Origin of the sequence: Bradyrhizobium sp. SZCCHNS1050 (assembly GCF_032484785.1) — a bacterium.
Classification (GTDB): Bacteria; Pseudomonadota; Alphaproteobacteria; order Rhizobiales; family Xanthobacteraceae; genus Bradyrhizobium.
The window spans coordinates 342053-399378 of the sequence record NZ_JAUETR010000001.1; the positions used below are offsets into that span (position 1 = coordinate 342053).

At 66.8% G+C, this 57326-nt stretch carries 52 protein-coding genes and 1 pseudogene (2 of these 53 running past the window's edge); 16 read left to right on the forward strand and 37 right to left on the reverse strand.

Translation table 11 applies throughout. The annotated features are described in order from the left end of the window. The 3 genes in view from QX094_RS01545 to QX094_RS01555 are tightly spaced (each overlapping or abutting the next) and all read right to left on the reverse strand, a layout consistent with a single transcriptional unit that may run on beyond the window. Positions 1-1363, reverse strand: partial view of a sensor histidine kinase gene (locus QX094_RS01545; protein WP_315712714.1) — the 5' portion only. It extends 56 nt beyond the left edge of the window; 1363 of the gene's 1419 nt are visible here — the first part of the coding sequence; the start codon lies at positions 1361-1363; its stop codon lies beyond the left edge, outside the window. Continuing rightward, complete coding sequence (locus QX094_RS01550; RefSeq protein ID WP_315753182.1) at positions 1360-2025, reverse strand: response regulator transcription factor; 666 nt, start codon at positions 2023-2025, stop codon at positions 1360-1362. Before QX094_RS01550 ends, QX094_RS01545 begins: the two co-directional genes overlap by 4 nt. Next, positions 2026-2331, reverse strand: coding sequence for a PepSY domain-containing protein (locus QX094_RS01555; protein ID WP_315712717.1), 306 nt, complete (start codon positions 2329-2331; stop codon positions 2026-2028). 360 nt (positions 2332-2691) lie between these two features. Here QX094_RS01555 and QX094_RS01560 point away from each other — a divergent pair, with 360 nt between their 5' ends. Next, positions 2692-2961: a hypothetical protein gene (locus QX094_RS01560; RefSeq protein ID WP_316187543.1), complete on the forward strand. Its 270-nt coding sequence runs from the start codon at positions 2692-2694 to the stop codon at positions 2959-2961. A gap of 33 nt (positions 2962-2994) precedes the next feature. On the opposite strand, the gene arsB is transcribed toward QX094_RS01560, so the two are convergent. The 4 genes from arsB to QX094_RS01580 all read right to left on the reverse strand — a co-directional run bounded on the left by arsB (position 2995) and on the right by QX094_RS01580 (position 5653). Beyond that, complete coding sequence (gene arsB, locus QX094_RS01565) at positions 2995-4023, reverse strand: ACR3 family arsenite efflux transporter (protein ID WP_316187544.1); 1029 nt, start codon at positions 4021-4023, stop codon at positions 2995-2997. A gap of 4 nt (positions 4024-4027) precedes the next feature. Then, entirely contained in the window at positions 4028-4555 is a 528-nt protein-coding gene (locus QX094_RS01570; protein WP_316187545.1) for an arsenate reductase ArsC, read from the reverse strand. After that, positions 4548-4910, reverse strand: a complete 363-nt coding sequence (locus tag QX094_RS01575; protein WP_316187546.1) for a metalloregulator ArsR/SmtB family transcription factor — start codon at positions 4908-4910, stop codon at positions 4548-4550. Before QX094_RS01575 ends, QX094_RS01570 begins: the two co-directional genes overlap by 8 nt. A gap of 92 nt (positions 4911-5002) precedes the next feature. Then, positions 5003-5653: a Crp/Fnr family transcriptional regulator gene (locus tag QX094_RS01580; protein WP_316187547.1), complete on the reverse strand. Its 651-nt coding sequence runs from the start codon at positions 5651-5653 to the stop codon at positions 5003-5005. Positions 5654-5730: 77 nt separating this feature from the next. On the opposite strand from QX094_RS01580, the gene QX094_RS01585 reads away from it, so the two are divergent. From QX094_RS01585 to QX094_RS01605, 5 genes are all read left to right on the forward strand, one after another. Continuing rightward, positions 5731-6210: a hypothetical protein gene (locus QX094_RS01585; protein ID WP_316187548.1), complete on the forward strand. Its 480-nt coding sequence runs from the start codon at positions 5731-5733 to the stop codon at positions 6208-6210. Between the two features lie 103 nt (positions 6211-6313). Continuing rightward, positions 6314-6631: a metalloregulator ArsR/SmtB family transcription factor gene (locus QX094_RS01590; RefSeq protein WP_315712726.1), complete on the forward strand. Its 318-nt coding sequence runs from the start codon at positions 6314-6316 to the stop codon at positions 6629-6631. 48 nt (positions 6632-6679) lie between these two features. Continuing rightward, positions 6680-8044, forward strand: coding sequence for an NAD(P)-binding domain-containing protein (locus QX094_RS01595; protein WP_316187549.1), 1365 nt, complete (start codon positions 6680-6682; stop codon positions 8042-8044). Positions 8045-8071: 27 nt separating this feature from the next. Then, positions 8072-9259 (forward strand): MFS transporter, encoded by a 1188-nt coding sequence (locus QX094_RS01600; RefSeq protein WP_316167148.1) that lies wholly within the window; start codon positions 8072-8074, stop codon positions 9257-9259. A 162-nt stretch (positions 9260-9421) separates the two neighbouring features. After that, on the forward strand, positions 9422-10996 hold the full coding sequence (locus QX094_RS01605) for an EAL domain-containing protein (protein ID WP_316187550.1): 1575 nt from the start codon (positions 9422-9424) through the stop codon (positions 10994-10996). A 30-nt stretch (positions 10997-11026) separates the two neighbouring features. On the opposite strand, the gene QX094_RS01610 is transcribed toward QX094_RS01605, so the two are convergent. Beyond that, complete coding sequence (locus QX094_RS01610; protein ID WP_315712732.1) at positions 11027-11455, reverse strand: CHRD domain-containing protein; 429 nt, start codon at positions 11453-11455, stop codon at positions 11027-11029. A gap of 189 nt (positions 11456-11644) precedes the next feature. Between QX094_RS01610 and QX094_RS01615 the strand changes: the two genes are divergently transcribed. Then, entirely contained in the window at positions 11645-12301 is a 657-nt protein-coding gene (locus tag QX094_RS01615) for a TetR/AcrR family transcriptional regulator (protein WP_315753189.1), read from the forward strand. 2 nt (positions 12302-12303) lie between these two features. Here QX094_RS01615 and QX094_RS01620 read toward each other — a convergent pair whose 3' ends face one another. After that, positions 12304-13020 carry a GntR family transcriptional regulator gene (locus QX094_RS01620; RefSeq protein ID WP_316187551.1) on the reverse strand — a complete coding sequence of 239 codons (717 nt, stop codon included), beginning with the start codon at positions 13018-13020 and terminating at the stop codon, positions 12304-12306. Between the two features lie 174 nt (positions 13021-13194). On the opposite strand from QX094_RS01620, the gene QX094_RS01625 reads away from it, so the two are divergent. From QX094_RS01625 to QX094_RS01640, 4 genes are read left to right on the forward strand one after another with little or no spacing between them, the layout of a single operon-like run. Then, complete coding sequence (locus QX094_RS01625; protein WP_316187552.1) at positions 13195-14088, forward strand: VOC family protein; 894 nt, start codon at positions 13195-13197, stop codon at positions 14086-14088. Positions 14089-14119: 31 nt separating this feature from the next. Next, the gene (locus QX094_RS01630; RefSeq protein WP_316187553.1) at positions 14120-15676 is read left to right on the forward strand and encodes a bifunctional 3-(3-hydroxy-phenyl)propionate/3-hydroxycinnamic acid hydroxylase; all 1557 of its coding nucleotides are present in this window, start codon (positions 14120-14122) and stop codon (positions 15674-15676) included. Positions 15677-15703: 27 nt separating this feature from the next. After that, positions 15704-17026 carry an MFS transporter gene (locus QX094_RS01635; RefSeq protein WP_315753193.1) on the forward strand — a complete coding sequence of 441 codons (1323 nt, stop codon included), beginning with the start codon at positions 15704-15706 and terminating at the stop codon, positions 17024-17026. A gap of 9 nt (positions 17027-17035) precedes the next feature. Then, entirely contained in the window at positions 17036-17887 is an 852-nt protein-coding gene (locus tag QX094_RS01640) for a fumarylacetoacetate hydrolase family protein (RefSeq protein ID WP_315753194.1), read from the forward strand. Between the two features lie 122 nt (positions 17888-18009). Here the strand turns inward: QX094_RS01640 and QX094_RS01645 are convergent, their stop codons facing one another. The 11 genes from QX094_RS01645 to QX094_RS01695 form a co-directional block, all read right to left on the reverse strand. Then, a complete protein-coding gene (locus QX094_RS01645; protein ID WP_315753195.1) occupies positions 18010-19593 on the reverse strand; it encodes a DHA2 family efflux MFS transporter permease subunit in 1584 nt (527 codons plus the stop codon). 12 nt (positions 19594-19605) lie between these two features. Then, entirely contained in the window at positions 19606-20733 is a 1128-nt protein-coding gene (locus QX094_RS01650; protein WP_410051893.1) for an HlyD family secretion protein, read from the reverse strand. Positions 20734-21181: 448 nt separating this feature from the next. Next, positions 21182-21874 (reverse strand): YoaK family protein, encoded by a 693-nt coding sequence (locus QX094_RS01655; protein WP_315712745.1) that lies wholly within the window; start codon positions 21872-21874, stop codon positions 21182-21184. A gap of 19 nt (positions 21875-21893) precedes the next feature. Then, on the reverse strand, positions 21894-23297 hold the full coding sequence (locus QX094_RS01660) for an alginate export family protein (protein ID WP_315712747.1): 1404 nt from the start codon (positions 23295-23297) through the stop codon (positions 21894-21896). A 30-nt stretch (positions 23298-23327) separates the two neighbouring features. Beyond that, positions 23328-24218, reverse strand: coding sequence for a glyoxalase (locus QX094_RS01665; RefSeq protein WP_315712749.1), 891 nt, complete (start codon positions 24216-24218; stop codon positions 23328-23330). 26 nt (positions 24219-24244) lie between these two features. After that, on the reverse strand, positions 24245-24670 hold the full coding sequence (locus QX094_RS01670) for a DoxX family protein (RefSeq protein WP_315712751.1): 426 nt from the start codon (positions 24668-24670) through the stop codon (positions 24245-24247). Between the two features lies 1 nt (position 24671). After that, positions 24672-26549, reverse strand: a complete 1878-nt coding sequence (locus QX094_RS01675) for an amidohydrolase (RefSeq protein WP_316187554.1) — start codon at positions 26547-26549, stop codon at positions 24672-24674. Next, the gene (locus tag QX094_RS01680; RefSeq protein ID WP_315712754.1) at positions 26546-26833 is read right to left on the reverse strand and encodes a XapX domain-containing protein; all 288 of its coding nucleotides are present in this window, start codon (positions 26831-26833) and stop codon (positions 26546-26548) included. The genes QX094_RS01675 and QX094_RS01680 overlap by 4 nt, the downstream gene beginning before the upstream one ends. A gap of 14 nt (positions 26834-26847) precedes the next feature. Then, positions 26848-27492, reverse strand: coding sequence for a hydrolase (locus tag QX094_RS01685; RefSeq protein ID WP_315712755.1), 645 nt, complete (start codon positions 27490-27492; stop codon positions 26848-26850). A gap of 27 nt (positions 27493-27519) precedes the next feature. After that, positions 27520-28032 carry a hypothetical protein gene (locus tag QX094_RS01690; RefSeq protein ID WP_315712756.1) on the reverse strand — a complete coding sequence of 171 codons (513 nt, stop codon included), beginning with the start codon at positions 28030-28032 and terminating at the stop codon, positions 27520-27522. A gap of 15 nt (positions 28033-28047) precedes the next feature. Beyond that, positions 28048-28872: an alpha/beta hydrolase gene (locus QX094_RS01695; protein WP_316167168.1), complete on the reverse strand. Its 825-nt coding sequence runs from the start codon at positions 28870-28872 to the stop codon at positions 28048-28050. 140 nt (positions 28873-29012) lie between these two features. On the opposite strand from QX094_RS01695, the gene QX094_RS01700 reads away from it, so the two are divergent. Further along, positions 29013-30062, forward strand: a complete 1050-nt coding sequence (locus QX094_RS01700) for an AraC family transcriptional regulator (protein WP_315753204.1) — start codon at positions 29013-29015, stop codon at positions 30060-30062. A gap of 33 nt (positions 30063-30095) precedes the next feature. On the opposite strand, the gene QX094_RS01705 is transcribed toward QX094_RS01700, so the two are convergent. Next, a complete protein-coding gene (locus tag QX094_RS01705; protein WP_409977945.1) occupies positions 30096-30551 on the reverse strand; it encodes an ester cyclase in 456 nt (151 codons plus the stop codon). Between the two features lie 114 nt (positions 30552-30665). Further along, on the reverse strand, positions 30666-31466 hold the full coding sequence (gene thiD / locus QX094_RS01710) for a bifunctional hydroxymethylpyrimidine kinase/phosphomethylpyrimidine kinase (RefSeq protein ID WP_316187555.1): 801 nt from the start codon (positions 31464-31466) through the stop codon (positions 30666-30668). 122 nt (positions 31467-31588) lie between these two features. Here thiD and QX094_RS01715 point away from each other — a divergent pair, with 122 nt between their 5' ends. Continuing rightward, on the forward strand, positions 31589-31834 hold the full coding sequence (locus QX094_RS01715; RefSeq protein ID WP_172112765.1) for an Lrp/AsnC ligand binding domain-containing protein: 246 nt from the start codon (positions 31589-31591) through the stop codon (positions 31832-31834). Between the two features lie 381 nt (positions 31835-32215). After that, a complete protein-coding gene (locus QX094_RS01720) occupies positions 32216-33280 on the forward strand; it encodes a helix-turn-helix domain-containing protein (protein ID WP_316188190.1) in 1065 nt (354 codons plus the stop codon). On the opposite strand, the gene QX094_RS01725 is transcribed toward QX094_RS01720, so the two are convergent. Further along, complete coding sequence (locus QX094_RS01725) at positions 33234-35741, reverse strand: EAL domain-containing protein (protein WP_316187556.1); 2508 nt, start codon at positions 35739-35741, stop codon at positions 33234-33236. The two genes, QX094_RS01720 and QX094_RS01725, sit on opposite strands and share 47 nt — an antisense overlap. Before the next feature lie 236 nt (positions 35742-35977). Here QX094_RS01725 and QX094_RS01730 point away from each other — a divergent pair, with 236 nt between their 5' ends. Further along, entirely contained in the window at positions 35978-37138 is a 1161-nt protein-coding gene (locus QX094_RS01730; RefSeq protein WP_316187557.1) for an ABC transporter substrate-binding protein, read from the forward strand. A gap of 27 nt (positions 37139-37165) precedes the next feature. Here the strand turns inward: QX094_RS01730 and QX094_RS01735 are convergent, their stop codons facing one another. From QX094_RS01735 to QX094_RS01770, 8 genes are all read right to left on the reverse strand, one after another. Next, on the reverse strand, positions 37166-38086 hold the full coding sequence (locus QX094_RS01735) for a cytochrome c (RefSeq protein WP_316187558.1): 921 nt from the start codon (positions 38084-38086) through the stop codon (positions 37166-37168). Positions 38087-38234: 148 nt separating this feature from the next. Then, a complete protein-coding gene (locus QX094_RS01740; protein WP_315753208.1) occupies positions 38235-38684 on the reverse strand; it encodes a cytochrome c in 450 nt (149 codons plus the stop codon). Between the two features lie 129 nt (positions 38685-38813). Then, positions 38814-41123, reverse strand: coding sequence for a xanthine dehydrogenase family protein molybdopterin-binding subunit (locus QX094_RS01745; RefSeq protein WP_316187559.1), 2310 nt, complete (start codon positions 41121-41123; stop codon positions 38814-38816). 152 nt (positions 41124-41275) lie between these two features. Beyond that, the gene (gene murJ / locus QX094_RS01750; protein ID WP_316187560.1) at positions 41276-42805 is read right to left on the reverse strand and encodes a murein biosynthesis integral membrane protein MurJ; all 1530 of its coding nucleotides are present in this window, start codon (positions 42803-42805) and stop codon (positions 41276-41278) included. A 357-nt stretch (positions 42806-43162) separates the two neighbouring features. After that, positions 43163-43432 carry a hypothetical protein gene (locus QX094_RS01755; protein WP_316187561.1) on the reverse strand — a complete coding sequence of 90 codons (270 nt, stop codon included), beginning with the start codon at positions 43430-43432 and terminating at the stop codon, positions 43163-43165. Between the two features lie 81 nt (positions 43433-43513). After that, entirely contained in the window at positions 43514-43858 is a 345-nt protein-coding gene (locus QX094_RS01760) for a hypothetical protein (RefSeq protein ID WP_316187562.1), read from the reverse strand. Between the two features lie 1207 nt (positions 43859-45065). After that, positions 45066-46217, reverse strand: a complete 1152-nt coding sequence (locus QX094_RS01765; RefSeq protein ID WP_316187563.1) for a DegT/DnrJ/EryC1/StrS family aminotransferase — start codon at positions 46215-46217, stop codon at positions 45066-45068. 55 nt (positions 46218-46272) lie between these two features. Beyond that, the gene (locus QX094_RS01770; protein WP_315712777.1) at positions 46273-47280 is read right to left on the reverse strand and encodes a Gfo/Idh/MocA family oxidoreductase; all 1008 of its coding nucleotides are present in this window, start codon (positions 47278-47280) and stop codon (positions 46273-46275) included. A 360-nt stretch (positions 47281-47640) separates the two neighbouring features. Here QX094_RS01770 and QX094_RS01775 point away from each other — a divergent pair, with 360 nt between their 5' ends. Beyond that, the gene (locus tag QX094_RS01775; RefSeq protein WP_316187564.1) at positions 47641-48351 is read left to right on the forward strand and encodes a DUF1223 domain-containing protein; all 711 of its coding nucleotides are present in this window, start codon (positions 47641-47643) and stop codon (positions 48349-48351) included. Between the two features lie 9 nt (positions 48352-48360). On the opposite strand, the gene QX094_RS01780 is transcribed toward QX094_RS01775, so the two are convergent. The 6 genes and pseudogenes from QX094_RS01780 to QX094_RS01805 form a co-directional block, all read right to left on the reverse strand. Continuing rightward, positions 48361-50580 (reverse strand): tetratricopeptide repeat protein, encoded by a 2220-nt coding sequence (locus tag QX094_RS01780; RefSeq protein ID WP_316187565.1) that lies wholly within the window; start codon positions 50578-50580, stop codon positions 48361-48363. A 77-nt stretch (positions 50581-50657) separates the two neighbouring features. Further along, entirely contained in the window at positions 50658-52877 is a 2220-nt protein-coding gene (locus tag QX094_RS01785; protein ID WP_316187566.1) for a tetratricopeptide repeat protein, read from the reverse strand. 63 nt (positions 52878-52940) lie between these two features. Further along, positions 52941-53175: pseudogene (locus QX094_RS01790) on the reverse strand (acetylglucosamine transferase); the annotation flags it as partial. Between the two features lie 328 nt (positions 53176-53503). Beyond that, entirely contained in the window at positions 53504-55726 is a 2223-nt protein-coding gene (locus QX094_RS01795) for a tetratricopeptide repeat protein (protein ID WP_316187567.1), read from the reverse strand. A 70-nt stretch (positions 55727-55796) separates the two neighbouring features. Next, entirely contained in the window at positions 55797-57209 is a 1413-nt protein-coding gene (locus tag QX094_RS01800) for a mannose-1-phosphate guanylyltransferase/mannose-6-phosphate isomerase (protein WP_316187568.1), read from the reverse strand. An 11-nt stretch (positions 57210-57220) separates the two neighbouring features. Further along, a protein-coding gene (locus QX094_RS01805; RefSeq protein WP_315768256.1) for an NAD-dependent epimerase crosses the window boundary here: on the reverse strand, positions 57221-57326 show its final stretch. It continues 911 nt past the right edge of the window; 106 of the gene's 1017 nt are visible here — the last part of the coding sequence; the start codon falls outside the window, past its right edge; the stop codon is at positions 57221-57223.

A 57326-nucleotide genomic window follows, 5' to 3' on the forward strand; every position in this document is an offset into this window, starting at 1 on the left:
GCCAGCGGAGTGCCGAGACGATGGCCGGCGCGATCGTGATCCTGGCGCCGCCGAGCTGGGAACGGCCGATCTGCAGCCGCCAGCCATAGGCTTCGAGCACGTCCTGCACGATCGCGAGCCCCAGCCCGCTGCCCGGCCCCTGCTCGTCGAGGCGGCCGCCGCGCTCGAGCACGCGGCCGATCTTCGCGTCCGGAATGCCCGGACCGTCATCCTCGACAGTGACGATCAGAGGGGTCGCACTGGCGACGATGCGAACCGTGCTCGCCGCATGACGCGCGGCGTTCTCCAAGAGATTGCCGAGCACCTCGGCGAGATCCGTCCGATCCATGCCGACGCGCAGGCTTGGGGGCACCTGGCCATCGAAGCTGACATGGGCGGCCGCCGGCGTGCGGCCGAGCGTCCCGAGCAGCGCATTCACCAGGGGCGCCAGCTCGGTCGCGGCCTCCGGCCCGCCGCGGGCCTTGCCGCGCAGCCGCGCCAGCGCCAGTTCGCGATCGACCTGCCGGCTCATCGCCTCGGCGACATCCTCGACGTTGCGCGCCAGCTCGAGCTGGCCGAGCTCCCTCAACCGCGCGGCGTCGGCCGCGAGTGCGGCGAGCGGCGTCTTGAAGCCGTGGGCGAGATCGGCGGCACGGCTGCGCGAGCGCATGATCTCGCGGCTCTGCGCATCAAGCAGCGCGTTGACCTCGTCGACCAGCGGCGCCACCTCGGTCGGCACGTCCACGGGAAGATGCTGGCGCCGACCGCTGCGGATCTCGGCGACGCCACGGCGCAGCACGCCGAGCGGACGCAGGCCGAGCGTGACCTGAACCGAGGTGCCGACGGCGAGGATGACGGCCAGCACGGCGAGCGCGATCGACAGATCCTTGGCGAAGGTCCGCACCGCGCTGGTGGCGCCGTCGAGGTCGTAGGCCACGGCCGCGCGCACGCGGATCTGGCTTTCCGGATTCATCAGGATGCCGCGCTCGGCGACCAGCACGTGTTCGCCATCCGGCCCGGCAAGCTCATGCTGATGCACGTCGCTCGGTCCGGGCTCGTCGATCGGCAGCGGCAGGATGGTGTCCCACAGCGAGCGCGAGCGCAGCAACTGGCCATGATCGTCCGAGATCTGCCAGTACAGCCCCGACAGCGGGACCACGAAGCGCGGATCGGCTGGCGGCCGCGCGACCACGATGCGCCCTTCCGCATCGACCTCGAGGCCGTTCAGCAATTGGCGCAGGTGAATGTCGAGATCGGAGGCGAGCGTCCGCGCGACGTGGCGCTTGAACAGCACGACCATGCCGAAGCCGGCGACGCCGAGCGCGACCAGCAGCGCGATGGTGCCCGCCGCCACCAGCCGCAGCCGCAGCGAGCCGAGCCTCATTCCGCCGTCTCCGGGATCATGTAGCCGAAGCCGCGGCGGGTCTCGATGATCTCGGCACCGAGCTTCTTGCGGACGCGCCGGATCAGCACCTCGAGCGCGTTGGAGTCGTGCTCGTGGCCGAGGCCGTAGACGTTCTCCTCCAGCTCGTGCTGCGGCACGACGCGGCCGCTCTGCCGCAGCAGATAGGCGATCAGCCGGTATTCGAGCTGCGACAGCATCACCGGCACGCCGGACAGGCTGACCTTCATCTGGCGCTCGTCGAGCGTCAGGTCGCCGGACGAGAGCACGGGCGCCGCATGGCCGGCGGAGCGCCTCACGATCGCGCGCAGCCGCGCCAACAGCTCTTCATTGCGAAACGGCTTCGGCAGGTAGTCATCGGCGCCGGCATCGATGCCATCGACCCGCTCCGCCCAGCTCGCACGCGCGGTCAGGATCAGCACCGGCACGTGCCGCCCGGCGCCGCGCCAGCGCTTCAGCACCGACAACCCGTCCATGCCGGGAAGGCCGAGATCGAGGATCACGGCGCCATAGTCCTCGGTGTCGCCGAGAAACCAGGCCTGCTCGCCGTTGTCGGACGTTTCGACCAGATAGCCCGCCGCCTGAAGCGTCCGGGCCAGGTCGGACGCCAGCCGCGGATCATCCTCGACCAGCAGCACTCGCATCTATTTTTCCTCGATCCGTTCGATCTCGCCGCTGCGCGCATCGACATAGACCTCGCGCACGCGGCCATCGCGGCCGATCACCCGAAACTCATAGCGCCAGCGGCCCCGCTGGCGGTCGACATCGATTCCCATCACGTCGCCGGCGACCCGGCCGCGCAATCGCGGCAGGATCTCCGATAGCGGCAGGACGTCGCCCGCCTCGACGGCGCGGCGCACGGCGTCACGGCGCTCGCGATCGTCCTCGCGCGCCACCGTCGCCGCGGATGCCGCCGTCGAGATCAGCATCGCAAATACCGTGATGCGCATGAACCGTCCGATTTGAGGCAAATGCATGAATTTCCCGGGGCCTGACGCTCTGATCTTCAAAGCTCGTCGTGATTTGTTGCGCTCTCGCCACTGGGTTCGAATTGCGGGGTTCGACTTGCGGGGGTCGACTTGCGGAGCGTTCGCAAATGCTAAGGAGATGGTGCGGATTTTAGTTTGAACTTCCGATGTCGGAATTGCGCTCAGGCCGATGCGGGGGTGGGAAACTCCAAGGGATCGGCATCCTGCCCGAGACAAGCTGACGTCTCGCTGACTCAACCTGACAGGATGCTGTCACGCTCGTTGCGACATCATCGCGTCCGGACGGAGCGAGCCGGGGGCGCGGTGAGTTCGGAGACGAGAATGCGTAAGACGATGACATTGGCAGCCGTGCTGGCGGGGCTGGGCGGCCTCTTGGCCATGTCACAAGCCAGCCGGAACGCAGCGCCCACGCTGGTGCCGGTGGCCCGTGCCGTTGACGGCGGTCTTGAAGCTGGTCTTGGAGCTGGTCTTGGGGCCTACCCGCATCTTGCGGCGCTGCATGCGCGGGCCGACGGCGAGCCGCTGAGCTACGAGCCGGCCCGCCGGGAGCGCGAAGGCGACGACGACGATCAGGACGAGTCGCGGCGGTGAGGCAAACCGGCCCTGACGAAGCACTGACCGGAGCTAAGCCGGCAGTCCCGCTTCGTACCAGCGACGCGTCGCCCTGACGATGCGCACGACCGAGAGCATCACGGGGACTTCGACGAGAACCCCGACGACGGTCGCAAGCGCAGCCCCCGACTCGAGCCCGAACAGGCTGATCGCAGCGGCAACCGCCAGTTCGAAGAAATTGCTGGCGCCGATCAAGGCGGCCGGAGCCGCGACGCACCAGGCGACGCCGAGCCGGCGGCTCAGCCAATAGGCGATCCCCGCGTTCAGATAGACCTGGATCAGGATCGGCACGGCCAGGATCGCGATGACGACCGGCTGCTTCAGGATCTGCTCGCCCTGGAAGCCGAACAGCAGCACGAGCGTACCGAGCAGCGCCACGAGCGAGACCGGTTGCAGTACCCGCAAGGTGCGCTCCAATGCCCCGTCCGCGCTACGCAGCAACGCCCGGCGCCAGAGTTGCGAGACGATGACCGGCACGACGATATAGAGCAGCACCGACAGCAGCAGGGTGGTCCAGGGCACCGAGATCGAGGCGACGCCGAGCAGCAGGCCCACCAGCGGCGCAAACAGGAACACCATGATGACGTCGTTGAGCGCGACCTGGCTCAGCGTGTAGTGCGGCTCGCCGTCGCACAGATTCGACCAGACGAACACCATCGCCGTGCACGGCGCCGCCGCCAGCAGGATCAGACCGGCCACGTAGGACGACAACTGGCCTGCGGGAAGCATCGGCGCGAACACGTGGCCGATGAAAACGCTGCCGAGCAGAGCCATCGAAAACGGCTTGATCGCCCAGTTCACGACCAGGGTGACGCCGATGCCCCGCCAATGCTGCTTCACGTTGCCGAGCGCGGCGAAATCGATCTTCAGCAGCATCGGAATGATCATCAGCCAGATCAGGGCCGCGACCGGCAGATTGACCCGCGCGACCTCCGCCGACGCGACAGCCGCGAACAGCCCCGGCATCAGATGGCCGAGACCGATGCCGACGATGATGCAGAGCAGGACCCAGACCGTCATATAGCGCTCGAAGATCGTCATCGGATCAGGCCACGTCGGAGCGGAACGACGTTGCGCCCTCGCCCGTCCCGATTTCGCGCAGCCGCGTGCCCAGCGACATCGAATCGATGCGACCGAGCGGCAGATTGATGAAGGCGTCGACCCGGTTCTTCAGATAGCGGAAGGCGGTCGTGAACGCCGCGAGCTTCTCCAGCTCCGTGCCTGCGGCCGCCGCCGGATCCTCGATGCCCCAATGCGCAGTCATCGGCTGCCCCGGCCAGATCGGACACGCCTCGCCGGCGGCGTTGTCGCAGACCGTGAAGACGAAATCCATCGCCGGCGCGCCGGCGGCGGCGAACTCGCGCCAGCTCTTCGAGCGCAGATCGTCGGTCGGATAGTCCATGCGCGCGAGCGTCTCGAGCGCCAACGGATGCACCGCGCCCTTCGGCGTACTGCCGGCGGAAAAAGCGTGGAAGCGGCCCGCGCCGTCCTTGCGCAGGATCGACTCGGCCAGCACCGAGCGTGCCGAATTTCCGGTGCAGAGGAACAGTACATTGTAGATGCGGTCAGACACGGCTCTTCTCCTTGCGCTTCGGCGGACAGCACGGCGTGAGACTTGCGATGACGGGCGCGCAGACCTCCGGCCGGCCGCCGCAGCAGTCCTGCAGCAGGAACAGCGCGACCTTCTGAAACTGCGTGAGATCGGCCCGGTAGACGATCGAGCGGCTGTGCCTGATCGAACTGACGAGGCCGGCGCGCGCCAGCACGGACAGATGCGCCGACAGCGTGTTCTGCGGCACCTCCAGCAGACGTGCGAGCTCGCCGGCCGGCAGACCGTCGGGCTCGTGCTGCACCAGGGTGCGAAAGGCCTGCAGACGCGTCGGCTGCGCCAGCGCCGCCAAGGCCAGAGCGGCTTGCTCGTTTTCCATATATCCAGAACTATCGATATGATGATCCGGCGTCAAGGCTGACGAGTTCGAATGGTCGGTGTCGACGAACGGGAGACGAGGCGCCCGAAGGCTCACCGCAAGCGCAGGCGGGTGCCGTCGACGGTGAGCTCGCCGTCCCGTTCCATGCGTGCCAGCGCACGATAGAGCGCCTCATGGGTGACGCCGAGCTCGGCGGCCCAGTCTTTCTTCGACCGGCCGAGCTCGACCTCGCCGCCCTCCCCCTCGGTCTCGATGAAATGCACGATCCGCTCGCGCGCCGTCTTCAGGCTGAGCCGCTCCGACTGCGCCCGGACCTTGCGCAACTCGCGGGCGAGGTGATCGCACCATCGGTCCCCGATCTCGGGACGACGCAACGCTTCGGCGAAGGCCTTGCGGTCGATCGCGAGCAGCGCTGAGTCCTGTGTCGCGACGGCGTCGCAATGATACGTTGACTGATCGAGGCTGGCCTCGGCGAGAAAGCCCCGGCGGGCCCGCTGCAGGACGATGTCGTCGCCGGCGCGCGAGCGGCGCACCAGCCTCACCTCGCCGGTCAGCACGAAGAACATCGCCCGCGGCCGATCCCCCCGGCAGAACACCGTGCCCTGGCGCGGCACCTGGATGCGCCGGGTCTGCAACCGCGCGGCCGCGGGCAGCGCGGCGAGCAACGGCGACAGCCGCGCAAGAGCGCGCCAGTCGAGCGGCGGGCGCGTGCCCTCGGGCGGGAGATGGAAGCTCCTCGGCATATGATCAGGATCATATGCGCCGCCCGGCTGCGCGGTCTAGGGAAGACGCCACCGCGTTCGCTGAAATGGAGGTTCTCATGCGCCTGCGTCTCGCCGTCATCACGCTGGCCCTTGTTGCGTCCGCCGGCATCGCCGCGGCGCAGCACCACGGCCATCACGACCACGGCAGCCATGGGGCGCTTCCGCCGGACCAGCGCGAGCGGGTGGCGTTTCCGCCCGATCTCGCCGAGCACACCCTCGCCAACATGCGCGACCATCTGCTGGCGCTGCAGCAGATCAACGACGCGCTTGCGGCGGGCGAGCCGGACAAAGCCGGCCAGATCGCCGAGCAACGCCTGGGCATGAGCTCGCTGCGTCTGCACGGCGCCGCTGAGGTCGCCGGGTTCATGCCCCAGGGCATGCAGGAGGCCGGAACGACGATGCACAGGGCGGCGAGCCGCTTCGCCATCGAAGCGCAGAATGCGGGCGTAACCGGAGACCTCAAGCCGGCGCTGAAGGCGCTCGGCGAGACGATGGCCGCCTGCGTCGGCTGCCATGCCGGCTACCGGCTGCGATAGCGCGCCGGACAACCGACCACGCGCGGCGCGCGCTCATGGATATTTCCAATATTCTAGAAATATCGTTTGACTCCGGCGGGCCGCATGCCGCATCCTCCACACCATGAAGCTCGATGACGCCGCTGCCCGCCTGGAAGCCCTCGGCAACACCACGCGCCTGAAGATCTACCGCGCGCTGGTGCGCGCCGGGCATGCCGGGATGCCGGTCGGCCGGCTGCAGGAGCGGCTGAAGGTCCCGGCCTCCACGCTGTCGCACCACGTCAAGACGCTGGTCGCGGTCGGGCTGATCTCGCAAATGCGCGAGGGCACGACGCTGGTCTGCCATGCCGAATACGACGTGATGCGCTCCCTGCTCGGCTTTCTGGTTTCCGAATGCTGCGTCGAGGAGCGCGACTGCGGCACCGCGAGGCCGGCGGCTTGATGATTTCGCCCTTTAATTCGATACTTCTAGAAATATAGTAGGAAGTACATGACGGACGCCAAGACGGTCGCAATCATCGGCGCCGGCCCGGTCGGGCTGGCGGCAGCAGCCCATGCGCTGGCGCGCGGCCTGACCCCGGTCGTGCTGGAAGCGGGTCCGGAAGCCGCGCATGCGGTGCGGCAATGGCAGCACGTCCAGTTGTTCTCGCCTTGGAAGTACAACATCGATAGCGCGGCGGCGCGGCTGCTCGCTGCGATGGGATGGAATTCGCCCGAGCCCGAGGCCTACCCGACCGGGCGCGAGCTGATCGAAACCTATCTCGCGCCGCTGGCGACGCGCACTGCGCTGCGCGACGTCGTCAGGACCTCGCATCGCGTCACCGCGATCAGCCGGGCCGGCTTCGACAAGGCGAAGTCGAAGGGACGCGCCGATGCGCCGTTCGAGATCCGCATCCACAACGGCAAGGGCGAGGCGGCGCTGCAGGCCGACGCCGTCATCGATGTCTCCGGTGCCTGGTTCTCGCCCAACCCTGCCGGCCATAGCGGACTGCCCGCGCTCGGCGAAGCCGCGCATGCGGCGCGCATCGCCTACGCGATGCCGGACGTCCGCGGCGCGCAGCGCAGCCGTTATGCGGGCAGGACGGTCGCGGTGCTCGGCGCCGGCCACTCGGCGATCGGCACCCTGATCGACCTGGCCGCATTGGCCGAGGTCGCGCCGGGCACGCAGGCGATCTGGCTGTTGCGCGGCGACGATCCCGCGAAGGCGTTCGGCGGCGGCAGCGCCGACCAGCTCGCCGCGCGCGGCGAACTCGGCCTGGCCTTCGCCGCGCTGGTACGTTCGGGCCGCATCCGGCTCGAGCCCGGCTTCGGCGTCACGGGGATCACCGATGAGGACGGCCGGTTGCGGATCGCCGCGGACGGCGACCGCCGCATCATCGCCGACGAGCTGATCGTCGCCACCGGCTTCCGCCCCGATCTGTCGCTGCTCGCGGAGCTGCGCCTGCGGCTCGATCCCGCGATCGAGGCTCCTGTTGCGCTCGCGCCATTGATCGATCCGAACGAGCATTCCTGCGGCACGGTGCGGCCGCATGGCGCGCGCGAGCTGGCGCAGGCCGATGAGCCCGGGCTCTATCTCGCCGGCATGAAGAGCTACGGCCGCGCGCCGAACTTCCTGATGATGACGGGCTATGAGCAGGTCCGTTCGATCACCGCCGACATCGCCGGGGACAAGGCCGCCGCGCATCGTGTCGAGTTGAAACTGCCGGAGACCGGCGTCTGCACCCGCGGCGGAGTGGAGAGCATTGCAGCCCTGCCCGGCTGCTGTGGCGGACCGGCGCCATCGGGCGTAGACAGTTGCTGTGCCGATGACGCCAAAGCCAAGCTGGCTGGCCGCAGCGGCCGCGGCTGCTCATGACGCCGAGCCAAGGAGAGGTCGACGGGAATGCAGGCAAGACGGCTGGGCGTGGTCATCGCTCTCGGCACCGCCCAGACGCTGGCCTGGGGATCGAGCTACTATCTTCCCGCCATCCTCGCCGACCCGATCGCCAGGGATCTCGGCCTGTCCAACAACTGGTTCTTCGCCGCCTTTTCCGCCTCGCTGATCATCTCCGGCCTGTTGGGTCCGCGCATCGGCCGCCAGATCGACCGCGTCGGCGGCCGCCAGGTGCTGTGCGCCTCCAACATCGTGCTGGCGATCGGACTCGCACTGCTCGGCCTATCGCATTCGCTGTGGGTGATGGCGCTGGCGTGGCTGTGGCTCGGCGTCGGCATGGGGCTCGGCCTCTATGACGCCGCGTTCGGCGCGCTCGGGCGCATCTATGGCAAGGATGCACGCGGCGCGATCACCGGCATCACCCTGATCGCGGGCTTCGCCTCGACCGTCGGCTGGCCGCTGAGCACATGGGGGCTCGCGACGATCGGCTGGCGCGAGACCTGCTTCGCCTGGGCGATCGCGCATCTCGTCATCGGCCTGCCGCTCAATTTGTCGCTGCCGCGGGCGACCGTGATGGCGCCCGGCGATATCCCGACGGGCAAGCCCAACATCCCGCTCGACCGCCCGATGGTGCTGATCGCGTTCGCGATGGCGGCGGCCTGGACCGTGACCGCGGCGATGGCGGTGCATCTGCCGCGGCTGATGCAGGCGTTCGGCGCGACGCCTGCACAAGCCTTGTTCGCCGGCATGATGATCGGGCCGGCGCAGGTCGCCGCGCGCGTGTTCGAGGCCGGCTTCCTCAGCCGCTTCCATCCGCTCGCCTCGGCGCGGCTCGCCTGCATCACCCATCCGATCGGCGCCGTGACGATCGGGCTGTTCGGCGGGGGCGCCGCGGCGGCGTTCGCGCTGCTGCACGGCTCCGGCAACGGCATCCTGACGATCGCTCGCGGCACCCTGCCGCTCGCCATCTTCGGCCCCGTCAACTACGCCTACCGGCTCGGCCTGATCGGGGCGCCGTCGCGGATCTGCCAGGCCTTCGCGCCGCTGCTGTTCGGCCTGCTGATCGATGGGCTCGGCCGCGGCGTGCTGATCGTGTCGGCGAGCCTCAGCCTGTCGGCGCTCGCCGCCCTGATGCTACTGCCGGCCGAGCGCGCCGAGACGGCGGTGCCGCTCGACACCACCGACAAGGCGGCTTGAGCCGGTAGCCCTTTCTTAACCAGCTTTCTGCGCCCACCGCTCACCGTGCCGCTACGGACGGGCATCCATGAGCGCATATACGGAAAGTTGAAGGTTGGATTGAAGGATACCCGTGGTCATACGGGGGTCATTCACGACACGATGGCATTGCAGCGCAAACACATGCTTCGCGTCGGGGCGGTGGCCGCCTGCGTCGGGGTCTTCCTGGCCGGCGCCGATTTCGCCGTGACCGCGCTGATCGGCAACCAGACCGCGCGGCAGCTCAGCGAGCTCAGCAAGGTGGCGCTGCGCCGCTCCGAGGCGGCCATCGACTCGGCCGGATCGATCCTGAACCGCCTGATCGCGAAAGGTCCGATGGACTGCAGCGCCGTCGCGCTGCAGGCGCTGCGCCTTCACGTCTATCAAGGCACCATCATCAAGGACATCCGCACCGTCGACCGCGACGGCGCGGTCGAGTGCGCGGCCTATTCCGAAACGCTCGAATTCGACAATGGCTGGGCGCGGCGCGACGAGATGTTCAAGTCCGCCGACGGCGAGCTGCGGCTGTTCCGCGTCGAGCAGTTCACCGGCGCCGCGTTCGGCGTGATGCGCGACATCGACGCGCAACGGTCTCTGGCTGCGATCCTGCGCATCGATGGCAACCTGCTGGACGTGATGCCGGTCGGCCTGCGCGCCGAGAGCAACGTCACCCTGACCCTGCCCGATGGCGAGCAGGTGGCCGGCTATCATCCCGATGCATCCGCCAAGTCTCCGGCGCAGACCGTCGCGTTCACCACCGTGTCCGACCGCTATCCGCTGCAGGCCACGATCCATGTGCGGCCGCAGAGCCTGAGCACCCGCGGCGACCTCGCTTATCTCCTGACCATGCTCGCCGCCGGCACGCTGGGCGGCATGTTCGGCCTGCTGCTGACGAGCTATCTCAGCCGGCCGATGGACCCGGTCGCCGAGCTCGACCGCGCGCTCGCGGCCAACGAGTTCAAGCCCTATGTGCAGCCGACCTTCCGACTGAAGACCGGCGACATCGTCGGCTGCGAGATCCTGGCACGCTGGGAGAAGCCGGACGGCCGGCTGATCCCGCCGATGAGCTTCATCCCGCTCGCCGAGACCACCGGCCGCATCGAGAAGCTGACCTGGCAGCTTCTCAAGACCGCCTTGCGCGAGCTGCAGCCGGAGATGAAGCAGGACAAGCTGTTCAAGCTGTCCGTCAACATCACCCCGCGCCATCTGCTCGGCGACCGCTTCATCGACGATCTGCGCAAGACGGTCGCGTCGTCATCGGTCTCCACCCGCCAGGTCGTGCTCGAGGTCACCGAGCGCGAGGAGCTCGCCGATCTCGCCAAGGCGACTGATGTCGTGAAGGAGCTCAGCGAACTCGGCTTCCGCGTCGCGCTCGACGACGTCGGCATCGGCCATAGTGGCCTGTCCTATATCCAGCGGCTCGGCGCGCGCATCCTGAAGATCGACAAGTTCTTCGTTGACGCGATCACCCGCGACCAGTCCGCCATCGTGGTGGTGCAGATGCTGGTGGCGCTGGCGCGCGAGCTCGACATGTCCGTGGTCGCCGAGGGCATCGAGCATCAGGAGCAGGTCGATGCGCTGATCGCCTGCGGCGTCGAGGAAGGCCAGGGCTACCTGGTCGCGCCGCCGCTGTCGCTCGGCCGCTTCAAGCAGTTCCTCGACGTGCGCCGGGCCTCGGCCGTTCCCGGCCAGGCCGGCGAGCCGGAACTGGCCGCGTGACGGCGAGCCCGCGCGCGTCGGGCACGCGCCTCACTGCCGGGTCATCTGTCCGCGGATCTCGCCGCCCGGGTTCGCCTGGGTGTGGACGTTGGCGTACCATTTGCCGGCCAGCAGATCGGCCGCCTGCGCATCGGTGATCACGGCGGAGCCCGTGATCGGCGGCTCCGGGCTCTTGAACGGCAGCACGATGCCGGCATTCTTGCCGGGCTCGCTGGGACCGTGGAAATGCGCGCCGATCGGCGGCCCGCTGAGGCCGGAGAAGGTAACCTTCCAGCTCAGCGTCTTGGTTGCGGTGTCGAAGCTCGCTTCGGCCGCGCCCGACGCGGCGGATGCGTTCGGCGGCACCTCGTTGGCGGCCTTGAGCTCGGACTTCAAGACGACGGTTTCGGCGCGAGCCATCGGCGCGGCCGCGACCCAGGCGACGGCGAGCAACGCCAAATGAACGAATGTCCGTCCCATGGTTTTCCTCCTAATTCCTTATGTGCAGTCTCAGTGTTCGAGACCCCACGGGCAAGCTGATATTCCGTGGAACGCATTAACACCCCAGGCATGAGCAGCGGCCCCGGCCGCTTTGATTGAACAATCCAGACCCCTGTGCCAAACAGGACGGGAACACAAAGGCCTCGAAAGAAAGCCATGGCGGATCGAATGGTTGCTTCCAGGACGGCGCGCGGCAAGGTGGGGCGGCCTCCGCTCGAACGTGCCGGCGAGGTCGAAGAGCGCATTCTCGACGCGGCAAAGACGGTGTTCCTCGCAAACGGCTTCGAAGGCGCGAGCGTCGACGAAATCGCGCAGACCGCGCGCGCCGGCAAGCCGACCATCTACGCGCGATTTCCCAGCAAGGCCGCGCTGTTCGCGGCCGTCATCGGCCGCCAGGCCGCGCGCAACACGCAGTATGAGAACCTGGTGCCGCAGGGCCGCACCTTCCGCGCCCGGCTGATCAGCCTCGGGCTCACCTTGATCGAGCGCGCCTTCGTCGAGGACACGATCGGCCTGATGCGCACCGCGATTGCGGAAAGTCCGCGCTTTCCCGAGCTGACGCTCGAGATCCAGGACACGGCGCGCAAGCGCGCCACCTGCAATGTGAGCCACGCGATCGGCGAGCTCGCGCGCGCCGAAGGTCTCGCCGGCAAGGGCGCGTTCTCGGCCGACCGCATCGAGGACAGCGCACGGATCTTCCTCGATCTCGTCGTGTTCGCCGTGCTGATCCGCAGCCTGCTCGGCGAGGACATGCGCGCCCTGAAGAAGGAAGCCCAGGCGCATGTCGAGAAGCGCGTCGACTTCTTCCTCGCCGCGACGACGTGATCCTAAATCTTTCTGTCCTTGCGCAGCTCCGGAAAGATCGTCTCGTCCTGCAGGATCACGTCCGCGGTGCGCTGATAGTGCGCCGTGAGCTGCGCAACCGCGCGTTCGGTGTCGGCGTCGAGCACGGCGTTCACGATGTCGGCGTGCTCGTCGCCGACGGGGCGTGACGGAAACGCCTTGCGGATCGACAGCCGGCGGTAGCGATAGAGCTGGTCGGCAAGCTGGCCGCAGAACGCGATCAGCGACTGCGAGCCGCAGTTCGAGATCAGGACCCGATGATAGATCCGGTGCAGCCTCTCCCACTCCGGATTGTCCTCGAACGTTGTCGCGCTGAGCGAGCGCGGCGCGCGGCTGAGCCGATGCTGCGCCAGCACCAGTTGCTCTTCCCAATCGGGCGTCGCCGCCGCCATCGACTCGCGCAGCGCCAGCGCCTCGACCCAGCAGCGCGTCTTGGTCAGCTCGGCGAGCTCGGCGCGGCTGATGTCCTTGACGTAGAAGCCGCGCTGCTCGCGCACCTCGACCAGTCCGTCGGCAGTCAGGCGGTTGAGCGCCTCGCGCAGCGGTGTCTGCCCGGTCTGATAGGTCTCGGTCAAAAACCGCATCTGCAGCTTGCGCGACGGCGCCAGCCGGCCGGACAGCAGGTCCTCGCGCAGCCGGTCATAAACATGACTCGCCTGCGTCGACGGGCCCTGCCCCTCGGCCTCCAAAACCGCATCCACGCCCGATCTCCTCTGAATCAGACGACATGTATAGAGCGAGGCTGTAGAACATGAAATTTATAAATTCTGATTGATTTCGATTTTTTATGTAATAAAAGGGGCGAGCCGGTTTCGCCGGCCAGGGACAGAAACGTCGCGCGTCCTCACCCGGGCATCGCGCAGGAGGACACGCTCATGACCCGGTTTCCGGTCGCGGCTCTGCGCAGCGTCGATCTGGGCACGCCAGATCTCGCGCGTTCGGAAGCGTTCTATCGACAGACCTGGGGGCTGGAGCGCGTCGCGGAGGCCCACGGCATCGTCTACCTCAGTGCGACCGGCAGCGATCATCACGTCGTGGCCCTGCACCAGAGCGAGCGCACCGAGCTGCAGGCGGTGACTTTCCGCCTCGCCGAGTCCAGTGATTTCGATGCCATCAGCCGCAACGCCATCCGTGAAGGCGCGACGCTGATCGCAGCGCCGGCGCCGAACCCCGGCCCCGACGGCGGCGTGATCATGAGCCTGCGCGGCCCCGAGGGCGGCGTGCTGCGCTTCGTGCATGGTGACATCAGGCACGACGCCAGGCCGCCGCGGCCCGAGCTCCCGGAGCGGCTCGCCCACGTCAATCTCAACAGCACCGATGTCGATCGTTCGGCGGCCTTCTACGAGAAGGCGCTCGGCTTCCGCCTGACCGACCGCTCCGCGGCGATGGCCTTCGTTCGCTGCAATTCGGACCACCATGCCGTCGTGATCGCTGCGGCGAAGGTCAACGGGCTCAACCATGTCGCCTTCCTGATGCCGACCTGGGAAGGCGTGATGCGCGGTGCGGGCCGCATGATCGATGCCGGCCATCCGATCGCGTGGGGCGTCGGACGCCACGGCCCCGGCGACAATGTCTTCGCCTACTTCATCGATCCCGTCGGGACCGTGATCGAATACACCGCCGAGGTGCTGCAGGTCGACGACGACTACGTCGTGCGCGGGCCGGAGCATTGGGTCTGGCCGCCCGGCCGCACCGATCAATGGGGCATCGCTCCGCCCAAGGCCGAGCACGTCAAGTCCGCGCAGCTCGCGGTCGGCTACGCCGCCTGACTCGTTTTCCAACTCCAGAGTTTCCAGATCCATGTCCGCCACGTCAGATCACAAGCATTTCGAGGCCGTGATCGTCGGCTTCGGTCCGACCGGCGCCATCGCCGCGAGCCTGCTCGGCATGCAGGGCATCAAAACGCTGGCGATCGACCGCGCTGTCGAGATCTACGACAAGCCGCGCGCGATCGCGCTCGATCACGAGATCATGCGGCTGTTCGACAATCTCGGTATCGCCGAACAAGTCAGCCGGTACGTCGCGCCGTTCCCGGCGTCCGAGCATTTCGGCGCCCAAGGGCAGTTGATCCGCCGCATCGACATGGTCGGCGAGCCCTATCCCCTCGGCTACACGCCGAGCATGGTGTTCACCCAGCCGCCGGTCGAGCAGGTGATGCGCGATCGTGCTCGCCGCTGTCCTTCCGTCACGGTCGAGCTCGGCACGACCCTCGTCACGATCCGGCAGGATGCGACGGCGGCGACCGTTGTGCTGCAGCGGGCGGACGGTACAGTTCGCGAGGTCACCGCCGACTACGTGATCGGCTGTGACGGCGCCTCCAGCACCGTGCGCCAGCAGCTCGACATCAGCTTCGACGATCTCGACTTCGACGAGCCGTGGCTGGTGGTCGATCTTCTCGTAAATGACGGCGGTGTCGGCAAGCTTCCGGCCACCGCGGCCCAATTCTGCGATCCCGCGCGTCCGACCACCTACATCATCGGCCCCGGCAACCATCGCCGCTTCGAGATCATGCTGCGAGCGGGGGAAGACCGCCACGCGATGGAGCAGCCGGAGCAGGTCTGGCGTTTGCTCTCACCCTGGCTCAGGCCCGAGGACGCAACGCTGTGGCGCGCGGCAAGCTATCGCTTCCATGCGCTGGTCGCACGCCGCTGGCGCCAGGGGCGCGTCCTGCTCGCCGGCGACGCCGCGCATCAGCAGCCGCCCTTCATCGGCCAGGGCATGTGCCAGGGCCTGCGCGATGCAGCCAATCTGTGTTGGAAGCTCGCGCGCGTGTTGCGCGGCCAATCGACCGCGGCGCTGCTCGACAGCTACGAGATCGAGCGCAGCACGCATGTGCGCGAGCTGACCACGCGCATCAAGGCGATCGGCCGCGTCATCTGCGAGCAGGATCCGGAGGCCGCAGCGGCGCGCGATGCGCGTATCCTTGCCGAAGGCGGCGGCGCGCCGCGCACCATCACCCGGCAGGAGATCGTGCCGCCGCTGACGCAGGGATTGCTCGCAACCAAGGCAAACGCAGCCAATGGCACGCTGTTTCCGCAGCCCTGGATCGCCGGTGATGGCGGGCGTGCCCTGCTCGATACCGTCGCCGGCACCGGATGGCGGCTGGTCCTCGACGGGCGGGGTGCGCTGAACTCGAGCGCGATCGACGCTGCGACCCGCGACGCCGGGATCAGTGTGATCGCCATCGGCGGTCACGGCCTGCACGAGGAGAGCGCCGTCGTCGCACGCTGGTTCGAACGCCACGGCTGCGGCGCCGCGCTGGTGCGACCCGACCATTATGTCTACGGCGTCGCGACGGACGCGCCAGGGCTCGCCGCGCTGCTGAGCGAGCTGAACCAACGACTGCACTCATCATAACAAGAGACTATCAAACGGGGAAACGCCATGACGACATCATCGGACACCGCTAGATCCAGTATGGGAGGACGCGCGATCGCCGTCCTCATCATGCTGTTCCTGTTCCAGACGCTGAACTTCTTCGACAAGCTGGTATTCGGCCTCTCGGCCGTGCCGATGATGAAGGAGCTGGGCTTGAGCCCGAAGGAGTTCGGGCTGATCGGCAGCAGCTTCTTCCTGCTGTTCTCGCTGTCGGGCATGGCGGTCGGCATGTTCGTCGTCGGACGCTTCCCGGTGAAATGGCTGCTCCTGATCATGGCCGGCGTCTGGTCGGCGACGCAGATCCCGATCTTCTTCTCCGGCTCGATCGCCGTGCTGGTGATCTGCCGCATCATCCTCGGCGCCGGCGAAGGGCCTGGGCTGCCGACCGCGCTGCACGCCTGCTACAACTGGTTTCCCGCCGACCGGCGCAGCGTGCCGAGCGCCGTGGTGCTGCAGGGCATCAGCGTCGGCCTCTTGGCCGGCGGTCCGATCCTGACCTACGTCATCGTGAGCTATGGCTGGCGCACCGGCTTCCTGTTCTGCGGCCTGCTCGGGCTGGCCTGGATGCTCGGCTGGTTCTTCATCGGCGGCGAAGGACCCTACTCCGCCCATGCGCCGGAGGCTGCGGCGGCCAAGGACAAGGCGTTGCCGGCGCGCGTGCTGTGGGCCGATCCGACCGTGATCGGCGTCATCATCATGTCGACCGCGTCGTACTGGATCGTCGGCATGTCCGCGACCTGGCTGCCGCCCTATCTGCAGCTCGGGCTCGGCTACAAGCAGGTCGATGTCGGCTGGATCATCTCAGGGATCTATCTGTTCCAGTCGCCGCTGCTGCTCGGCGGCTCCTGGCTGACGCAAGTTCTGCAGCGCAAAGGCTTCAGCTTGCGTGCCTGCCTCGGCCACGCCTCCGGTCTCGCGCTGCTCGCCGCCGGCTGCGCACTGCTGTTGAGCATCGTCACCTCGGGCCCGCTGCAGCTCGCCTGTATCGCGATCGCCTTCGCCGCACCGAGCCTCACCACGATCTTCGGCCCCGTCGCGCTCGGCGCCGTGGCGCCGGCGATCCAGCGCGGCCGGCTCATCGTCGTGATCTATTCCGGCAACGCGGCATCCGCGCTGGTGTCGAATGCGCTCACCGGCTGGATCGTCGGCGAGGCCGGCGGCAACGCGCCGCTTGGTTACGCCCACGCCATGACCTTCACCGCCGGCGTGCTGATCGTTGGCGCCATCTCGGCCTTCGCGCTGATCTTCCCGGAGCGCACCATCGCGCGCTTCGCGAAATCGGCGCAAGAACCGGCTTCTCCCTCCGCCGTAGCGGCGGTTTCGACCTGAGGACATCGGATGAGATTTGCAAGCTTCACCATCGACAATGCGCCGACCTGGGGACTGGTCGAGGGCACTGACATCGCCGATCTCGGTGCTGTCCTGCGCGACCGCTTCCCGGATCTGAAATCGGCGATCGCAGCGGACGCGCTGAAGGAAGCGGCTGCAGCGGCCTCGGGCGCAAGGCGGTATCCGCTCTCGGCCATCAGCTTCCTGCCGGTGATTCCGAACCCGGACAAGATCCTCTGCATCGGCCTGAACTACGAGACGCACCGCAAGGAGACCGGCCGCTCCGAGGTCGAGAACCCCACGGTGTTCGGCCGCTTCGCCAACAGCCAGACCGGGCATCTCACCGACATCATCCGCCCGCGCGTCTCGACCGATCTCGATTTCGAGGGCGAACTCGCCATCGTCATCGGCAAGCCCGGCCGCTACATCCCGCGCAGCGAGGCTTGGCAGCACATCGCCGGCTATGCCTGTTACAACGAGGGCAGCGTGCGCGACTTCCAGCGCCACACCCACCAGTTCACGCCGGGGAAGAATTTTCCCGCGACCGGCGCGTTCGGCCCGTGGCTGGTCACGCCGGACGAGATCGACGATCTCGGTCCGCTGCGGCTGCAGACCCGACTGAACGGCGAGGTGGTGCAGGACGCCACGATCAGCCAGATGATCTTCGATATCCCGCGCCAGATCGAATACTGCTCGTCGTTCACCCGGCTCGAGCCGGGCGACGTGATCGCCACGGGGACGCCGGGCGGCGTGGGGTCGCGCCGAACACCGCCGCTGTGGATGAAGCCGGGCGACGTGGTGGAGGTCGAGATCGACCGCATCGGGCTGTTGCGGAACGGCATCGCCGACGAGGCGGTGTAAGCGCCCCTGATGTTCTTGACCGTCATTCCGGGGCAGCCCGTCAGGGCTGAACCCGGAATCTCGAGATTCCGGGTTCGATGCTTGCCATCGCCCCGGAATGACAGCCGAACAACAGTGCCTACTCAATGCGCCATCGCCGGCCCGCCGCCGAGCTTGACCTTGCGGAGCGTCAGCGCCAGCGGAATCGCCGACAGCGAGATCAGCATCAGCGCCCAGTAGACGTCGACATAAGCGAGCAGCGACGACTGCATCTGCACGGTCTGGCCGATCCAGGCGAGCGCCTGCTGCTGCGCCTGGACCAGCGAGCTGCCATGCGCGGTGAAGTAATTGGTCACCTGGTGCAGCGTGTCCTGATAGGCCGGATTGGATGGAATCGCATTCTCCACCAGCCGGCTCTGGTGGAACTGCCCTCGATGCGCCAGGATGTTGGCGGCCAGCGACACGCCGATCGAGCCGCCGGTGTTGCGCGCGGCGTTGATCAGCGCCGAGGCCTGGTCGGTCTTCTCAGGCGGAATGCCGTTGTAGGACGCGGTCGTGATCGACAGGAAGATCAGCGGCAGGCCAATTCCGATCAGCATGCGGGATTCGGCGAAGAACCAGAAATCCACATTGGCGTAGACCCGGGTGAGGTCGTACATCGCGAACGCCACGACGGCCGCGCCCGTCATGATCATGTATTTCGGCTGCACCTTGCCCGAGAGGCGTCCGACGACGAACATCATCGCCATCGTGACGAGGCCGCCCGGCGACAGCACGAGGCCGGCCCAGGTGGCGGTGTAGCCGAAATCCTGCTGCACCATCTGCGGCAGCATCTGCGTGGTGCCGAGCAGGATCGCGCCGGTCGCCAACATCACCAGGAAGCTGGCGCCGAACTGGCGCGACGCCAGCATGCGGACATCGACCGTCGGATTTTTCTGGTTCATCTCCCACGGGATCATGGCGATGAAGGCCGCGACGCAGACCGCGGCGGTCACCATGATGAATCGCGAGTCGAACCAGTCGTCCTCCAGGCCCCGGTCCAGCATCAGTTCGAGCGCGCCGAGAAATGTCGCGACCAGCACGAAGCCGACCACGTCAAAGCCATGCGCCTGCTTGCGCCGCTCGGCCGTGACCTCTTCAGGCTCCTTGAGGATGAGCCCGATCAGGATCATCGCGGCGACGCCGACGGGGCCGTTGATCAGGAAGCACCAGTGCCAGGAGACGTTGTCGGAGAGATAGCCGCCGAGCGTCGGACCGACGACGGGCGCGACCACGACGGCGACGCCGAACAGCGCGAACGCCTGGCCGCGCTTTTCCGGCGGGAAGGAGTCGGCGAGGATCGATTGCGCCACCGGCACCATGCCGCCGCCGCCGAGGCCCTGCATGATCCGGAACAGCAGCAGCACCTGCAAATTCCAGGCGAAGCCGCACAGCACCGAGCTCAAGGTGAACAGGCCGAGGCACAGCAGGAAGAAGGTCTTGCGGCCGAAGCGCTTGGCGAGATAGCTCGAGGCGGTCAGGATGATCGCGTTGGACACGAGATAGGTCGTCACCACCCAGGAGGATTCGTCCTGGCTGACGCCCATGCCGCCGGCGATATAGGGCAGTGCGACGTTGGCGATGGTGGTGTCCAGCACCTCCATGAAGGTCGCGAGCGCCACCAGCACCGCGATGATCCACGGACTGCCTGCGGATCGCGACGCGGCGAGAGGAGCAGCCTCACTCATGGCCGACCTCTCTCACAGCACGGCCTTCAGCCGCTCATAGAGCGACGGCTTGGGATCGACGCGAACGGTCGGCACCACCGACATGCCCGGGCCGAGCGCGACGTCCGTCGGCGGATCGTCCATGTCGATCTTGACCGGCACGCGCTGCACGATCTTGACGTAGTTGCCGGTCGCATTCTGCGGCGGCAGCAGCGAGAATGCCGGGCCCGAGCCGGACTGCACGCTCGCGACGTGGCCGCGGATCTCGCGCTCCGGATAGGCATCGATCTCGAGGGTCACGGGCTGGCCGGGTCGCATCTCGTCGAGCTGGGTTTCCTTGAAATTGGCGGTCACCCAGACGTCATCGGGCACGAACATCGAAAGCGCCGTCCCTTGTGCCGCGAACTGACCATCGGCGGCGCTGAGATTGACAATGCGGCCGGACTGCGCCGCGGTCACGGTCGTGTACGACAGATTGAGCTGGGCCTGGTCGCGCTGGGCCTGCGCCTGAGCGAGATTGGCGTCGGCGCTCTCGTGCTGCGCCTTCAGCGACTCCAACTGGCGTTGCGCGACCGAGAGGTTGGCCTGCGCCGAGGTCAGCGCCGCCTTCTGCTGCTGGAGCTGCGATGTGTATTGCTGCTCGCTCTGCACCGTGCCGGAGCCGGTGCGGGCGAGGTCCTGATAGCGCTTGGCCTGCTGCTCTGCGAAGGTCAGCCCGGCCTGGGCCTGCTCGACCTGGGCCTGGCCCGCGGTGATCTGCGCCTGCTGCACGTCGATCTGCGCATCGATGTTGCGGATCGCCGCCTGCGCCGACTTCACCTGCGCATCGGCCTGCGCCAGCGCGGTCTTGTAGTCGCGATCGTCGATGCGCGCGATCACGTCGCCGGCCTTGACGTGCTGGTTGTCGGTGACCGGAACGGCGGTGATGTAGCCGGAGACTTTCGGCGCAATAGAGAACTGGCGGGCCGCGATGAAGGCGTCGTCGGTGGTCTCATAGTGACCGGCCGCATCGTAGTAGACGTAGCCGCCGGCGCCGACGGCGAGCAGCAGCACGAGACCCAGCGCTGCCCCAAGCGGATGCCGCCGGATCAGGCTCCTCCGGGACCTCTCCTGGCGCTGCCCGTGCTCCGTCGGCGACGGGCCGGGCTCCGCCGCCGGCATCTTGGCCTCGACCTGCTGCCGAGGCTCGCCGGAGGCCCGCCCGCGCCATTGCTGCACGGCCCGATCGCGGGCCGAGACCGCCGGATCGTCGTTGGCCGCCGATGGGACCTCGGCCGATGACAGAGCTTGCTGTGTCATCACGTCTCCTTGAATAGAACGGAACCGTTTCGTTTCTAGAATTGGGGGTGAGGCAGGTGGGACGCAATGGCGAGCCGCGATGCGGACGGCTAAACTTTTCGTCATTGAAGGCCGCCGGCGCGCGTTCCGCTGCGCCTTCACCGCGGTCCGCCGTCAGCAACGTCAACTGCGTTCCGCCGCCGCGGTTGCAGTCTCACGTCATCGCGATGGCTCGATGAACTCGGGCAAATACAACACGCGCACACGGCTGCCGCCGACGGCGCCGGCACCGCACGTCCGGCCGGCGCGGCACCGGCACCTGACGGCGTCCTCAGCGCGCCGGCTCCGGCCCCGCGAGGCGCACGCCGAGCGCCAGCGCGGCAATGACCGGCGGCACGACGAAACACCAGCTCCCCAGGCGCATGAACAGCAGCGCGGCGGCGCCGCAGCCGAGCGCAAAGGCGAGCACGTTGATGGCCATCTGCATGAGCCGCGCCGGCGGCGGCGCTTGGCCCTTGTCGCCGACATAGATCCTGTCGGCGAGATCGATCATCACCTGCGTCGTGGTGCCGGTCATCAGGGTCGAAGGCGGCGAACTCGGCAGATGGATCCGGTGCACGGCATTCTGGATCGCCATCGCCGCGACCAGCACCATGCCGGTGATGATCGCCTCGCGGCTGTCGCCGTCATGGAACGGGCCGAAATGGATGGCGAGCACGGCACCGAGCATGAGCAGCACCAGCTTGACGCCGATCAGGACCTCGAAGGCGCGTGACCACCGCCGGGACAGCAAGGTCCCGGCCAGCCGCGTCGCGATCACGACCACGCAGAACACCGGCAGCGCCAGCAGCTTGGCGATCGCGCCCGAGGTCCCGAGTGCCAGCGCCGCGCCGAACGTCACGAAGTTGCCGGTGACATGCGCCGTGAACAGGCCCTGCAGCGCCAGGAACCCGGCGGTGTCGACATAGCCGGCGTTGACGCTGAGCAGCAGCGGCACCACGTTGCGGGACTCGAATTGCGACATGTCGTCCTACTTTCGTTGCTCAGAGCGCGTATTTCAATTCGATGCCGATGTAGTCGGAGTCATGGCCGCCGGCGCGGCGCAGCGTATCGCCGATCTCATAGTGCACGGCTTCCAACGCTCCGGTGAGGTTGGCGTTGAAGCGATAGTCGGCGCGCAACTGCGCATAGACGCCGGACCACGAGCTGCCCTGCCCCGCAGTGCCGGCGACCGCGACATTGGGCTGGACGTAGATCGCGTCCGCATTGGTCGCGCGCCATTGCAGGCCGATCGCGGCCATGAATGACAGCGCGGCGGTCGGATTCACCGTCAGCGACGGCTTGAGATGGATCAGGTTGGTGTAGCCGGTGAAGCCGGCCAGCGTGAAGTAATAGCCGTTCGGGAACAGCGGATTGAAGGTCTCGATCCTGTTGTCGCCGGGATGGCGGTCGCCGGAGGCGCCGTCGAGCTGAAGGCCGATGCGCGGCTGCCAGGCGAGGTCGGCGAAGGTGTAGCCGGCGCGGGCGCCGGCGCCCCAGGCGCGGATCTGCTTCGCCCCGACCGAGCCCGCCTGCCCCATCGCCTCGAGATCCCAGTCGAAGCCCGCGAGCTTGCCGGCGAAGCGGATGTCCAGCACGTGGCGCTGCTCGAGGCCGGCTGCGTCGAGGAAGCGCGCATTGTCGCGCTGATAGTAGGAATAATACGACGACAGCTCGTTGGTGCCGAGCACCTGGCGCTCGACGCGGAAGGTGTGGAACAGGAACGATCCGTTCGACGTGTCGTCGAACGGACGCACCAGATTATATTGCACCGGCTGGCTGACGAAGCCGATGAAGCGCCATGGGCCGCTTTCCCAGTCGGCCCACAGCGCATCGAAGGACTGGCGCACGTTCGGTCCGTCGCGCGACGACACGAAGCGCTGCAGGTCGAAGTCGAAATCCTGCCGCCCGACCCGGGCCTTGAACGTGCCGCTGTCCGTCGTATTGACATAGGCGAGGAAGGCGAGCCGGAGGTCGAGCGGGTCCTGGTCGACGGACGTGATCTTGGCCTTGCCGAAGGCACGGTCGTCCTCCAGCTGGACGAACAGCTGCCAGTTCTCGTTGAGATGTGCGTCGGCATGGATCTGCAGCCGTTGCAGGAGATGCTGATAGGGTCGCGTTCCACCGATGCCGAAGCTCGCGGCATCCAGGCTCTCGAACCGCTCGCGCAGGTTCATGCCGAACGAGACGTAGCTCTGCGGATGGTCCTGCTGCAGCGGGATGTACTTGATCGGATCTGATGGCGCCGTGCGCAGCGCCGGATCGGCCAGCACCGACCAGTCCTCCTGCCAGCGGTTGGTGCGGATCGCCGGACGCGAGGCGTTGTCCTCGGCGAAAGCTGGCGTGGCTGCACACAGCGCGCCGAGCAGCGTACTCGCGACCAGGGTCTTTCTCAGGAGCCACGCCATCCATGACCTCTCAGGAATCGCCGCAGCATCCTACTTCAATGGCGCATGAATCTCCGCGACATAGCCGCCGGGGAACTGCACCAGTGCCTGCTCGCGTCTGTCCGAGTTGAACGGCTCGACCAGCACGGTGGCGCCCGCTGCTTTTGCCTTGTCGAGCGTGGCCTTGAGATCAGTCACCTCGTAGCCGGTCGTCTCGCGTCCGAACGGATACGGCAGATGGCCGTCGGTGACGAGCACGGTCATGCGGCCGAACACCGACGCGATGCGGATGCGCCGATAGTGATCATTCGGACGGCCGATCTCGACGCCCGGCGCCCTTGGGTCATCGGAGATGACCTTGCCCTTGGAGAAGCGCAGGAAGGCGCGCGTGAAGGTCTCGGCGCGGTCGGCTGATACATAGACGCGATTCTCCGGAACGGTGTCGAACGCCGGATAGGACGGCTTGGTCGTGTGCCAGTATAGCTGCATGTTGACGCCGCCCGGCCATTGGATCACGGCATCACGTCCGATCGGATCGGGGAATGGCGCGACCAGCACGTCGGCGCCGGCGGCCTTGGCCGCCTCGATCGCCGCGTCCAGATCGGTGACCAGATAGCCGGTGCGTTCGGCCCCGAACGGATACGGAATTCCGGTCTTGAAGCCGAACAGCGAGACCGTGCCGACTGGCGTCTGCAACAGCTGCGAGGTCGTGCTGCTCGGAGCAGGCGTCACCGTCGCAACCACCTGCTTGGTGCTCTGGCCGCCGAAGGTGGCGAGGAAGCTGGTGACGAACTTCTCGACGTCGTCCGGCGCGACATAGACATGCGTGGTGTCGTATTGCGCGCCCACGCCGATCAGCGGCGGCGCGTCCTTGGCGAGAGCGGGCGCGGCGAGCAGCGTGGTGGCGATGACGGCGCCGAGCAGATGACGGGAACGGACCATGACGACCTCGAATGAGCAGATGTGGATCAAGCGCGGTGCGTGCGCCGGGAGATGATCGAGACGAGCACGAGGCCGGCGATCAGGCCGAGATGCTCGAAGAAGGCGTTCAGCGCCATGAACCGGTCATGGCCGGACATGTGCCAGAAATCGTTGGCGGCGAGCATCGCAACGAGCGTGAGCACGCCGAGCGCGCCGGCGCCGAGCCAGACGAACCGGTTCGCGATGACGAGCACCGAGCCGATCAGCTCGACGGCGATCGCGGCCGCCGCCCACAGCGCCGCCGGCTGCAGGCCGAAATGCGCCTGCTCGGCAATCGCGCTTGGGAAGTCCATGAACTTCTGGACGCCGCCGATCAGATAGGCTGAAACCAGCGCGACCCGCGCCGCGTGCCACAGCCAGCGCCAGTCGAGCACCGCGGCGATCGGCCGTGGCGTGTCGGACATCCCCGCCATCTCAGACCGCCCAGCAGGCGCAGCCGAGCGCACCCCAGAAGCTCTTGAGATCGGAGACCGGCAGGCTGGAGGACCATGCCCGCGCGTGGTCATGGCCGTGCACGCCGCATCCGCTGGCGCAGCCGCACATCTGCATCGCCTGGGCGCGGACGCCGCCGTGATCGTCCTTCTCCAGCCAGGCGCCGTAGCCGCCGAAGCGGCGCACCGGCGACCACTCCGGCATGGCCGGCGGCGGAGCCGCGTCGTCCAGCGGCTTGAACGCGGCGGCGGCGTAGACGATGCGGCCACCGACCATGGTGAGGTCGCTGGTGATGTCGGCGATCTCGGCCTCCGCACAGGAGAAGAAGTCGCGATCCGGCACGATCAAATCGGCGAACTGCCCGACCGCAATGCGGCCCTTCCTGCCTTCTTCGTTGGAGAACCAGGTGACGTTCTCGGTCCACATCCTGAGCGCGGTCTCGCGATCGAGGCAGTTGCGCTGCGGATACAGCCGCAGGCCACCGACGGTGCGGCCGGTCACCAGCCACGACAGCGACACCCAGGGGTTATAGGAAGCGACGCGGGTCGCGTCGGTGCCGGCGGAGACCTTGACGCCCTTGTCGAGGATCTTCTTCACCGGCGGCGTCGCCTCGGCCGCGCCGAAGCCGTAGCGCTCGACGAAGTACTCGCCCTGATAGGCCATGCGGTGCTGCACGGCGACGCCGCCGCCGAGCGCCGCGATGCGGTCGATCGATTGGTCCGAGATCGTTTCGGCATGGTCGAAGAACCAGTGCAGACCCTTGAGCGGCGTATCCTGGTTGACTTTCTCGAACACGTCGAGCGCGCGCGAAATGGTCTCGTCATAGGTCGCGTGCAGCCGCCACGGCCACTTGTTCTGGACCAGGATGCGCACGACCTCCTCGAGCTCGCCTTCCATCTCGGCCGGCATGTCCGGCCGCGGTACGCGAAAATCCTCGAAATCGGCGGCAGAGAACACCAGCATCTCGCCGGCGCCGTTGTGGCGGAAATAGTCGTTGCCCTGCTTGTAGGTCGAGCTCTGCGTCCAGCGCAGGAAGTCGTCTCTCTCGCCCTTTGGCTTCTGGGTAAACAGATTGTAGGCGAGCCGGATCGTGAGCTCGCCGTCATCGGCCAGCTTCTGGATCACGGCGTAGTCGTCCGGATAGTTCTGGAAGCCGCCGCCGGCATCGATCGCACCGGTGACGCCGAGCCGATTCAGCTCGCGCATGAAGTGCCGCGTCGAGTTGAGCTGATAGTCGAACGGCAGCTTTGGACCCTTGGCCAGCGTCGCGTAGAGAATCGCCGCATTCGGCTTGGCGAGCAGCAAGCCGGTCGGATTGCCCTGTGCGTCACGCGCGATCTCGCCGCCTGGCGGCTGCGGCGTATCCTTGTCGTAGCCGACGGCACGCAGCGCGGCGCCGTTCAGGATGGCGCGGTCGTACAGGTGTAGCAGAAACACCGGGGTATCAGGCGCCACCGCGTTCAGTTCGTCGATGCTCGGCAGGCGCTTTTCGGCGAACTGATGCTCGGTGAAGCCGCCGACCACGCGCACCCATTGCGGCGGCGGTGTGATGGCGACCTGGGCCTTGAGCATCGCCATCGCGTCCGCGAGCGAGCGCACGCCGTCCCAGCGCAGCTCCATGTTGAAGTTGAGCCCGCCGCGGATGATGTGCAGGTGATTGTCGATCAGCCCCGGCAGCACGCGACGGCCCTTGAGATCGATGATCTTCGTTCGGGGACCGGCGAGCTTCATCACGTCCTGCTCGTGGCCGACCGCGGTGAAGGCGCCGTCCTTGATCGCCACCGCGCTCGCCGTGGGATTGGACCGATCGAGCGTCGTGAACAGGCCGCGATGGAGGATGAGATCGGGGTAATCGCTCATGAGGCCTTCTCATTCTGCACAGTAGAATTGGTCGTCTCTGCCCGGCCGTGGTGGCCAGGCAGCAGGCCGAAGATGTGCGTGGCGCAGGCCGCCTTCTGCCACGCGGCAGCAAGCGTGGTCCCGTTCAGGAGCTGCTTGCCCACGGGGATCACCTGCTCTCCGACGAGGATGCCGAGCAGGCCGACCAGCGCCACCAATGGCGGCGCCGGCGAGCGGACCTGAAGCAGGCTGTAGATCACGCCGACCAGCAGCCCTGCCCCGAGCGAAAACAGATAGATCTTCATCGTTCGTCCCGGGACTACTTGGCCCCGCCCTCCGAGGCGTGCTCTCCAAGCGCCCATTTGGAGAAGCGGATCTGGATGCCGTAGGGCGAATGCGCCTTCAGGATCTCCATCATGCCGTCATAGGTCTCGGCACGCGCCCAGTCCTGCTGCAGCTCGAAGGCGAACTGGCACGAGGTGATCGGCACCGCGCCGGCCTGCACCGCGCGGTCCATCGCCCTGTTGTGCGCTTCGAGTGACAGGTCGCCGCAGGCATCGGCCGGGATGTAGATCTCATAGCCTTCGCGCAGCATGTCGAGCGTCGGGAACAGCACACAGGCCTCGGTCCAGAGTCCCGCGATGATGAACTTCTTGCGACCGGTGGCAGCGACCTGCTTGCGGAAGCCGGCATCGAGCCAGGAGTTCATCGCCGTGCGGTCGACGATGTCGTGCTCTGGAAACAGCTCGGTCACCTCCGGCATGAAGGGACCGGAGAACGAGTCCTTGGCGACCGTGGTGAGCACGGTCGGAATCTTGAACAGCTTGGCCGCCTTGGCGACGATCTGGATGTTGTTGAACACGCCGAGGCGGTCATGAGACTGCACGCCCTGATACATCGCGGGCTGATAGTCGATCAACGCCACGGCGCAGTTCTGCGGGGTCAGCATTTCGAGCTTGGACACGAGGTTCTCCTTGAAGGGTCGAATCGATCAGGTGAGAGAAGCTCGCGGCGCCAGCGTGGTTGGCGCGAAACGCCGCCACGAGAAGACACCGAAAGCAATGAAAAGAGCGAGCGTGACGAGCTGAGCTGCGGCGAACGGCGGCTCGCTCTGCGTCGGCGCCAGGACATTGAGCACGCCGATCTTCTGGAACGACTGCACGATCGCGACGAAGACGTTGAGATAGAGCGAGAGCAGCGCGGTGACGACGTAGACCCGTCGCCACCATCCCGACAGCGCGAACGCATAGAGTGCGACGCTGGCCGCAATCAACAGCGCGAGCAGGATGATGCCGATGATGCGCGGCGGGTCGAGACCGAACGGCGGCAGCGGAAAGCCGGTCACGCCGGTGAGGAAGGTCGTGACCAGGAACAGCGCCGCCCAGGCCGCCAGATGGCGGCCTGCCATCATGCCGGCGAGCATGACGAGCCCGGTCGCGATTCCGATCAGGCTCAGCACCACGTGGATCTGAAGAAACAGGGCCGTCGGAATTCCCCAGGTCATGCAAGCCTCCTCTGATCAGCCCTTGATGAAGGACAGCAGGTCGGCGTTGATGGTCTCCGCCTCCGTGGTCGGCATGCCGTGCGGAAAGCCCTTGTAGGTCTTCAGCACGCCGTTCTTCAGTAGCCTGGCCGACAGCGGCGCGGAATCCGCGTAAGGCACGATCTGGTCGTCCTCGCTATGCATGACCAGCACCGGCAAGGTGATCTTCTTGAGATCCTCGGTGAAGTCGGTCTGCGAGAAGGCGACGACGCCGTCGTAGTGCGCCTTGGCGCTGCCCATCATGCCCTGCCGCCACCAGTTCTGGATCACGGCCTCGGACGGCTTGGCGCCGGGCTTGTTGTAGCCGTAGAACGGCCCAGCGGCGACGTCGCGATAGAATTCCGCGCGGCGCGTGGCGACCTGGGTCTGAAAGTCGTCGAACACCGACTTCGGCAGCCCGCCCGGATTGGCCGCGGTCTGCAGCATCAGCGGCGGCACCGCGGCGATGATGGCAGCCTTGGCCGCGCGGCTCTCGCCATGGCGCGCGAGGTAATGCACCACCTCGCCGCCGCCCGTGGAATGGCCGACATGGATCGCGCGCTTGAGATCGAGATGCGCGGTCAAGGCCGCGAGATCGTCGGCATAGTGGTCCATGTCGTGACCGTCGGCGACCTGGGCCGAACGACCATGGCCGCGGCGATCATGGGCGATGACGCGAAAGCCGTGATTGAGGAAAAACAGCATCTGCGCATCCCAATCATCCGCTGACAGCGGCCAGCCATGGCTGAACACGATCGGCTGGCCGGAGCCCCAATCCTTGTAGTAAATCTCTGTGCCGTCATTGGTTTTCAGAACGGGCATGATTTTCTCCTGCGCGCCAGCCATGCGGTCGCACCAACGAATTTCGTGTCGCGATCGCCAATACCCGGTGCTATGCAATCTCATGTGCATCTGCACAATGACCCGAGGAGGCCAAAGCACTGGCCCCAGAAGGCCAAGGGATGGCTCAGCAGATTCGAACCACATCGTCGTCCTGGATGCGCGGCGTCGCGACGACGCTGAACGAGCAAGGTCTGGATGCGGCTGCGCTGTTCGCCGACGTAGGCCTCTCGATCGACGATCTCGACGATTGCGATCGCCGCTGGCCGACCGAGGCGCTGAGCCGGTTGTGGATGCTGGCGGCCGAGCGTTCGGGCAATCCGGACATCGGGCTGGCAAAGCTCGATGCGCCGCGACCTGACAACTATGGCGTCGCCGGCTATGCCATGATGTCGAGCCCCACGCTCCTCGCCGGGCTGACGCGACTGATCCGCTACATGTGCCTGGTGAGCGACGCGGTGACCATCACGCTCGAGCAGGGCAATGGCGGCCGTTGGGTGCGGACCGACGTGTTCGGCGGTGAATGTCCGATTCCGCGGCAGCGCTATGACTACGGCGTCGTCAATCTGCTCAATCTATGCCGGTGGATGCTGGATCGTCCGCTGACGCCGCTCGCCACGCGTTTCTCGCATGCGGTGCCGCTGTCGATCGCGTGCTACAACAGGGCGTTCCAATCCCCACTCGAATTCGATGCGCCATTCAACGGCTTCCTGGTGTCGGATCAGGATCTCGCCTGCAAGCTGACGACCTCGGCGCCCGAGCTTTCGGCAATCCACGATCGAATCGCCGACGAGGCGCTGGAGCGTCTGGTCAAGGCCGACACTGCGTACCGCGCCCGCGCCGCGATCGTCAGGCTGCTGCCCGACGGCAGCCCGCTGCGCTCGGCCATCGCAGCCGAGCTGGGCTTGAGCGACCGAACCTTCCAGCGCCGGCTGGCGGACGAAGGCCTCTCCTTCAGCGATCTCGTAGACGATGTCAGGCGCGAGCTCGCCCAGCGCCATCTCGCCGATTTCCGCATGACGCTCACCGACATCGGCTATCTGCTCGGCTATGCCGACCAGAGCACCTTCTTCCGCGCATCCAATCGGTGGTTCGGCGAATCACCGGGCGAATACCGCTCGCGGCTGATGGAGGGCGTGCGGCGGGAAGTCGCTGTCGCGCGCGGACCATGATCCGCCGGCGGGAGACGCCTTCAGGCGCGTTCTTCAGAACATCCCGTTGGGATTGGCCGACTGCTCGGGAACGGGCTGAACCGAATCCCAATGCTCCTCGATCTTGCCGTCCTTGAGACGGAAGATGTCGACGATGGCGTTGCCGCGTGTGCCGGGCTCGCGGACGGCGTGAACGCGCAGCACGACGAAGTCGCCGTCGACATGCACCTGCGTGATCCTGCTGTGCGACTGTGGGAATTTGGCCTTCAGAAATTCGATGAACTTGCGAAATCCCTCCGGGCCGTCCTCGGCGTTCGGATTGTGCTGGATGTAGGTGCCGAGATATTTCGACGCCGCCTCGAAATCCTTGCGATTGAGGCCCTGCTCATAGAAGTCGAGCACGATCGCCTTGTTGCGCTCCTCCTGGGCCGAATAGGCCCGCTGAGCCAGCACCGGTGTTGCGACCGTGGCGAACAGCACCGCGGCCACCGCGGCGAAACGCGTCATCATTCCGTCATCTCCCCCGGGGCGCAGATATGATGCAGCCGTTGCCCACCCCAGCTATTTCGGCTGTCGCCAGCTAAGCGGACTTCCCACGGGAAGTGACCTCAAAGATGAGTGACCTCAATAATAGCGGTGGAGATGATGCACCGGGCCGTGGCCGTGTCCGACCGTGAAGCGATCGGCAGCCGCGATCGCGCCGGAGATGAAGGCCTTGGCGTTGCGTACGGCCGCCTCGAGGCTCTCCCCCTTCGCCAGCCCTGCGGCCACGGCCGACGACAGCGAACACCCCGTGCCGTGGGTGTTCTTCGTGTCGATGCGCGGCGACGGCAATGGGATGCTGGTTGCTGATGTGATCAGGTAATCGGTGCTGTCGGCGCCCTGCCCGTGGCCGCCCTTGATCAGCACGGCCGGACAGCCGAGCGCGAGCAGCCGGCGGCCTTGCGCCGCGATCGCCTCGTCCGAGGTCGCGACCGGCTCGTCCAGCAGCGCGGCCGCCTCGGGCAGGTTCGGCGTGATCAGCGACGCCCGCGGGATCAGCCGGCGGCGCAGCGCGTCGATCGCATCCTCCGGCAACAGCCGGGCGCCCGAGGTTGCGACCATCACCGGATCGAGCACCACGTGCCGCGGCCGCCAGCGCGCGAGGCTTGCCGCAATGGCGTCGGCAATCGGCGCCTGCGCCACCATGCCGATCTTGACCGCGCCGACGGCGAGGTCATCGAACACCGCGTCGATCTGCGCGGTGACGAAATCGGGCGGCACCAAGTGCACGCCGGTCACGCCCCTGGTGTTCTGGGCGGTCAGCGCCGTCAGCACCGAGGCGCCATAGACGCCGAGCGCCGCAAAGGTCTTGAGGTCGGCCTGGATACCGGCTCCCCCGGAGGAATCCGAACCGGCGATGGTAAGTGCGACGGGGGTGCTCATGCCCCCTTCCTAGCGCGGGCCGGCCGCGCCCGGCAAGCAGGCCGGCCCACCGGAGAAAGCGTATCGACTTCGTCGGAAAACGCTATATTGAGGCGAAAGATGCCTTCCGGAGACAGCCCGCAATGGTTCCCTTCTTCGTCCAGATCAAGTGCAAGCTTGGCCAGTCCTACACGGTCGCCAATGCGCTGGCGGAAGCCGAGATCGCCTCCGAGATCTACTCGACGGCGGGAAATTACGACCTGCTGGTGAAGTTCTACGTCGACAATGCCACCGACATTGGCCACTTCGTGAATGAGAAGGTCCAGGTCCTGCCCGGCATTCAGGACACCCACACCATCATCACGTTCAAGGCCTTCGGCGCCACCTGACGAGGCGCTTTCTCACCCGGCGCGGCCTGCCCGTCGGGGGCCTGCCTCAACACCTGCCTCACGACAAAGGCGCCCGTCGTGACCGACGGGCGCCGAGGTCCTGAAAATGGGTCAAGCATGGTTTCGTCATGAAAGACGGTGGCGGCCGGAGACCGTTGTCCGCCAATTCGCACCAGTGGGCCGGAAAGCCGGACCTTTCGATCGTGAGGGGCAATGGGGGGACCGTCGAACGGCCCGGCTTTCCCTTCGGCAACTTGGCGACAGGCGTTCTATAGCGGGTACGCGGAGCACCGGGTCAAGGCGGGCGGCCGATCCGATACGGTCGATCAAGAAGTTGAGACGAAAACTCAAGAATGACTGCGGCGCCGCGTGAAGAGTGAGATCAAAGCCGTTTCGTCCCTGCTGCCGAGCTACGGCTTTTGCGCCGAGCAGATGGACACCGAGGCGAACATTGCGGCGTGGCGCGAGGCCACGTCGACGTTCTTCGAGGTCGACCAGCTCGCGGCCGGCGAGGCCGCTCCGTTCAGCGCGGACGTGCTGTCCTATGCGCTCGGCTCCGTGCTGCTGGGATCGGCCCGTGCGAGCGGCCAGCGGTTCCGGCGATCGGCCGAAACCGTCGCCCGCAGCGGCGTGGATCACATCATCCTGCAGCTCTACGTGAACGGCAGCTATGAGGGCGTCGCGGGCGCCTCGCCGATCCGGGTCGAGGCCGGCGACCTCTGCGTGCTCGATCTCGCCCAGACACTCGAAACGCGCGCGACACCGTTCGAGAACGTCACGTTGGTGGTGCCGCGTCCGATGTTCGATGCGCGCCTGCTGCAGCTCGACGACCTGCACGGCCTGGTGCTGCCGCGCAGCGGCGCGCTGGCGCCGCTGTTGGCGCGGCATTTCGGCGCGCTGCTCGACTGTGCGCCGCGCATGAGTTTCGACGAGTGCCAGGCCGCGGTCGAGGGCACGATCGCGCTGATCTCGGCGTGCCTGCGCGGCGAGCTCGAACGCCGCGATGCCGACCGCAGCGTGACGCCGGACGCCTCGCTCCTCCGCGTCCGCCAATATATCGAAGCGCGGCTGTCGAGCCCTGAACTCAGCGCCGACGCGGTGGCGCTGCATTTCGGGATGTCTCGCGCGTCGCTCTATCGCCTGTTCGCGCCGATCGGCGGCATCGCCGACTACATCCGCAGCCGCCGCCTGCACCGCGCGTTCTTCGATCTCGCCGGGACGGGATCGCGGACGCAGCGCATCAGCGAGGTCGCGCGGCGCTGGCAGCTCGGGACCGATGCGCATTTCACGCGGCTGTTCAAGGCCGCCTACGGCATCACGCCGAGCGCCGCGCGCGAGGCCGCCATGCTGGGCTCGCCACGCCTGCCGGTCGACGCGGACGCCGAAACCGCCTCGCCGCTCAGCCGTTGGATGCGAGGGATAGCAGCGCCCCGGACCGGGGAATGAGCGCGACGACGGCCGCCGAGTGCGGGTCGTCGTCCTCAGATGCGTCTTCGGCCGGCTGCGGCTCGTCGGCATCGGACGCAGCGCGCGCGATCTCCAGATGCTGCTCGAGCTGCTCGACCGGCATCGGCCGGCCCAGCAGATAACCTTGCGCGAAGTTGACGCCGAGGGCGCGCAGTTGCACCAGCTGCTCTTCGGTCTCGACGCCTTCGGCGGTGATCTGGATGCCAAGCCCCCGCGCCAGCGTCACGACCGAGGAGATGACGGCGGCACTTTCGTCGCGCACGCTCAGATTGGCGACGAAGGACTTGTCGATCTTGATCTTGTTGAACGGGAACGCCGTCAGCGAACGCAGCGACGAATAGCCGGTGCCGAAATCGTCGAGCGCCAGCGAGATGCCGAGGCCCTTCAGCCGGTCGATGAAGCTCTCGTTCTCGGCCGCGCGCTCCAGCAGCACCGACTCCGTGATCTCGATCTCGAGACGCTTCGGATCGAGGCCGGACCTCGCGAGCGCCGACTGGATGACGTCGAACAGTTCGGCCTGCTTGAACTGGACGGGCGACAGATTGACGGCGATCTTGACGTCGTCCGGCCATGCGGTGGCGTCGTCGCAGGCGCGCCCGATGATCCATTCGCCGAGCGGCACGATCAGGCCGGTCGACTCCGCAAGCGGGATGAACTTGTCCGGCGGCACCAGCCCCTTGACCGGATGACGCCAGCGCACCAGCGCCTCGACGCCGCGGCGCTCGCGCGTCGCGGCGTCGTAGAACGGCTGATAGTGCACCTCGAACTGGCACTGCGCGATGGCGTCGCGCAGATCACCCTCGAGCGTGTTGCGCGCCTCGAGCTCGGCCGACATCGCATCGTCATAGAGCGTGTAGCAGCTGCGGCCGGCGGATTTCGAGCGGTAGAGCGCGAGGTCGGCCTTCTTGAGCAGGTGCTCCTGGTCGCGGCCGTGCTGGGGCGCGAGCGAGATGCCGATGCTGGTGCCGATCTCGACCCGTTGCCCGCCGAGCTGGAACGGCTCGGCGATCAGCTTGGTGATGCGCTGCGCAAGCTCGATCGCGGCGGCGCGCTGGTCGGCGGATCCGGCCTGGATCAGGGCGAACTCGTCGCCGCCGAGCCGGGCCAGCACGTCCTCGTCGCGCAGCTGCGATCTCAGCCGCTGAGCGACCTGCACCAGCAGTTCGTCGCCGGCGCCATGGCCGAGCGAGTCGTTGACATTCTTGAAGCGGTCGAGGTCAAGCAGGAAGACGGTGAAGCGGCCGCTCTTCTCGTCGTTGATGCGCTCCATTTCCTCGAGGAAGAAGGCGCGGTTCGCAAGGCCCGTCAGCGCGTCGGTCTGCGCCAGCTCGAGCACGCGGCGATTGGCGAGCGCGAGCTGCAGGGCGTTGCGGCTCGACAGCGCGAGATACACGGCGAGGAAGATCGTCGTCGCCATGCCGGCCGCGTACAGCGCCAGCGCGCGGTTGTGGCTCGCCATCAGGCTGCCACCGGCGGGCGCCGCCTGGAACACCCAATCGGCATCGCCGATGCGCAAGGTCGTCGACCAGATGCTGGGGTCCGCGGGCCAGCGCTGCGGGTCCACGCCGGAGGCGTTGATCACGCGCTCGGGCGGCAGAAGGTTGATCGCGAGCGCCGGGCTGTTGGGATTGTTCGCGCGCACCGACTGCAACAGCGTCGGCAGGTCGAACACGCCGATGATGAAGCCGCTGAGATTGCGGCGGCGGTCGGCGACCGTCGTGCGCGACGTCCCCTTGGCGTAGACGGGGATGCCGATCATCACGGCGTTGTTGCGCTCGTTCTGATTGATCAGGTTCTGACGCGTGCGCAATGCGCCGATCACGTCGTAGTCGCGCGACTGTTCCAGCACGGCGCGATGGTCGGGAATGCTCCAATAATCGAGACCGTAGACCGGCGAGGTCTTCGCCTCGGTGGAGAAGTAGACCGGATAATATTCGTCGCTCTCCGGCGCGACCGTGCCGTCGGGATAGGACTTGATGCGAAAGGCGGGCACGCCATCGGTGATCGCTGCCGCCTCGTATTCGCCACGCTCCTTGCGCTTGATCCGCGGCAGCCAGGCGAGGCGCAGCATGCCGCGATGCGCCTCGAACAGGCGCGCGCTGAAGGTCTGGTACTCGCTGCGGGTGATGTCGTCGTTGGCGGATTCGAAGCGGGTGCGCAGCGCGGTCAGCCGGCTGACATATTCGTTGACGCCGTTCTGGACCAGGATCGCCTGAGCTTCGGCCACGCCTTCGAAATCTGTGCGCGCCAGCCGGTTTTCCCAGCGTCCCACGGCAACCGTCCCGACGACCGACAGCACGACGCCGACGCATGCCGCGATGATCGCAGGGCGATAAAGCCGGTATCGCGATAGCGACGCGCGCAGCCTCTCGCGCCCGCTACCGCTGCGAGCATCATCCTTTTCCTGCAGCGTCGGTGCGCTGTACTCTTCAACCTGCAATATGGCCCCCGCCAAACGGCTGCCCCTCACCACGATGCGGCCGATGCTGGCCGCGGTAAGTTAAGGACGGTCAAAGATGATCCGTCGTGGCGTACCAGAAACCGGGCTTGGTTAACGGCTGACTGTTGAGGGCCGCCCAAAACGCGATCAAGCGCGGGCCACGTCTTTAGCGAGGTCTTCATTCAACACGCCTAGACTGAGTTGTCATCAAGCGTACTCGTGCATCGAAGATCGCAATGAACTGGTTTTCAAGCCTTCGGATCTCCATCGTTCTCGTCCTGATCGCCGGCGTGCTGCCGCCCGGGTCTGCGCGCGCCGACGAGCTCGGCGTCACCAACGACTCCATCATGTTCGGCCAGGTGGCGGCGCTGGAGGGCCCGTCGGCCGCACTGGGCCAGGCGGCACGCCAGGGATTGCTGGCGGCCTTCAACGAGCTCAACGCCAAGGGCGGCGTCTACGGCCGCAGGCTGAAGCTGGCGAGCCGCAATGACGGCTACGACCCCGATCGCTCGGTGGTCGAGACCATCAAGCTGATCTACGAGGACAAGGTGTTCGCGCTGATCGGCGCCGTCGGCACCCCGACCGCGATGGCCACCGCGCCGATCGCGGCGTCGAACGACGTCCCCTTCATCGGGCCGATCTCGGGCGCCGAATTCCTGCGGGCGCCCGAATTCCAGAACGTCGTGAACATCCGCGCGAGCTACGCGGCCGAGGCCGAAGCCACGATCAAGTATCTCACCGAAGAGCTTCACCTCACCCGCATCGCCATTTTTTATCAGGATGACTCGTTCGGGCGCGACGTGCTGGCCGGCGTGAAGACGCATCTCGATCGCCGCGGCCTCGAGCTCGCGGCCGAAGGCACGTTCGAGCGCAACACGCGCGCGGTCGGCGCGGCGCTCAAGGTCATCCGGCGCGCGGAGCCGGAAGCGGTGATCCTGGTCGGCACCTACGGCCCGTGCGCCGAGTTCATCAAGATGGCGCATCGCAGCGGCTTCAATCCGACCTTCACGGCGGTCTCCTTTGTCGGCGGCAATGCCCTTGCAAAGGAGCTCGGTCCGGAGGGACGCGGCGTCATCGTCTCCGAGGTGGTCCCGTTTCCGTGGGACACCGACCTCCGCGTCGTCGCCGACTACCAGGCCGCGATGAAGACGCTCGATCCGAGCCAGACGCCGGATTTCATCGGGCTCGAGGGCTACATCACCGGCCGCCTGGTGGCCCGCGCCCTGGCGATGACCGGGCCGAACCCGACCCGCACCGAGCTGCTCCGCATCATCAACGAGGTCGGCCAGTTCGACATCGGCGGACTGGTGGTCAGCTTCGGCAACGCGCGCAAGGAGAATCCACCGCCGGTATCGCTGACGGTGATCCAGAGCGACGGCAGCTTCAAGCCGATCTGACCTGAGTGCGCGCGCTCGCCGAACTGATCAGCTTGCCGGCTTCTTCGGCTTCGGCGGGCCTTCCACCGGCGGCAGCGATTTCAGATAGACCGCCATCGCCTTGCGATTCTCGGGCGTGAGCTGCGAGGTGTTGCGGATCACCCGCGCCATCGAGCCGCCGGCGCTGTCGCCATCGGGCAGCTGTCCGGTCTCGAGGAAATAGCTGATGTCGCTCTCGCTCCAGTCCGCCAGGCCCTTCTGGGTGATGTTCGGCACGAAGCCCTGACCTTCGGGATCCGGCCCACCCGCCAGACGCTGCGCCGAAACGATGCCGCCGAGCGCGTTGCGCGGGCTGTGGCACTCGGCGCAATGGCCGAACGTATTGACCAGATAGGCGCCGCGATTCCACTCCGCCGGGCGCGAGGCGTTGGCGGCAAACGGCCTGTCGTCGAAGAACAGTAGCTTCCAGACCCCAACGGTGCGACGGATGTTGAACGGGAATGGCATGTCGTGCGCGCGCGAGGCGCCGGCGACCGGCGGCAGCGTCTTCATGTAGGCGAAGAGATCCCGGACGTCGTCGATCTTCGCCGCAGCGTAGGAGGGATAGGGAAATGCCGGGTAGTAGTGGCTGCCGTCCGGCGACACGCCCCTCACCACCGCATTGACGAACTCGGCCTCGCTCCAGCGCCCGATACCGTCAGTGGGGTCGGGCGAGATGTTGGGCGCATAGAAGGTGCCGAACGGCGAGCTCAGCGGCAGACCGCCGCCGAGCTTCAGTCGATCCGGCTGGTTCGGCACCGCGTGACAGGACGCGCAGCCACCGATGTTGAACATTTCCTGCCCGTTGGCGAGATCCGGCGCGCGCGTCGCCGCTGCGAGCGTGATCGTCGACGGTTGGGTCAGCCACCAGAACACCGCCAGGCCGGCGGCGCCGAGCACGCAGAGAGCAAGCAGGAGGCGGCGTAGCATGGTGGCTCCGTCACAGCAGGAGGATATCGTCGGCCCGGCGATCATCACCGGAGCTCGGCGGCGCCGTGATACGTCAGGACGCCCGCGCGGCGCAAACAAACGGGGGCGGACGCCATGTCGCGTCCGCCCCCGTTGATGGCTGGTCAGATCAACTGTTCTTGAGACGGAAGGTCTCGTGACAACCGCCACATTCCTTGCCGATGCCCGGCGCGGTCGCCTTCAGGCTGTCGAGATCCTTGATCTTGGCCTTGGCCTCGGTGACGACCTTGCCGAAGGTCTCGATCTTGGCCTTGAAGCCGGCCTGGTCTTCCCAGATCTTCGGCGACGGACCGTAGTCGCCTTCGAACTTGGCGCCCTTCAGGCTCGCCGGATACATCGTCGGCAGCTTCTTGGCGGTCTCCTCGAGCTGCGCCAGAGCGGCATTGACGGCGGCCTGATCATACGGCTTCTCGCCCTTGACCATCGCGATCAGGACACCGCCGAGGTTCTTGGCGTTGGCCTTCATCGTGTCCTGGCTATGCTTGACCAGATCCTGCTGTGCCATCACGGCGCCGGCCCCTAGCAGCAAAGCTGCGACAGCCACGACAGTCCGCTTCATCAATTCGCTCCTTTGTTGTCACAATCCCGTCCAGCCCACCTGGACGGGTCGCTTGGGTGGTCAACCCCTCAGCCGGCGGGTTATTCCGGAATTGAGGCGGATATCGGAGGAGATCCGGAGGGAGAGTACTCAGAGACTATGACGGCGATGCTGCTCCCGGATCGCGATCCAGACGCGCTCCGGGGTCGCCGGCATGTCGATGTGATCGATCTTGTACTCGCGCCAGAGGGCTTCGACGATCGCATTGACGACGGCCGGACAGGAGCCAATCGCGCCCGCTTCGCCGGCGCCCTTGACGCCCATCGGATTGGTCTTGCAGGGCACGTTGTGGGTCTCGAAGGTGAAGGACGGCGCGTCGGCGGCGCGCGGCAGCGCGTAGTCCATGAAGCTGCCGGTGACGAGCTGAGCGTCGGAGTTGCTGTAGACCACCTGCTCCATCAGCGCCTGACCGATGCCCTGCACCGCACCGCCATGCACCTGGCCGGCCAGCAGCAGCGGATTCAGCGTCACGCCGAAATCGTCGACGATGACGTAGTTGACGATCTTGATGATGCCGGTCGCCGGATCGATCTCGACCTCGGCCACATGCGTGCCGTTCGGATAGGTGCCATCGGCGCTGGCGAAGGTGGCGCTGCCGTTGAGCTTGGCGGGATCTGTGCCCGGACGCTTGGCGAGATCGGCGAACGAGATCGCGCGGTCGGTGCCGGCGACGCGGATCACGCCGTCGGCGATCTCGAGATCGCCGAGGCCGGCCTCGAGCGCTTCGGCGGCGATCTGCTTGAGCTTGTCGCCGAGCTCATGGGTGGCGCGCTGCACGCTGACGCCGCCGGAGGGAATCGAGGCCGAGCCGCCGGTGCCGAGGCCGGTCGCGATCTCCTGGGTGTCGCCCTGGTGGATGTGGACCCGCTCCGGCGGCAGGCCGAACTGCTCGGCGACGATCTGGGCATAGGCGGTCTGATGGCCCTGCCCGCTCGACTGCGTGCCGATCAGGATGGTGACGTCGCCATTGGGGTCGAGCCGCACATTGGCGGTCTCCTCGCCCATCACGCCGCAGACCTCGACGTAGCTCGCGAGCCCGATGCCGCGGATCAGCCCGTGCTTCTTGGCGGCCTTGGCGCGCTTCGGAAACTCCTTCCACTGCGCGATCTCCATCGCGCGCTTGAGATGCGCATTGAAGTCGCCGGAATCATAGACCTTGCCGGTCGCGGTCTTGTAGGGCAGCGCGCGCGGCGGAATGAAGTTCTTGCGCCTGATCGCATCGACGCTCATGTCGAGCTTGCGCGCGCAGGCATCGACCAGGCGCTCGATGACGTACGCTGCCTCGGGGCGGCCCGCGCCGCGATAGGCGTCGACCGGAACGGTGTGGGTGAAGATCGTGCGCACCCGGCAGTGGAACGCCTGGATGTCGTAGAGGCCCGGCAGCATGCCGGCGCCGCCATGCGGGATGTACGGCGCGAAGGTCGAGAGATAGGCGCCCATGTCGCCCATCAGGTCGACGTCCATGGCGAGGAACTTGCCGTCCTCGGCCAGCGCCATCTTCGCCGTGGTGACGTTGTCGCGGCCCTGCGCGTCGCCCATGAAATGCTCGGAGCGGTCGGCGGCCCAGCGCACCGACTTGCGCAGCCGCTGCGCGGCGACCGCGAGCAGCGCATACTCCCGGTAGGGAAACAATTTTGTGCCGAAGCCGCCGCCGACGTCGGGGCAGATCACCCGCATCTTCTCGGTCGGGATCTTCAGCACGTTCTGGCAGAGAATGTCGCGCAGCCGGTGGCTGCCCTGGCTGCCCGCCGTCAGGGTCAGATGATCGCGCTTGGTGTCGTATTCGCAGACCGCGGCGCGCGTCTCCATGAAGCTCGCGACCACGCGCGGATTGACGATGCGAATCTCGGCCACCGCATGCGCTTTCGCGAAGGCCGCCTCGGTCGCGGACTTGTCGCCGATCGAGACGTCGAACAGCACATTGCCCTTGTGTTCGGCCCATACCTGCGGCGCATCCGGCTTGATCGCGTTCACGACGCCGGTCACGGCCGGCAAGGTCGTCCACTCGACCTTGATCGCCTCCAGCGCGTCGCGCGCGTGATCCAGCGTATCGGCGACGACGAAGGCGATGGCATCGCCGACGTGGCGCACCTCGTCCTTGGCGAGGATCGGATAAGGCGGCGCGGTGAAGGGATCGGTCTCGAGATTGAACAGGCAGGGCAGCCCACCGAGCTCCGCGGTGTCGGCGGCGGTCAGGATCAGCGCCACGCCCGGCAAGAGCCGCGCCTGGGTGACATCGAGGGTGAATTTGGCATGGGCATGCGGCGAGCGCAGCACCAGCGCATGCAAGGCGGCAGCCGGCGCCAGATCATCGGTATAGCGGCCCTTGCCGCGAATCAGCGCGTCGTCCTCTTTCCGGAGAACGCTTTGTCCGACGCCGAACTTGATAGGAGCTGCCATCTGGTTTCACTTCCCGCTTGCATTGTCGCGACTATTGGACGGCATATTGCAGCGGAACGAAGACTCGCGCAAACGCCATATGGCCGCCCCTGGACCCACGCGCGGTCAACTCTCGGCAGGCATGCCACCAGCTCGATGCTGCAGCGCAAACATCAGCGCCGCACCAGCGCCTTGAGCCAGCGCGGGCCGAACAGCACCAGAATGGCGCCGGCATAAATGACGGCCCCCGCCACGATCAACAGGCCGAGAACGGCTTCGTCCTGCAAGCGGCCGAGCGAAGCGAGATGGGCCGATGCCACCAACGCCGTCGCCCACAGCGCCGCCGCGAGCACCACGCCGGTTCCGGCAAATTTCAGCAGCGACATGGTGAGCCGCCGATCGAACCGCAGATAGCCCTTGTGCACGGCGAAGCCGAGCACGAGCAGCAGGTTGATCCAGGCGCCGACGGCCGTCGCCAGCGCGAGGCCGACCTGGGCGAGCGAGCCCATCAGCAGCACCTTCAGCACGACGTTGGCGGTCAGCCCGGTGAGCGAGGCCTTCACCGGCGTGGCGGTGTCCTTGCGCGCGTAGAAGGTCGAGACCGCGCTGCGGATCATCACGAATGGAATGAGGCCGACGGCATAGGCGGCGAGCGTCGCCCCCGCCGCCGCCGCATCGCCCTTGGTGAAGGCGCCGCGCGCGAACATCGCCCGCGTGATGACGTCGGGCACCGCGAGAAAGGCGGCCACGAACGGCACCGAGAACAGCAAGGTGAACTCGAAGGCGCGGCGCTGCTGCTCCATGGCCCCCTCATGATCATTCGCCGTCAGCCGCCGCGACATTTCCGGCAGCAGCACGGTGCCGATGGCGATGCCGATCACGCCGATCGGCAATTGGTTGAGACGGTCGGCATAATACAGCGCCGAGATCGCGCCGGCGGGCAGGAAGGTCGCGATGATGGTGTCGGCGAACATCGCGACCTGCGTGCCCATCGAGCCGAGCGTGGCCGGCCCCAGCGCGCGGAAGAAGGCGCGGATGTCGTCGTCGAGCTTGAGCGGCGCAAAGCGCGGCAGCCCGCCATGGCGGGCGAGGTCGCCGGCCAGCAGGAAATATTGCAGGAAGCCCGAGATCAGCACGCCCCAGGCGGCGGCATGTCCGACGCCGGGAAAGAACGCCGCCAGCGCCAAGGTCGCCATCATCGCGAGGTTGAGGAAGATCGACGCCGCCGCCGCGCTGGCGAAGCGCTGCATCACGTTGAGCATGCCGCCATAGAGCGTCACCAGCGTGATCAGCAAGAGATACGGAAAGGTGATCCGGGTGAGCGTGATCGCGAGCTCCCGCTGCCCCGGATCGTCGGTGAAGCCGGGCGCCAGGATCGTCATCGCCTGCGGCATGAACACCCAGGCGAGGATCAGCAGCACGACCTGCGAGGCCAGCAGCAGGGTGAAGATGCGGTCGGCAAACAGGCTCGCGGACGCCGGCCCCTTCTCGCCATGGACATGCGCATAGGCCGGCACAAAGGCCGCGTTGAACGCCCCCTCGGCAAAGATCGCCCGGAAATGATTCGGCAGTCGGAACGCGATGAAGAACGCGTCGGCGACCGGCCCGGCGCCGAGGATCGCCGCCAGCATGATATCGCGGGCAAAACCGGTGAGGCGCGACAGCAGCGTATAGCCGCCGACGGTGAAGATGCGTCCGAGCATGGGGGGCTTCTAGAGCATTGCGGGGGGAGTTTGAAGCGGGGAACGTGCTGACTGGCCGCTTGCGGCCAAAATACGGCAGCCTGGTCGCGCCCCTTCCCCGCTGGAGGAAACGAATGCACGGATTTCCTGGGCAAGGACAGCGACAGCTCAAACCCATCCCCGCTTACGGCAGAGCACTTGCACAGGCCGCCCGACATTTCGCGCCCGTCTGCGTCCCCGTCGTCGTGGCCGGGCTTGTCCCAGCCATGACGGGATAACTAATTGGGCACTACATGCGACGAACAAGCGAAGTGTCATCCGTCGCGCCCGGCGCGAACACCGACAGATGCCGCATCTCCAAACCGGCGCTGGTTGGCTTTAACGAACGTCCGCCAACCACGGCACAAGCCGTCGCGCCTCGTTTTCGGCTGTCTCTACCGTGTCATAGATTCCGCAATCGGGACCTGGCGGTCCCCATTCGCCTTCGAGTTGCTCGCCTGCAAGGATGATGGGGCAATCCGGATCGTCGTTGGGCAAGCTCGCCGACAACCACTGCCTTTGATACGTATAAGCTCCATCTGGTCGGCGCAAAATTAGCACGCGCTCGCGGCCATTGATGCTTTCAAGCGTCTTGATCGTCGAATACATTGCGCGTTGCGCTCATTCTGAAATTATGATGCGGATGGCAGCCGGTGGAAGGATCAGCACGGCCTAATCCGCCGCGCGCGGTCACCAATCCAGATTGACCGCCATGCACCGACTGCAAAGCAAGGCCCCTCTTGGAATCTCTTGCTTGCAGTTGTGACACCGTGACTCGGCGTCCCGTATATGAAGAACGTTGGCCTTCGCCTGATGAACATCACACCCCGACACGCGCGTGAGCATCTTGATCGCCTCGATTGAATCTGAATGCCGCAAGCGCGCGATCTCGCTCCTGTCCACCGACGACAGGCCCTCGAGCAGCAGAACGATCGCGCGACAATGCGGGCAGACCAGATGCCATCGGCCGTCGGGCGAGAAGGCCTCATAGGACCATGATTGATCTGCGAACGTATCGAGCAGCTTCTGCGTCATTCTCTTTGGCATGATCGTCCCCAAATTTGGCTGCAGACGATAGACTGGATTTGCTCAGCAAGAATGGCCCTGGCTCATTCGACTTTGTTGGACCGACCTCGCTACGGCCGCGACAGCGCAAGACACGAGAAACCGCGACAAGCGAACCGCCTTGTCGTGCAACTCAGGAATGGCGCGATGAGGCCATTCTCGCGGCAGTTGCTGTCGGGCGTGCTTCGCGCCGTCAGTATTGCCTGCTCCAAGAAACCTATTTCGCGAGCCGCTTCAAGCCCATCCCTCGATCCAGCCCGCCTCGGAAAAATATTCTTCTTTCTTTTTATCAGAAATCATGATTGTATGTCGCCGTCCCGTCTCGATCAGAGGGGCGCTTCGCGGTCGTCACGGACGTTGAGGCGGGATGCGGTGGGCGTGTCGATGTTGCAGCGTGGTTCTCCATGCCGACGAACGACGTCGATGCGCACGGTCAAGTCGCGTGGTCCTGGCATCCCGACGCTGATGCCAAGTTGGTGCTGATGCGCAAAGCGCAGTGCCGATGACGGTGGCCAAAAAGCCCGGAGCACCGGGGAGAACGCGAAGCAGCCGTTCCATCCATCGCGCGGGGAATGCCGGGATGTCTCGGCTGAACCTGTGGTTCCTGCCGCCTGCATTTTTTTCGCAGGCGGGCCATGGGTGCGGCCAGCGCCCGGCATTCCCCGTGCCCTCTTCGAGGAGAGGGCAGGACGAACAGCAAAGCTCGGACGCCAGATGCGCCGCGAGAAGGTGAACACATGTCTCACCACCGTCATTGCGAGGAGCGTCAGCGACGAAGCAATCCAGAGTCGCACCCGGGGCTCTGGATTGCTTCCGCCGTCGCCCTTCGGGCTATGGCGGACAAGTCACTTCGCTCGCAATGACGATGAGTATGCCGGTCGCACGTCTGCACTTGCGACGCTGGCGGGGAGGCGAGAGGCGCACCACGCACTCCGCTGTCGTCCCGGACAAGCCTGCCGACGCGAAGCGGCGGCGGGCGCTGATCCGGGATTCATACGCCGTGCGGCCGATGGGGCGCGTGGAACGGGCCGCCTGCCCGTTTCAGAGATCACGCGGTATGGGTCCCGGCGTTCGCCGGGACGACAGTGTGATTTGGGGCTGCCAACGGGGCAGATCGCCCGCCGGCGCTGTGAGCCGCGCCGCAGCAAGCGGCGTGACGTCAAGGATGCGTAGCGCCTCAGGCCCGGACCGCGCCGCGGACGACGTCAATGATACGCGCCTGCGTCGGCTCGTCGAGATAGGCGTGCATCGGCAGGCTGATGACATCGCTAGACAGCTGCTCGCTGACCGGCAGGCCGCCATCGGCGCTCGGGAAGATGCGGTAGGCGGTCTGCTGATGCATCGATTTCGGATAGTAGATCGCGGTCGGGATGCCCTGCGCCTTCAGCGCGGCAGCAAAAGTGTCGCGGTCGACGCCCTTGGGCAGGCGGATGGTGTATTGCGCCCAGACCGAGGTGCAGCCGTCGACGAGGCGCGGCACCTTCACGACGTCGGCCAGCGCCGCGGTGTAGCGTTCGGCAACCGCGTTGCGCGCGGCGATCTCGTCCTCGAAGATCCTGAGCTTCTCGATCAGCACCGCGGCCTGGATGGTGTCGAGCCGCGCGGTGAGGCCGAGGCGGACATTGTCGTATTTGTCGCTGCCGCCGCCATGGGCGCGCACGCTGCGCAGGCGCTCCAGCAGGCCGGCATCGTCGGTGAGGATGGCGCCGCCGTCGCCGAAGCAGCCGAGCGGCTTGGCCGGATAGAAGCTGGTGGCGGTGGCGAGGCCGAAGGTGCCGATGCGGCGGCCCTTGTAGCTGGCGCCAAAACCTTGGGCTGCGTCGTCGAGCACGAACAGGCCTTCGTCCCCCGCGATCGCGGCGACCGCATCGTGGTCGGCGCTCTGCCCGAACAGGTCGACCGGGATGACGGCCTTCGGCTTCAGGCCGAGCCGCTTCGCGGTGGCGATGCCGCGGCGGAGCGAGGCCGGATCGATGTTGAAGGTGTCCTCCAGCACGTCGACGAACACCGGCGTGGCGCCGGTCAGCGCCACCGCTTCGCCGGTGGCGCAGAAGGTGAAGGACGGGCACAGCACCGCGTCGCCGGGGCCAATGCCCTGGGCCATCAGCACCATCAGCAGCGCGTCGGTGCCGCTGGAGCAGCTCACGGCGTATCTGGCGCCGCAGAATTCAGCCAGCTCCTTCTCGAGCTGGATGATTTCGGGGCCGCCGAGAAACTGGCAATGCGCGAGCACGCGGGCGACGGCGTCATCGAGCGACTTGCCGAGCCGCTGGCGCTGCGCGGCGGTGTCGATGAACGGAATGGGCTGATGACGCAGGTGCTGGTTCATGAGCTCTGACACATGTTCGCAAACGGAAATGAGGATGAAGCGAAGGCCGGGCCGGCTAGCCGGCCGCGCGCAGCTTGGTGGCGGCGGCCTCGGCCGGGCGATGGCTCGAGGTTTCCAGGCACTGCGTGGCGATCGCCAGACTCGCGACGCCCTCGTCGCCGGTGACGGCGGGCGACGTGCCCGAGCGCACCGCATGCAGGAACGCGATCAGCTCGGCGCGCAGCGGCTCGTCATGGCCGACCGGCAGATGGCGCATCGAGTAGCTGCCGTCCGGCTTGAAGCCGAAGCATTCGGTGACCTGGCGGGTGAGCAGGTCGCCCATGATGTACTTGCCGCGCGTCGCCACGGTGACGTTGCGCGCCTTGAACGGCGTCAGCCAGTTGGTGTTGATGTGGGCCAGCACGCCCGAGGCGGTGCGGAACTGCAGAAGCGCGATGTCCTCGCGCTCGGCCACCGCGCTGGAGAGTTGCGGCTGCACCTCGATGATGTCGGACTCGGTGAACCAGCGGATCAGGTCGATGTCGTGCACGGCGAGGTCGATGACGACGCCGACATTCGACATGCGCGGCGGGAACGGGCCGACGCGGGTGATCGCGATCGACAGGATGTCCTCGCCCGCGATCGCCTTCTTGATCGCGGCGACCGCCGGATTGAAGCGCTCGACATGGCCGATCATCAGGGTGACGCCGGCGCGGTGCGCGGCCGAGACGATCTCCTTGCCTTCCTCGACCGTGGAGGCGATCGGCTTCTCGACGAGCAGATGCACCTTGCGGGCGATGCAGGCGAGCGCGAGCTCGTGATGCAGATGGGTCGGCGCGGCGATCGTCACGGCATCGACGCCCTCGGCGACGAGCTCATCGAGCGTCTCGAAGGTCGGGCAGTTCGCAAGCTCGGTGACGCGGCTGCGATGCGCCGGCAGCGGATCGACGACGCCGACGAGGTGCACGTCGGGCAGACCGGCGAGCACGCGGGCATGGTTGCTGCCCATCACGCCGGCTCCGATCACGCCGACTCGCAGCGCCTGCCTCAGCTCGGCCTTGTGGCCCGCCCCCTTGGAACTCATGTCATCGACCCCATCAATGTCCCCGGATTGCGACGTCACGGATTGGCCGCAACGGTTAACGAACGGCAAATCACCGGTCGAAGCTCTCCTAGCATGCCGCTTGAAGCGAGGCGAATGCGGAAACCCTTTTCAGGACACGATTTGATTCAGAAAGTTACATCGGGTGCGGACGAAAAGCGCTGTCTTTTGAACGGCGTGCACGATGCCCCTCACGTGTGGCGAGCGCCCTGCTCACGCGTCACGACAGGCCGCGAAGGTCACGGTCGATGCGTCTTCACGCCTGCGTGTTGGCTACGGCAGGAGGTAACATGGTGGATCCCGCCGGCGAAGGAGATCACGTCACATCGCGGGAGAACACCCATGACCCTCTGCCTCGCCTCGCTCCGCTACGCCTCATCCTTCGCCGTGCTGCTCGCCTCGCTTGCCCCGTGGTCGCCGTCGGTGGCCGCGGTGGATCGGCCTGTCGTCATCGAGCTCTTCACCTCGCAGGGCTGCTCCTCCTGCCCGCCTGCAAACGCCTATCTGAACGAGCTGGTGCGGCAGCGCCGCGACGTGCTGCCGCTCGCCTTTCACGTCACCTATTGGGACCGGCTGGGCTGGAAGGACCCGTTCTCGTTGCCGGCCGCCACCGATCGCCAGGCCCGCTACGGCAGCCGCTTCGGCGACGGCTCCTACACGCCGGAGATCGTCGTCGACGGGGTGACGGGTCATGTCGGCTCCAACAGGGCCGAGGTGGGAGCCGCGATCGATCGCGCCAGGGGCGCGAGCGCGACGGCGGCGCGGCTCAAGCTCGCGCGCGATGGCGACAGGCTCACGGTCGAGGTCGGCGGCGGTGAAGGACGCGGACGCCTTCTCCTGGTCGGCTTCGATCATCGGCACGAAACGGCGATCCGCCGCGGCGAGAATGGCGGCCGCACGCTGGAGGAGCTCAACGTGGTGCGCTCGGTGCGTCCGCTGGCAGATTGGAGCGGCACCGCGCTGCACCTCACCGAACCCATGCCGGAGGGCGAGGATGCCGCCGTGATTCTCGAAGCGGAGGACGGGCGCATCGTCGGCGCGGCGCGGCTGTAGCTGCCGAGGTCAGGACGAGGCGCAATGGCGACACCAGAACAGCCGATAGCCCTCCTCCACCCTTCTTGTGTAGGTCTCGACGTTGCCGGCGGCGGAGTTCGCGACCATCGCCGGCAGCTCCGTCCGCAGCTTCGCCAGAGCTTCGGGCTGGGCGGCGTATCTCAGGGCGATGGCGATATAGCCGTCATCGTCGGTCGCTACGAACTCATCGAGCCCGACCGCCGTGTTGATCGCCGCGGCCGCGCGCGCCGCCGCGCCGTGGCCGAGCTTGGCGATCACCGGGACGCCGGCCTGCAGCGACTCCCAGGTGCTGACGCCGCCGTTCTGCGGGAACGGGTCGAGCGACATGTCGATGCCTGCGAACTGCGCGATGTGCTGGTCGCGCGTCGACAGGCCGAGGCAGGTGATGCGCTCCTGCGCGATGCCATGCGCCACGAACCGCGCGACGAGGCCGTCGCGCAGCAAGGGCGCATCGAGCGCGCCGTTCTTGATGACGATCCGCGAGCCCGGCAGCGCGCCCATCAGGCGGGACCAGAGCGCGAGCGCAGGCTCGGAGATCTTGTCGATCCGGTTGAAGACGCCGAACGTGACGGTGCCGTTGCGCAGCATCGGCAGCGGTGTCGGCTGCCATCCCGGCAAGGGATCGGTGGTGATCACGGCCGGCAGATCATAGACCTGCTCGGCAAACAGCGGACGCACAGCCTCCGGCACGGTCACCGGATCGGCGAAGAAGTAGTCGATGGTCGGAAGCCCCGTGCCGGTGCCGCTGCCCCACGCCGTGACCTGCACCGGCGCCGGCTTGCGCGCGAACACCGGCAGCCGGTTGCCGGCGGAATGGCCGGAGAGGTCGACGAGGATATCGACCTGATCGGCCTCGATGCGATCGCTCAGCTCCTCATCGGACATCTGCCAGGCGTCGACCCAGAGGTCGGCGGCGGAACGGCATCGCTCGGTCATGCCATCCTGCAGCGGCGAGCAGGAATAGCAGACGACCCTGAACGCCCGATGGTCGTGGTGGCGCAGGACCGGCAGGAACACCAGGGCAGCCGAGTGATTCCTGAAATCGGACGAGACGTAGCCGATGGTGAGCCGCCGCTCCGGATCGCGGTCGCGGACCGGCGGCGGCCGGCGCGTGATCTTGCTGCCGATCCTGGTCCACCATTCCCGGCGTACCGCCTGGTGCTGAGCGAAATCAGTATCCGGCATGAAGTCGAGCAGGAAGATCTTCGCGGTGATCGCATCACCGAAATCCGGCTTGATCTCGAGCGCACGCTCGAAGTGCTGCAAGGCCGTCGCGAGATCGCCCTGCTTGCAGAAGCATTCTCCGAGCCAGGTCCAGGCAACCTCCGACTGCGGGTTCTGCTCCAGCACCTTGCGGCAGGCATCCATCGCCGGCGCGATATTGTCCTTGATGGCGCTGAGCTGCGCGAAGCCCAGAAGCGCGACGTCCAGCCGCGGATCGAGCGCCAGCGCGGCCTCGAAATCGGGCATCGCCTTGTCGAAACGTCCGGCCTGCTGATGCAGCCGGCCGCGTTGCGCCAGCACCTGCGCGGCGTTGGGTTTGATCGCAAGCGCGGCGTCGAATGCCGCGAGCGCCTCGTCGGAATGGCGCAGATTGATGCTGGCGAGTCCCTTGCCGAACATCGCCTCCATGTGACGCGGGTTGAGCGACAACGCGCGATCGAAGCTCTGATTGGCCTCCGCATTGCGGGCGAGCGGAAGCAGCGCCATGCCGCGATTGCAATAGGCGTCGGCATAGTCGGGCTTGAGCGCGATCGCCCGGTCATGCGCGGCGATCGCCTCCTCCGGCCGCCCCAGGCGCATCAGCGTGTTGCCGAGGCCGGTGAGCGCCACGAGCAGATTCGGTTTCAGCGCGATGGCGCGCTCCTGGCATTTGCGCGCCTCGTCGAAGCGCTTGCGGTTGAACAGCGCGAGACCGAGATTGGAGAGCGCCTCGGCATGCCGCGGCTCGATCTCCACGGCCCTGGTCAGGGCCTGCTCGGCGAGGTCGAGCTGGCCGCCGTCGAGCGCCGTGACGCCGAGCAGGTGCAGCGCATCGAAATGGTCGGGAAGCAGTGCCAGAATCTGGCCGCAGATCGCCTGCGTCTCGGCGTGACGGCCGGCACGATACGCCGCCACGGCGCGCGGCATGAGCTCATCGGCCTGCTTACGATGCTTCTTCTGCAATCTCGCATTCTGGAAGGCACGAGAGCCGACGTCACTTGCCAAAGCTGGCCTCCAAGATGCAAAATCTGAACGCGGATGCACTCGACTGCGGCATGGCGCCATGCCGGACAAAACCGGCCTCAACCCGAGGCCGCGCAATAACGCCGCCAGATGACGCGGTAGCCCTCCTCGACCTTGCGCGCGTAGGTCGCCACATTACCGGCGGCGGAGCTCGCAACCTGCATCGGCAGCTCTGCCCGCAGCTTGGCCAGCGCGACCGGCTGGCTCGACTGCTTCAACGCGATCGCGATGTAGCTTTCGTCGTCCTCGGCCACCCAGTGGTCGAGCCCGACCGCCGTGACGATCGCGGCGGCGACGCGCGATGCCGCGCTGTGTCCGAGCTTGGCTACGACGGGAACGCCGGCCTGCAGCGATTCCCACGTACTGACGCCGCCATTCTGCGGGAATGGATCGAGCGAGATATCGACTTGCGCAAATTGCTCGATCTGCTGCTCGCGCGTCGACCAGCCGAGGCAGCTGATGCGGTCCTCCGTCAGGCCCTGAGCGGCGAAGCGCGCCAGCAGCCGGTCGCGCAGCAAGGGGTCGTCGAGCGAGGCGCTCTTGAGCACGATGCGCGAGTCCGGCAGCGCGTGCATCAGCCGCGCCCACACCGCGAGAACCGGGTCAGTGACCTTGTCCAGCCGGTTGAAGACGCCGAAGGTGACGAAGCCATTGCGCAGCATCGGCAGCGGCGTCGGCTGCACGCCCGGCAGCGCGTCGGTGGTGATCACCGCCGGCAGGTCGTAGACCTGCTCGGAGAACAGATGCCGCGCCGCCTCGGGCACCGTGACGGGATCGGCGAAAAAGTAGTCGATCGTCGGCAATCCGGTGCCGGTGCCGCTGCCCCAGGCCGTGACCTGGATCGGCGCCGGCTTGCGGGCAAACAGCGGCAGCCGATTGCCGGCGGAATGGCCGGAAAGATCGACCAGAATGTCCACGCGATCGGCCGCGACTCGATCGGCGAGCTCGTCGTCGGACATCTGGGAGGCACCGACCCAGACCTCGGCGCAGGCCCGGAACTGGGCGGTCACCGCATCCTGCACCGGTGAGCAGGCGTAGCAGCAGATCTGGAACTCGTCGTGGGTGGCATGCTTCAGCAAGGGCAGATAGGCCAGCGCCGCCGAATGATTCCTGAAATCGGACGACACGTAGCCGATGACGAGGCGTCGCTCCGGATCGAGGTCGCGCGGCGGCAAAGATCGCTGCGCGATGTGGCGGCCGATGCGCTGCCACCACTCGCGCCTGATGGCCTGATGCAGCTCGAAGTCAGCGTCCGGCTTGAAGTCGAGCGTGAAGATCTTGGCGGTCATCGCCTCGGCGAAATCGGGCCTGATCTCCAGCGCGCGCTCGAAATGCACGACGGCCGCATCAACCTCGCCCTGCTTGGCATAGCATACACCGAGCCACAACCAGGCATCCTCGCAACGGGGGTTGCGCTCCAGCACCTTGCGGCAGGCATCGACGGACCGGGCCACGTCCTTGAAGTGGCCGAGCTGGGCCTTGCCAAGCAGCGCGATCTCGAGCCAGGGATCGCAGGCCAAGGCCGCCTCGTAGTCCACCTTGGCCTGATCGAACCGCCCCGCCTGCTGGTGCAGCCGGCCGCGCTGCGCCAGCACCCGCGGGGCGTTGGGCTTGATCGACAGCGCGGCGTCGAACGCCGCCAGCGCAGCGTCGACGTGATGCAGGTTGAGGCTCGCCAGGCCCTTGCCGAACATCGCCTCCATGTGGCGCGGGTTGAACGACAGCGCACGATCGAAGCTATGATTGGCGTCGGCGTTGCGACCGAGCGGAAGCAGCGCCATGCCGCGGTTGCAATAAGCGTCGGCGTGATCGGGCTTCAGCGCAATCGCGCGGTTATGGGCGGCGATCGCCTCCTCCGGCCGGCCCAACCGCATCAGCGTGTTGCCGAGGCCGGTCTGCGCGACGACCAGCGACGGCTTACTCGCGATCGCGCGCTCCTGGCATTTGCGCGCCTCGTCGTATCGCCCGAGATTGAATAGCGCGAGGCCGAGGTTGGAGAGCGCCTCGGCATGGCGCGGCTCGATGTCGACCGCCTTGGTCAGCGCCTGCTCGGCGAGCTCGACCTGGCCGCTGTCGAGCGCTGTGACGCCGAGCAGATGCAGCGCGTCGAAATGATCGGGCAGCAGCGCCAGGATCTGGCCGCAGTCCGCCTGCGCTTCGGCCCTGCGGCCGGCGCGATAGGCGGCGACGGCCGTCTGCATCAGCGCATACGCCTGCTTGCGTTGCTTCTTCTGCAGCCGCGCATTCTGAAACGCGCGGGACCCGACATCGCTAGCCACAGAAAATCTCCAACTAACAGCCTCGACTGGTTCGTTGCATGTGCCTGCTGCCGACCGCCACACTCAAGCGGTGCTGGCGCAGTAGCGTCGCCAGAGTTGCCAAAAGCCCTCTTCGACCTTGCGCGTATACGTTTTCGACGTTGCCCGCTGCAGAGCTTGCGCCCCGCGTCGTCAGCTCGGCTCTGAGCTGAGCCAGCCTGGTCGGCTCGGCCGCGTGCTTCAAGACCACGGCGATATAGCCGTCGTCGTCCTCTGCCACCCAGTCGTCGAGCCCGATTGCGGTGTTGATCGCGCCAGCGTCGTCCGGTAGCAGCCCCAGGACCAGGGCACGGAGCGCGCGCGCCTCCGCCGGCCGCCGCGCGTGATATTCGGCCGTTGCGGTCGATAGCAACCGCTCCGCCTGCTTGCGATGCTTCCTTTCGAATCGGGCGTTTTGAAATGCACGCGAGCCGACATTGCCAGCCAAGGATCGTCTCCAGATCAGATGAGCCGAATGATAAGACGCAACCTAGGCGGCCGGTGACACCGGCCGGACAAGCAAGCCGGCGTGGGGACGGCCGCTCGCGAACGCCGCGCGCGAGGCTAGCACGATACGCTTGATTCGCGCGAAACGCCGCCGGCAGTGCTCAAGCTCCAGCCGCGCAATGGCGCCGCCAGAACGTGCGGTAGCCTTCCTCGACCTTCCGCGTGTAGGCCATGACGTTGCCGGCCGGCGAGCTCGCCACGCGCGCCGGCAGCCCGGCCCTGAGTTGCGCCAAGGCAACGGGGTCTGCGGCGTGCTTGAGGGCGATCGCGATGTAGCCGTCATCGTCCTCGGCCACCCAGTCGTGGAGGCCGACCGCCTTGACGATCGCGCCGCCGAAGCGCGAGGCCGAGTTGTTGCCCAGCTTGGCCACGACAGGCACGCCGGCCTGCAACGACTCCCAGGTGCTCACGCCGCCGTTCTGCGGGAAGGGGTCGAGCGAGATGTCTATCCGGGCGAAAGCGGCGATGTGCTCATGCCGCATCGAGGAACCAAGGCAGGTCAGCCGCTGCTCCGCGGTGCCATGAGCCACGAACCGCGCGATCAGCCCGTCGCGCAAGAAACTGTCGTCGAGCGCACCATTCTTCACCACGATGCGCGCATCAGGCAATGCGCGCATCAAGGCAGACCAGACGCCCAACACCTGATCGGAGATCTTATCGACGCGGTTGAAGACACCAAACGTGACGTAGCCGTTTTGCACCATCGGCAACGGCGTCGGCTGTGCATCCGGGAGCGGTTCCGTCGTGATCAGGGCCGGCAGGTCATACACCTGCTCGGCGAACAGCGGCCGGACCGCCTGAGGCACCGTGACCGGATCAGCGAAGAAGTAGTCGATGGTCGGCAGGCCGGTGCCGGTCGCATAGCCCCACGCCGTGACCTGGATCGGCGCGGGCTTGCGCGCGAACAAGGTGAGGCGGTTGCCGGCCGAATGTCCGGACAGGTCGACGAGGATGTCGACGTGGTCCGCCTGGATGCGGTCGGCAAGCTCGTCGTCCGAGAGCTGCCAAGCATCCACCCAGACGCCGGCGGCGGCCTTGCACTGGTCAGTGACCGAGTCCGCCAGCGGCGAGCACGAGTAGCAGATGACCTTGAAGGCCGCCTGGTCGTGATGGCGCAGCACCGGCAGGAAGGCAAGCGCCGCCGAATGGCTGCGGAAATCGGACGACACGTAACCGACCGTGATGCGGCGATCCGGATCGCGGTCGAGGGCGGCAAGCTGGCGCTGCGGGAGGTGCACACCGATCCGCTCCCACCATTGGCGCCGGACCGCCTGATGCGCGGCCACGTCGGCGTTGGGATCGAAATCGAGCGCGAAGATCTTCTTCAGGATGGCATCCTCGAAATCCGGCTTGATCTCGAGCGCGCGGTCGAAATGCTGGATCGCGGCGGCGACATCGCCCTGCCGGGCGAAGCAGGCGCCGAGCCAGAGCAACGCGACCTCCGACGACGTGTTGGTCTCCAGCACGCGCTTGCAGGCGAGCATCGCCGGCGCAATCCGATCGGTGAGCACGCCAACATGCGCCTTGCCGAGCAGCGCGGCTTCCAGCCTCGGATCGATCGCCAGCGCCGCCTCGAAATCCACCTCGGCCTCGTCGAACCGGGCCATCTGGACGTAGAGCCGGCCGCGCTGGGCGATAACGGCCGCCGCCCCCGGCTTGAGGGCGAGCGCCGCGTTGAAGGCGGCGAGCGCCTGATCGAGATGACGCAGATTGACGCTGACGAGCCCTTTGCCGAACATCGCCTGCATGTGGCGCGGCGAAAGCCCCAGCGCGCGGTCGAAGCTCTGGTCGGCGTCCTCGTTGCGCTGGAGAAGCAGCTGCGCCATACCACGGTTGCAATAGGCGTCGGCATAATCCGGCTTGATGGCGATGGCCCGGTCGTGCGCCGCGATCGCCTGGTCGAACAACCGCATGTTCATGAGCGTATTGCCGAGGCCGGTCCATGCGGTCGCAAAGACGGGCTTCAGCGCAACGGCGCGCTCCTGGACGGCGCGGGCTTCCTCGTAGCGTTTCAAGCTGGCCAGCACGAGGCCGAGATTGGCCAGGGCCTCGGCATTGCGCGGCTCCACCGCGACCGCGCGGGTCAGGGCCTGCTCGGCGAGGTCGAGCCGACCGCTGTCGAGCGCGGAGGCGCCGAGAAGGTGAAGAGCGTCGAAATGATCGGGCACGAGGGCCAGCGCCTGACCGCAGATGGCCTGGGCATCGGCATGCCGGCCCGCCCTGTAGGCCTCGACGGCCTTCGGCAGCAGGCCGTCGGCCTGCTTGCGGTTCTTCTTCTGCAGGCGCGCGTTCTGGAACGCGCGCGATCCGATCGTGCTTTGCAAGGAAGCTCTCCGGCGGACGACGTCCGGGGCTATCTAGCACGGCTCGCGTGATTCGCGGCGAGACCCCGCCCTACTCGCGGCGGTAATCGTCCTCGATGCGGATGATGTCGTCCTCGCCGAGATAGGACCCGGTCTGGACTTCGATCAGTTCCAGCAGGATCTTGCCCGGGTTTTCCAGCCGGTGCACCGCGCCCATCGGAATGTAGATCGATTCGTTCTCGTGCACGGTCTTGACCGTCTCGTTGATGGTGACCCGCGCCGCGCCGCGCACTACGATCCAGTGCTCGGAGCGGTGATAGTGCTTCTGCAGCGACAGCCGCTGGCCGGGCTTGACGATGATGCGCTTGACCTGATGACGCTCGCCATTGTCGACCGACTGATAGCTGCCCCAGGGCCGATGCACCTTGATGTGCGCCTCGGTCACTTCGGGCGCGACGGTCTTGAGCTTGGCGACCAGCCGCTTCAACCCGTTGGCATCGCGCTGGCGCGACACCAGCACGGCATCCTGCGCCGCCACCACGACGAGATCATCGACGCCCTCGAGCGCGACCAGCGCCTTGTCGGTGACCACGTTGCAGTTGCGGGAATCCTCGAACACGGCGGTGCCGCGCGCGGCATTGCCCTGCCCGTCCTTATCGGACAGTTCCCAGACCGCATGCCAGGAGCCGACATCAGACCAACCGCACGACACCGCCACCACGGCGGCACGTTCGGTCTTTTCCATCACGGCATAGTCGATCGAGATCGGCTTGGCCGCCGCGAAGGCATCGGAGTCCAGGATGATGAAGCCGAGGTCGCGGCCGGCCTTGGAGACAGCGTCGATCACCGTCTGCACGCTGCCCGCATCGAACTTGCGGTATTCATCGAGCAGGACCGACGCGCGGAACATGAAGTTGCCGCTGTTCCAGAGATAGCCTTCGCGAATGTAGCGCTCAGCGGTCGGCTGATCCGGCTTCTCGACGAATTTCGCGACGGCCCGCACTTCCCCGGATACCGATGCACCCGGGCTGATATAGCCATATTCGGTGGCCGCGCGCTCCGGATTGACGCCGAAGGTGACGATGCGGCCGGCCTCGGCGGCCGCGAGCCCCTGCCGGCACGCCGCGAGGAAGGCCGCGGTGTCGCGAACGACGTGATCGGCCGCGAGTGCCAGCACGACAGCGTCCTGATGGCGCGACTGGGCGAAGGCAGCTCCGGCTGCGATGGCCGGGCCAGAATCACGCCGCATCGGCTCCAGCAGCACGTCCGCCTCGATGCCGATCTCGGCCAGTTGTTCCAGCACCATGAAGCGATAGGCCAGGTTGGTGATGATGATCGGCCGTTCGAAGAGATCGGCATCGGATACGCGCAGCAGCGTGTCCTGGAACGTGGAACGGGCGCCGAACAGCGGCAGGAACTGCTTTGGGCGAACCTCCCGCGATGCCGGCCACAGCCGGGTCCCGGCGCCGCCGCACATGATGAGAGGAATGATGCGTCCGGTCATGAATCAACCCGTTAAATTCGGTGATAGTCGCGGTACCATTTCGCAAAACGTCCGATGCCGTCGGCGATCGAGGTCGCCGGCCGGAAGCCGATGTCGCGTTCGAGGTCGCTGACATCA

What these genes read in the sequence shown, in the direction of transcription:
- QX094_RS01550 (WP_315753182.1), bottom strand. Translation starts at nt 2,025, where the DNA reads ATGCGAGTGCTGCTGGTCGAGGATGATCCGCGGCTGGCGTCCGACCTG.
- QX094_RS01555 (WP_315712717.1), bottom strand. Translation starts at nt 2,331, where the DNA reads ATGCGCATCACGGTATTTGCGATGCTGATCTCGACGGCGGCATCCGCG.
- QX094_RS01560 (WP_316187543.1), top strand. Translation starts at nt 2,692, where the DNA reads ATGCGTAAGACGATGACATTGGCAGCCGTGCTGGCGGGGCTGGGCGGC.
- arsB (WP_316187544.1), bottom strand. Translation starts at nt 4,023, where the DNA reads ATGACGATCTTCGAGCGCTATATGACGGTCTGGGTCCTGCTCTGCATC.
- QX094_RS01575 (WP_316187546.1), bottom strand. Translation starts at nt 4,910, where the DNA reads ATGGAAAACGAGCAAGCCGCTCTGGCCTTGGCGGCGCTGGCGCAGCCG.
- QX094_RS01580 (WP_316187547.1), bottom strand. Translation starts at nt 5,653, where the DNA reads ATGCCGAGGAGCTTCCATCTCCCGCCCGAGGGCACGCGCCCGCCGCTC.
- QX094_RS01585 (WP_316187548.1), top strand. Translation starts at nt 5,731, where the DNA reads ATGCGCCTGCGTCTCGCCGTCATCACGCTGGCCCTTGTTGCGTCCGCC.
- QX094_RS01590 (WP_315712726.1), top strand. Translation starts at nt 6,314, where the DNA reads ATGAAGCTCGATGACGCCGCTGCCCGCCTGGAAGCCCTCGGCAACACC.
- QX094_RS01595 (WP_316187549.1), top strand. Translation starts at nt 6,680, where the DNA reads ATGACGGACGCCAAGACGGTCGCAATCATCGGCGCCGGCCCGGTCGGG.
- QX094_RS01600 (WP_316167148.1), top strand. Translation starts at nt 8,072, where the DNA reads ATGCAGGCAAGACGGCTGGGCGTGGTCATCGCTCTCGGCACCGCCCAG.
- QX094_RS01605 (WP_316187550.1), top strand. Translation starts at nt 9,422, where the DNA reads ATGCTTCGCGTCGGGGCGGTGGCCGCCTGCGTCGGGGTCTTCCTGGCC.
- QX094_RS01610 (WP_315712732.1), bottom strand. Translation starts at nt 11,455, where the DNA reads ATGGGACGGACATTCGTTCATTTGGCGTTGCTCGCCGTCGCCTGGGTC.
- QX094_RS01615 (WP_315753189.1), top strand. Translation starts at nt 11,645, where the DNA reads ATGGTTGCTTCCAGGACGGCGCGCGGCAAGGTGGGGCGGCCTCCGCTC.
- QX094_RS01625 (WP_316187552.1), top strand. Translation starts at nt 13,195, where the DNA reads ATGACCCGGTTTCCGGTCGCGGCTCTGCGCAGCGTCGATCTGGGCACG.
- QX094_RS01630 (WP_316187553.1), top strand. Translation starts at nt 14,120, where the DNA reads ATGTCCGCCACGTCAGATCACAAGCATTTCGAGGCCGTGATCGTCGGC.
- QX094_RS01635 (WP_315753193.1), top strand. Translation starts at nt 15,704, where the DNA reads ATGACGACATCATCGGACACCGCTAGATCCAGTATGGGAGGACGCGCG.
- QX094_RS01640 (WP_315753194.1), top strand. Translation starts at nt 17,036, where the DNA reads ATGAGATTTGCAAGCTTCACCATCGACAATGCGCCGACCTGGGGACTG.
- QX094_RS01645 (WP_315753195.1), bottom strand. Translation starts at nt 19,593, where the DNA reads ATGAGTGAGGCTGCTCCTCTCGCCGCGTCGCGATCCGCAGGCAGTCCG.
- QX094_RS01650 (WP_410051893.1), bottom strand. Translation starts at nt 20,733, where the DNA reads ATGCCGGCGGCGGAGCCCGGCCCGTCGCCGACGGAGCACGGGCAGCGC.
- QX094_RS01655 (WP_315712745.1), bottom strand. Translation starts at nt 21,874, where the DNA reads ATGTCGCAATTCGAGTCCCGCAACGTGGTGCCGCTGCTGCTCAGCGTC.
- QX094_RS01660 (WP_315712747.1), bottom strand. Translation starts at nt 23,297, where the DNA reads ATGGCGTGGCTCCTGAGAAAGACCCTGGTCGCGAGTACGCTGCTCGGC.
- QX094_RS01665 (WP_315712749.1), bottom strand. Translation starts at nt 24,218, where the DNA reads ATGGTCCGTTCCCGTCATCTGCTCGGCGCCGTCATCGCCACCACGCTG.
- QX094_RS01670 (WP_315712751.1), bottom strand. Translation starts at nt 24,670, where the DNA reads ATGGCGGGGATGTCCGACACGCCACGGCCGATCGCCGCGGTGCTCGAC.
- QX094_RS01675 (WP_316187554.1), bottom strand. Translation starts at nt 26,549, where the DNA reads ATGAGCGATTACCCCGATCTCATCCTCCATCGCGGCCTGTTCACGACG.
- QX094_RS01680 (WP_315712754.1), bottom strand. Translation starts at nt 26,833, where the DNA reads ATGAAGATCTATCTGTTTTCGCTCGGGGCAGGGCTGCTGGTCGGCGTG.
- QX094_RS01690 (WP_315712756.1), bottom strand. Translation starts at nt 28,032, where the DNA reads ATGACCTGGGGAATTCCGACGGCCCTGTTTCTTCAGATCCACGTGGTG.
- QX094_RS01695 (WP_316167168.1), bottom strand. Translation starts at nt 28,872, where the DNA reads ATGCCCGTTCTGAAAACCAATGACGGCACAGAGATTTACTACAAGGAT.
- QX094_RS01700 (WP_315753204.1), top strand. Translation starts at nt 29,013, where the DNA reads ATGGCTCAGCAGATTCGAACCACATCGTCGTCCTGGATGCGCGGCGTC.
- QX094_RS01705 (WP_409977945.1), bottom strand. Translation starts at nt 30,551, where the DNA reads ATGATGACGCGTTTCGCCGCGGTGGCCGCGGTGCTGTTCGCCACGGTC.
- thiD (WP_316187555.1), bottom strand. Translation starts at nt 31,466, where the DNA reads ATGAGCACCCCCGTCGCACTTACCATCGCCGGTTCGGATTCCTCCGGG.
- QX094_RS01715 (WP_172112765.1), top strand. Translation starts at nt 31,589, where the DNA reads ATGGTTCCCTTCTTCGTCCAGATCAAGTGCAAGCTTGGCCAGTCCTAC.
- QX094_RS01730 (WP_316187557.1), top strand. Translation starts at nt 35,978, where the DNA reads ATGAACTGGTTTTCAAGCCTTCGGATCTCCATCGTTCTCGTCCTGATC.
- QX094_RS01735 (WP_316187558.1), bottom strand. Translation starts at nt 38,086, where the DNA reads ATGCTACGCCGCCTCCTGCTTGCTCTCTGCGTGCTCGGCGCCGCCGGC.
- QX094_RS01740 (WP_315753208.1), bottom strand. Translation starts at nt 38,684, where the DNA reads ATGAAGCGGACTGTCGTGGCTGTCGCAGCTTTGCTGCTAGGGGCCGGC.
- QX094_RS01745 (WP_316187559.1), bottom strand. Translation starts at nt 41,123, where the DNA reads ATGGCAGCTCCTATCAAGTTCGGCGTCGGACAAAGCGTTCTCCGGAAA.
- murJ (WP_316187560.1), bottom strand. Translation starts at nt 42,805, where the DNA reads ATGCTCGGACGCATCTTCACCGTCGGCGGCTATACGCTGCTGTCGCGC.
- QX094_RS01755 (WP_316187561.1), bottom strand. Translation starts at nt 43,432, where the DNA reads ATGTATTCGACGATCAAGACGCTTGAAAGCATCAATGGCCGCGAGCGC.
- QX094_RS01760 (WP_316187562.1), bottom strand. Translation starts at nt 43,858, where the DNA reads ATGACGCAGAAGCTGCTCGATACGTTCGCAGATCAATCATGGTCCTAT.
- QX094_RS01765 (WP_316187563.1), bottom strand. Translation starts at nt 46,217, where the DNA reads ATGAACCAGCACCTGCGTCATCAGCCCATTCCGTTCATCGACACCGCC.
- QX094_RS01770 (WP_315712777.1), bottom strand. Translation starts at nt 47,280, where the DNA reads ATGAGTTCCAAGGGGGCGGGCCACAAGGCCGAGCTGAGGCAGGCGCTG.
- QX094_RS01775 (WP_316187564.1), top strand. Translation starts at nt 47,641, where the DNA reads ATGACCCTCTGCCTCGCCTCGCTCCGCTACGCCTCATCCTTCGCCGTG.
- QX094_RS01800 (WP_316187568.1), bottom strand. Translation starts at nt 57,209, where the DNA reads ATGACCGGACGCATCATTCCTCTCATCATGTGCGGCGGCGCCGGGACC.